We start from the raw sequence: 56249 nt of genomic DNA, 5'->3' as shown, positions 1-56249 counted from the left end.
CCCCTGACCTATCTTTGTCACCAAAGGAGACTTTCCCATGTTCGGCATTCCCGGCAAGCAAGCGGTCAGCATCACTGACAAGGCGGCAGCGCAAATTGCAAAGCTGATGCAAAAGGACGGCCATCAGGGTCTGCGCATCGGCGTCAAGAAAGGCGGCTGTGCGGGGATGGAATATACGATGGATTACGTCACTGATGTTGATCCGCTGGACGAGGTTGTGGAACAGGACGGCGCGCGCGTCATGATCGCCCCGATGGCGCAGATGTTCCTGTTCGGAACAGAGATCGACTACGAAGTGTCCCTGCTGGAATCCGGCTTTAAATTCCGCAACCCCAACGTCGTAGACGCCTGCGGTTGCGGTGAATCAATCAAATTCGATGAAAGCCTTGGCGCAAAAAGCTAAGACGCTTATCCGGTTCTCAGATGCACATAGGTCTCTGCGTAGCGGGCCTCGAGATGGTCGCGCGCGTTGATCACCTTGCCAGAGCCTATGGGCGCCACATTCACATCGTGATTGGGATTGAAGAACAGCGGGATTGAAATCCGCTCTGCATTGGTGCCGACCACCCTGTGCGGCGTGGCCTTGATACGGCCATTGGTCCAGCTTTCCAGCATTTCCCCAAAATTGATCACGAACTCACCGGGCGGGGCTGACACGGGTATCCAGCCACCGCCACGGGTTCTGACCTCAAGCCCCGGCGATCCGTCGGTGGCAAGCAAAGTCAGACAACCGTAGTCGGTATGTGTGGCGATGCCAAAATCCTTTGCACCGGCCCAAGCGGGGCGCACGGGATAATAATTCCCCCGCAACAGCGCCATGGGGCGGTCGAACTTGTCGCGGAAATAGCTGCCATCCTCGCCCGCCGCACTGGCAATGGCACAAAGCAGATCAAGCGCAAACGCGGTGGCATCGGCATAGTAGGATTTCAGCATCCGGACAAAACCATCTGGCTTGTCAGGCCATTGGTTCGGGGCGTAGCAGGACAATTCACGCAGTGGATTGTCAGGGGTAAGTTCCAGCCCGCAATCAAAGACCTGCTTGTAATCGGGGTTGGCATCGGGATCGACACGCTCTGACCCCGGCGCACCCCACCCCAGGTTTGATCCGGTTGCGGCCATGTCATAAGCCGCCTTTTCGGACGGCGGCAAAGCAAAGAATGCGCGGTAGGCCTCCGGCAGTTCTTCCATCCGCGCGGCGGTAAACGGGGTGTTGTAGACGGTCATGAAGCCCACGCCGGTTGCAGCCGTCGCAACCTTCGCGACCGCAGCCGCGTCCCCGGCCAAAAGCGCCGCAGCATCAATGCGCGGAACTGTCTGCATTTCGAATGTCTCTCTTTTCGTTGGTGCGTGGACTTGATACCAAGATACACAACCAGACAAAAGGACAACATCATGCCCCGGAAACTCGCCGCTGGAAACTGGAAAATGAACGGGCTGCGCAGCTCTTTGGTTGAAATCCAGAAACTTGCAGAACGCCATTCCGACACGTCCGTTGACGTGCTGATCTGCCCGCCTGCAACCCTGATCGAAGCCTGCCGCGGATTGCTGTTTGATATCGGCGGGCAGGATTGCCACACCGCGCAAAGCGGCGCGCACACGGGCGATATCAGCGCGGAAATGCTCTCTGATGCCGGGGCCACATACGTGTTGACCGGCCATTCGGAGCGGCGGACCGACCATGGCGAAACCAATGCAACCGTCGCGGCAAAATCACAGGCGGCCTATGATGCGGGGCTGACGGCGGTGATCTGCATTGGCGAAACGCTGGCCGAACGCGAGGATGGCACAACGCTTGACGTCATCGACCAACAGCTTGCGCAATCGGTCCCTGACACCGCAACTGCCGACAATACCGTCATCGCCTATGAACCTGTCTGGGCAATCGGAACGGGCAAGGTGCCCAGCAGTGACCAGATTGCCGAGGTACACAGCCACATCCGCGCCCGGATGCTGGACCGTTTTGCCGATGGCGCTGACATGCGCCTGCTTTATGGCGGCTCTGTCAAGGGAAGCAACGCTGCGGAAATATTTTCCATTGCGAATGTCGACGGGGCGCTTGTCGGGGGGGCCAGCCTGAAGGCCGATGATTTCTCGGCGATCATCAACGCGCTGGAAGAAAGCTGATTCCGCGCACCTCAGCCGGACACGTCCAGCATATTGCGCAGCATGGGTACAGCCGTCAGGATGTCGGGCATTTCATCATCGGCACCCACAAGCTCAAGCAGATTGGGGTTCTCGGTCAGGATATTTCCCGCAACGACAAGCCGCGTGAGTGGTTGCGTAATTCTCAGCGCAACCACAAGGCGCGCCATCGAATCAATCCGGCGGTCTGAATTCGCGACAAGGATAATCACGCGGTAGTTGCGGCCTTCGCATTGCTCGATCAGTTCATCATGGGGCAGACCCACTGACATATCGACATCAAGACCGTCGCGGCGGAACAGATCGGCGGCCATTTCAGTCCCGAGTGTATGGTCCTCATCAGGGACCAAAGCCAGCATCGCGGGACGCAAATCGCGCCCGTCAAGGATTGCAGGACCAACGATATGTCGCATTCCCCGAATGATACGATAAAGCCGCCCGGTAGCCAGCGTCACCTGTACAAAGGTTGCTTCATCGGTATTCCACATCTCGCCAAGCTTGCGTGCAGCACCCGCGACGTAACCCAGATAAATCAGTTCGATATCAATGCCTTCACGACGCACCGACAGCATCAGCCTGTTGGCAGCCTCTTCGTCGTCCGACAACAATGCGTGACAAAGCTGATCGATATCCTCTTCGCCGGGAAGACTTCCGGAAATCGCTGTTTTCGGCATCCGAAACGCAAGCCGTCGCACAACTTCGCGCGCCATTTCCTCGACCGAGTTCGGCGGCAGCTTTTCCCCGACCAGCTTGAAATGCTGGTCAGCCCGATCGTATTCCGAGCGATCAAAGCTTTCCATGCCCAAAGACACGTCTGTCATGAACACTCCCTCCCACGTCCGTCCCCTGAATTCATCAGCGCTGCGGCGAACTGCACTGTGGTATTCTTTTGTCTGCCTTTGTTATCACAAGCGCGCCGGTCGTCAGGCGTGGCAGAAAGTCGCGGCTAACGTGTGCGCCCTGAACGGCGATGATTTGCTTGCAATGCGCCCAAGCGTCATTCAAATGACGAGACATGAAAACACTGCGACAATCCCCGACCGCCCCCGCATTCGTGCAGAACCCCTATCCGTTCTATGATGAGGCGCGCGCGGACGGCGACTTTTTCTGGTGGGACGAATACGACATCGCCTGCGCCGTCAGCCATCAGGCAGTGCAAACAGTGTTGCGCAGCAAACAGATGGGGCGGGAGTGTCCGCCAGAGCTGACCCCCGACATCCCTGCACATCAAAAACCGTTTTATGACATTGAAGCCCACTCGATGCTGGAACTCGAGCCACCCCGGCACACGCGGCTTCGTGCGCTTGTGCTGCGGGCCTTTACCAGCCGCACGATTGCGGCGATGGAAGCGGATATCACGCAACTTTGTCACCAGTTGATCGACCGGTTTCCAACCCAGCCCTTCGATCTTCTGGACGCCTACGCGCGCCCTGTCCCCGTGGTTGTGATCTGCCGCCTGCTCGGTGTACCCGAAGAGGAGGCTGACAATTTGCTGGCATGGTCCAACGCGATGGTCGCCATGTATACCGCCGGACGCACGCGCGCGCAGGAAGATGCGGCGTCGGCGGCAGCCCGAGACTTTGCCGCCTTTATGCGCGGCTACATCGCCAAGCGGCGCAAATCACCAGCTAATGACCTGATCTCGACACTGATCGCCGCGGAGGAAGCTGGCGAAAAACTCAGCGAAGACGAGCTTATCACAACATGCATCCTGCTGTTGAACGCAGGCCACGAGGCAACTGTGCATACGTTGGGCAATGGGGTCAAAACGCTTTTGGAGCAAGGCGTGCGCGACATTTCCGAGGCGTCGATCGAAGAGATTCTGCGCTTTGATCCTCCGCTGCATATGTTCACCCGCTGGGTCTATGAGGATGTCAGCGTTGCCGGGCAGTCCTTCAAGCGTGGCGACCAGATCGCCTGTCTTTTGGCTGCCGCCAATCGCGACCCCGCCGCATATGACACCCCCAACAGGTTTGATCCGGCGCGCAAGGGGCCGCAAAACACCAGCTTTGGCGGCGGTATCCATTTTTGCGTCGGTGCCCCCCTCGCCCGGCTTGAATTGCGGATTGCGCTGCGCGTTTTGCTGTCGCGTTGCCCGGACTTGCGCATGACCGAAGTACCGCGTTATGCGGATGTTTTCCATTTTCACGGGTTGGAAAAACTGATGGTGACGCGCTGACCTGTCGTGCCCGATCACAAAGGCAGCGCAACAGTCGATTTGATCTCTTCCATCGACAAAAGTGCTGTCACATTATGCACCTTCACCTCTGAAATCAGCGCCTGATAGAATGTGTCGTAGGCCCGCGCGTTCTGCACCCGCACCTTGAGAATATAGTCTATATCGCCCGCCAAGCGGTGTGCCTCTTGCACCTCTGGACGCGATTTGAGTGCACTCAGAAAGCGCCCCTGCCAGTCAGCGTCATGTTCGGATGTGCGGATCAGCACAAAGAAACAGGCCTCGAAACCCAGCGCCTCTGCGTCCAGCAAAACCGTCTGCTGACCGATGATCCCGGCTTCGCGCATCTTCTTGATGCGATTCCATACAGGCGTCTTGGAAGAGCCGATATTTCTTGCAATTTCATCCAAGGACTGGGCCGCGTCCGCTTGAAGCGCCGCAAGGATCTTCCGGTCTGTGGCGTCGATCCGGACGGTCATTCTTGATTCTCCTTGTTCATGGGACCGTCGGTCCAAAAAGCGCATCATACAGAACGCTTGTCCTTACTTGCCCCGGATGGGGCGCAACAGCAAGAACAATGTTCTATATTGGAGCAAGAAATCAGAGGTTCGCAGATGAAGCACTTTCCGATCTTTCTTGCTGTCGCAGGGCGCCGCATTGTCTTGTCTGGCGGTGGTGATGCCGCAATGGCCAAGCTGCGCCTGCTCATGAAGACCGAGGCCAAGCTGACGGTCATCGCCGCCGAAGTGGCCCCGGAAATCCATCGCTGGGCTGCCGATGGCAAGTTGAAGATCGTCAAACGCGCGATGGAGCCAGGCGATGCGCTATGCGCCGCCCTGTTCTATGCCGCCAACGAAGACGATGCCGAAGACGCCCGCGTGTCCCGCATCGCCCATGCAGACGGTGCGTTGGTCAATATCGTCGATAATCTTGCCGACAGCCAGTTCATCACCCCCGCCATCGTGGACCGCGATCCTGTCACCGTGGCCATCGGCACCGAAGGTGCTGCACCTGTTCTTGCCCGCGCGATCAAAGCCGACCTCGAGGCGCGCCTGCCAAGTTCTCTGGGCGTGCTGGCGCGCATCGGCAAAAGCTTTCGTCAAGCCGTGGACGCACTGCCCATGGGCCGCAAGCGCCGCGACTTCTGGTCGGCGTTCTATTTCAACCATGGTCCGAAGGCCTTTGAAAAAGGGGGCGAAGCTGCCGTTCTTCCCAGCCTGAAAAAGCTGCTTGATAGGCATATTGCAGGGCGCAAAACCGACGGGCATGTTGATCTTGTCGGCGCAGGACCCGGCGACCCCGAGTTGCTGACGCTGAAGGCCCGCAATGCGCTGGATAAAGCGGATGTTGTCATTCATGACCGTCTTGTGACGCCAGAAATCCTTGAATTGGCCCGCCGTGAAGCGATCGTCATTGATGCGGGCAAGGAAGGCTTTGGCACCTCAATGGCGCAGGCCGATATTGACGCGCTGATCGTGCAACATGCACTTGATGGCCACCATGTGGTGCGCCTGAAGTCAGGCGATCCGACCGTTTTTGGCCGACTTGACGAAGAAATCGCAGCGATCGAGGCGCATGATATCAGCTACCGGATTATTCCCGGCATCACGGCGGCCTCTGCCGCCGTGGCGACCATCGGGCAAAGCCTGACGAAACGCCACCGGAACTCTGCCGTGCGTCTGATCACAGGGCACGACACCAAAGGTTACGCCGATCAAGACTGGCAAGCGCTTGCCGCAGCGGGCGAAGTGGCCGCGATCTACATGGGCAAGAAATCCGCACGCTTCATCCAGGGCCGGTTGCTGATGCATGGTGCCGATCCTGCAACGCCGGTGACAATCATCGAAAACGTCAGCCGCGCCGATCAGCAGATCATCGCGACAACGCTGGCAGAACTGGAGCCCACATTGACGCAGGCCAACCTGCAAGGCCCCGCCATCACATTTTACGGCCTCGCCCCCCGCGCGGCCCTGTCCCAAGCCGAAAAACTCAAGGAGTTTGCATAATGGCCCGGAAATTCACCCCCAAAGTGATTACTGCCAACGCCCTGCTGGGAGGCGATGCGGTCTGGCTGACCGAAGATGACCGCTGGACACGCGATATTCGCGAAGCTGAACTGATCACCGACGAAGCCCATGGCGATCTGCGCCTGTTGGAGGCCCAAGCGCGCGCGCATGAGATCGCAGGCGCCTATCTGGCCGATGCCGTGGCGGGCCGCAACGGGCCCGAACCCACGCACTTCCGCGAAGCGTTCCGCACCCGTGGCCCCTCAAACTATACCCATGGCAAGCAAGCGGAGTTGTCCTGATGTACGTCTACAACGACTTTGATGAGGCCTTCGTGCGCGAACGCGTCGCCCAGTTTCGCGGACAGGTCGAACGCCGCATTGACGGTTCCCTGACCGAGGATGAGTTCAAGCCACTGCGCCTGATGAATGGCCTTTATCTGCAATTGCACGCCTATATGCTGCGTGTGGCCGTACCTTATGGCACGCTGAATGCCGCACAAATGCGCCAGCTCGCCTACATCGCAGACAGGTGGGACAAGGGTTATGGCCATTTCACCACCCGCCAGAACATCCAGTACAACTGGCCAAAGTTGCAGGATGTGCCCGACATGCTGGAGGCGCTTGCCGATGTTGGCATGCATGCGATCCAGACATCCGGCAACACGATCCGCAACGTGACTGCAGACCATTTCGCGGGCGCTGCAATGGACGAGATCGAAGACCCGCGTCCCATCGCTGAATTGCTGCGCCAATGGTCCACAGACCATCCTGAATTCCAGTTCCTGCCGCGCAAGTTCAAGATCGCGGTGACAGGCTCTGAAAATGACCGTGCGGTGACAAAAGCCCATGACATCGGGCTGCGCATGGTGCGCAATGACGCGGGCGAGCCGGGTTTTGAGGTGATCGTCGGCGGCGGCCTTGGCCGTACGCCTATGGTGGGAAAAGTGCTGCGAGACTTTTTGCCCAAGGCCGACCTGCTGCCCTATTGCGAGGCGATTGTCAGCGTCTACAACCTGCTGGGCCGCCGCGACAACAAGTACAAGGCCCGCATCAAGATCACCGTGCATGAGAACGGGATGGAGAAAATCCGCGATTTGGTTGATGCGCGTTTTGCCGAAATCAGCAAAGGCTTTGCTGGCCACGATCAGGCATTGCTGGAACAGATCACAGCGTCCTTTGCCCCGCCCGCCTTTGTCATCAAAAGCACTGACGGTTTTGAGGCTGCGCGCCTTGCCAACCCCGCCTTCCGTTCGTGGACCGACACCAACCTGTCGCCCCACAAGGCGGACGGCTATGCCATCGTATCGATCAGTATCAAGAAACACGGGGCAACGCCGGGCGATGCGACCTCTGACCAGATGCGCGTCATGGCTGATCTGGCCGCGAAATACGGACATAACGAACTGCGGATCAGTCACGCGCAGAACGTGATCCTGCCGCATGTGCATAAATCTGACCTGGCCAAGGTCTATGCGGCCCTACGTGAGGCGGATTTAGCAACAGCCAATATCGGGCTGGCCTCCGACATTATCGCCTGCCCGGGCATGGATTATTGCGCGTTGGCAACGGCGCGGTCGATCCCCATTGCGCAAGACATCGCCACGCGCTTTGACGAATTGAAGATCGAACATGACATCGGTCAGCTCAAGATCAAGATATCGGGCTGCATCAACGCCTGCGGGCACCACCATGTGGGCCATATCGGGATTTTGGGTCTCGACCGTGCGGGGGTGGAAAACTACCAGATCACGCTGGGCGGTGACGGAACAGAAACAACAACCATTGGTGAAAGGGCTGGTCCCGGCTTCAGCGCTGATGAAATCGTGCCCGCGATCGAGCGGCTTGTGACCGGCTATCTTGATCTGCGCAAGGACGCGGACGAGACATTCCTGCAAACCTATCGCCGTCTTGGCATGGCCCCTTTCAAGACCATTCTTTATCCATCAGAGGACAAAGCAGATGCCGCTTAAGGAACTCGCCGAACGCCGCAACATGCTGCACCGGAAATCGGACGCGCAGACTATCGTCAAACATGCGCTGGACGACGTGCAGATTGGCAAGGTCGCGCTGGTGTCCTCCTTCGGGGCCGAGGCTGTCGTACTGCTGCACATGGTCGCACAGGTGGGCAAGGCCACACCTGTGATTTTCCTTGATACGGAAATGCTGTTCCCTGAAACGCTGGCCTATCAGCGCGAGGTGTCCGGGCTCCTTGGCCTGACCGATGTGCGCATCATCGGGCCGGACCGGAACGACGTGTTGACCCATGATGTAGACGGACTGTTGCATCAGGCGGACACGGATGCCTGCTGTGACTTGCGCAAGACGCGGCCTTTGAATAGGGCGCTGGGGGAATTTGACGGCTGGATCACCGGGCGCAAGCGCTATCAGGGCGGGCAGCGCGCGCAACTGCCGCTGTATGAAAAAGAAGATCGCAAGATCAAGATCAACCCGCTTGCCAATTGGTCGGCACAAGACGTGCAGGATTACATGGGTGCGCATGACCTGCCGCGTCATCCACTGGTGGCGGACGGGTATCCGTCTGTGGGCTGCATGCCCTGTACCACCCGCGCCAATGTGCTGGAAGATCCCCGCGCAGGCCGTTGGCGCAATGCGGAAAAAACGGAATGCGGCATTCACAACCGCCCACGCAAGGAGCATGCGGCATGAGCGTGATTGTCACCGACAAAGGGTTCTCCGCAGATGATTTTCGCTGCGGTTTCGTCACACCGCAGGACTGCGCCGCCAACGATTGCGATTACGGGGTCGATCTGCCCTCTGACACGGCCCCGGATGCGCTTGCCGGTCTGACCAATGCACCCATGATCCGCATTGATTTCCCGTCATCTGCTGATGGGCGCGGCTTTACGTTGGCCGCCATGCTGCGGCGGGCGGGCTACAAAGGGCGCTTGCGCGCCAAGGGGCACGTACTAGCGGACCAATACGCCATGGCGCGCCGGTCCGGATTTGACGAGGTCGAAATCGACGCGGCCCTTGCCGCCCGCCAACCGGAGGACCAATGGCTGGCCCGCGCCGACTGGCGCGCCCACAACTATCAAGCCCGCTTGCGCGGCTAGACTTTTCACCTGATCTACATCAAAGACAGTTACGGAGGGCGCATCCTACAGGTGCGCCATGATACTTATGACCGAGCAAACACCTGTGACCCAAGCCACCGCCAAAGCCGTCCCCACCCTGCCCGACGCACAGACTGTCACGCAGGTGAAACATTACACCGACCGCCTGTTCAGCTTCCGGGTGACACGGCCTGCTTCGCTGCGGTTCCGATCCGGTGAGTTTGTGATGATCGGTCTGATGGGTGATCCTGACCCCAAGACCGGCCGACAAAAGCCATTGCTGCGCGCCTATTCCATCGCGTCACCGTCATGGGATGACGAATTGGAGTTCTATTCGATCAAGGTGCCCGACGGCCCATTGACCTCACGCCTGCAACATATCACCGAGGGGGACGAGATTATCCTGCGTCCCAAACCCGTTGGCACGCTGGTGCACGATGCGCTGCTGCCCGGCAAGCGCCTGTGGTTCTTTGCGACCGGCACCGGCTTTGCACCTTTTGCGTCCTTGCTGCGTGATCCGCAAACTTATGAAGATTACGATGAAATCATCATTACACATACATGCCGCGAAGTGGGTGAGCTAACCTACGGGCGCGACCTGATCGATAGCCTGCGCACCGACGAAATGCTGGCTGAACTGATGGGTGAAGGATTTGCCGACAAGCTGAAATACTATCCCACCACGACTCGCGAAGAGAGCCCCAAGATGGGCCGCATCACCGACCTGATGCGCACGGGCGAGGCATTTGCCGATCTTGGCGTTCCACCTCTCAACCCCGCTACCGACCGGGCGATGATCTGCGGCAATCTGGCATTCAATCTGGAACTCAAAGAGATGTTCGAGGAATATGGTCTGGAGGAAGGCGCGAATTCCAAGCCGGCCCATTATGTGGTCGAAAAAGCGTTTCTGGACTAGAGAATTGGTGAAACTGTCAGAGTAAGGACAGAACCAACGCCAGAGTCACACTCCGCCTGAACCAAGCAAAAGGCGAGCAGCGCCCTGCCCGTCGATGCGGTTCGGGCGCTGTCCAACCTTTACCGGGGCATTTTTGCTGCACGGTGAGACGTCATTGTGGGCCTTGGAATAGCTGAGATCGATCAACTCAACCGCGAAACGATCACCGTCACTTCGGGTTTCTTCCCAATTTCACCTTGCGCAGACCGCCGTGCGATGGATTTCAGCTCTTTTTCCAGCTTCACGTCATCGCGCAGTGTCTTGGCATTGGCCCGGTTGATGAACTGGCTCAGGTCCTCTTCGACCACTTCAACAAGGGCCGTATTGGACGAACCTGTTTCAGTGAGACCTGAAATTTCAACCCAAGGGTCGCCCAGCGGCTCGTCGTTTTCATCAACAATCAGCGTCACAATCATATGGCCGTTCAGGGCCATGCGGATACGGTCGCGCACGATGCCGTCCAACGCACCGATCTGGACAGAGCCATCCAGATAGGTCCGTCCGGTATCGATATATTCGGCCACAGTCGGCGCGTTGCCTGACAGGTCAATCATCATGCCGTTGACTGCGACAATACCGGTCAGACCGCCCGCGTTGCCCAGCTTTACATGTTCGCGCAGGTGACGGTGTTCGCCGTGCATCGGGATCAGGATCTGTGGTTTGACAATCTCGTGCAGCGTTTGCAGGTCGGGCCGGTTCGCGTGGCCGGACACGTGATATTTGCCACCCGCATCGTCGATCACGTCGACACCCATCTCGGACAGTTGATTCATGATGCGGATCACGCCGCGTTCATTGCCCGGAATTGTCTTGGAGGAAAACAGGAACGTATCCCCTTCCTTCAACTTCAGCCCAAGGTAAGACCCCTGTGCCAATTGCGCAGAGGCCGCCCGGCGTTCGCCCTGTGACCCGGTGACTAGCAGCATCACATGTTCGCGGGGCATATTCAGCGCGTCCTCGGGTGAAACGACGGGCGGAAAGCCGTTCAAAATGCCCACTTCGGTCGCGGCCTCAACCATGCGCCGCATCGCGCGGCCCAGCAGCACAACGGAACGATCCGCCTTTTGCGCAGCAATCGCCAGCGTCTTGAGACGCGCGATATTCGACGCAAAGGTGGTCGCAACGACCATGCCCGTTGCCTCTTTCATCATGTCAGCAATCGCGTCACCGATGGTGGATTCCGACCGCCCCGGTTCCAGCGAAAAGACGTTTGTGCTATCGCAGACCAGCGCCTTGACCCCGTCCTTCGAGACCTCTTCCCACAGACTGCGGTCCCACGGGTCACCAACGACGGGTGTGCGGTCAATCTTGAAATCGCCGGAATGCAGCACGCGGCCATCAGGGCTGTCGATCAACAGTCCCGCGCTTTCGGGAATAGAGTGACTGATCGGCAGGTAAGATACTTTGAACGGCCCACAGGTGATGATTTCAGGGTAGACACCAACCACTGAAACGACGCCTTCAGGCTGGCCCTGCTCGACCAGCTTTCGCTGCGCGATATTGGCTGTGAAGGGGCGCGCATAGACAGGTGCGCCCAGTTGTTCCCAGAAATGGCCAATGGCACCGACGTGGTCTTCGTGGGCGTGGGTGATGAATATCCCGTCAATCTGCGCCTTGCGTGCGACCAGCCAACCGATATCGGGCAGGATCAGATCAACGCCCGGTGTGCCGTCCATATCGGGAAAGGTCACGCCCAGATCAACCACGATCAGCCGTTCTTTGCCCGGTTTGCCGTAGCCGTAGACATAGGCGTTCATGCCGATTTCGCCGGCACCTCCGAGGGGCAGATAGATCAGGCGGTCGCTCATGCATTGTCCTTGTTATAGCGGTGGATGACGGTCAGGCCGTGCATCGTCAAATCGTCTTCGAATGCGTCAAACAGGGTTTCGGCCTGTTGAAACAATGGCGCAAGGCCACCGGTTGAGATCACCTGCATCGGCAAGCCCCGTTCGGCCTTGATCCGCGCACATATCTCGCGGACCAATCCGATGTAACCCCAAAAGACACCTGATTGCATGCAGGCCACAGTATTGGTGCCGATCACCGCCTGCGGCTTTGAAATATCCACATGAGGCAAGGCGGCAGCGGCGTTGTGCAGCGCCTCAAGCGACAGGTTTACGCCCGGCGCAATGACCCCGCCAACATAGGCCCCGTCGTGCGCGACCACATCGAACGTGGTTGCAGTGCCGAAATCCACCACGATGAGATTGCCGCCATGCCGGTCATAGGCCCCGGCCGTATTGACCAGCCTGTCAGGGCCCACTTGCGTACCTTCATCTACGCGGGGCATGCGCGGCAGCAGGCAATCGGGCTTGCCGACAACCCATGGGCGGCAGTCGAAATAGCGGTCAGCAAAAACCCGCAGGTTCCACACCACGCGGGGCACGGTGGAACTGACGATGACCTCATCGATATGTACATCCAGTTTCTGAAACTGCATCAGACTGGTCAGCCAGACGTAATATTGGTCAGCCGTGCGCTGCCATTCTGTGGCTGTGCGCCAGGTGGCGATGAATTTCTCACCGTCCCAGATCGAAAACACGGTGTTCGTGTTCCCGCAGTCAATGGCCAAGAGCATGGGACACCCCCTTTGTTAGAAAAACACGTCAGCCGCAGCGATGGCGCGGGGACCTGTGCCGGTGATCAGCACAAGGTTGCCGTCCTGATCAATGCTGTCAAATATGCCGGTCACATCCTCGCGCCCTGTGCGGGCTGTGATGACCTCGCCCAACCGTGCGGCCTGTGCCAACCAGTCATCGCGGATGCGTGCAAATCCGAAGTGGCGCAGCTTGTCCTCCTGGGTGGCGTAGGCATCGGCAAGCGTCGTCAAAAAGTCCAGCGGATCAACATCCCAGCCGCCCGCAGCCTTCAGGCTGGTCGGCGGAAAGGCCGCATCAGTCACGCCGTCCGGCACATGCGACAGGTTGACCCCGATCCCGATCGAGAGCCAATCGATGTAAGGCCCCTGCCCACTGCTTTCGAGCAGAATGCCCGCCACCTTGCCGCCCGACAGCAACACATCATTCGGCCATTTCAGGGCCAGTTTTTCCGAAGGCACATAGATTGCCAAGGCCGCAAACAGCGCATTTGCCGCCAGAAAGGACCGTTTGGCTGCCTCTTGTGCCGTCGCATCAGGCCTGAAAACCAATGTGGCGTTCAGGTTGCCCGGCGGTACGACCCAGGCTCGCCCGCGCCGCCCGCGCGCGGCAGTCTGTGTGCGTGCCATGATCCATGTGGGTTGCCTTATGTCAGGGGCGCGCCGCGCCGCTTCGGCCATCGTGCTGTCCACGCTGTCAAGCACGACCTGCCCGTATCCACCGGGCCACGCAGCGTGGCCGCTGTCTTTAGTTGACAAGCGCCGCTGCCGCTGCTGCTGCAATCGGGTCCAGACCAAACAGGTTGATCCCCGGCACCCACGCCAGCCCGACGATGGCACCGCTGACGACTGCAGTGACCCACAGGACAGGCGGTGCACGGCCGTCCAGCGCGTCACTGTCTTCACCGAAATACATGTAATAGACGATGCGCAGATAATAGAACGCACCGATGACCGACGCGATCACACCGGCAACAGCCAGCCAGCCAAGGCCCCCGTCATAAGCCGCCAAAAGCACTGCATATTTACCAAAGAACCCCAGCATCGGCGGCACACCGGCCAGACTGAACATCATCACCAGCATGATAATGGCCAACAGAGGCTCGCGCTTGGAATAGCTTTTCAGGGCGGCGATATTTGTCACCGGGCGCCCGTCTTTTTCCATCGTCAGGATCAGGGCAAAGGTCCCAACATTCATGGTGACATAAATCGCCATATAGATCAGCATCGCCTGCACGCCCAGTTCCGTACCCGCGGCAAGCCCCATCAGGGCAAAGCCCATATGCGCGATCGATGAATAGGCCATCAGGCGTTTGATATCGGTCTGCCCAATGGCTGCAATAGCACCAAGGAACATGGACACGACGGCAAGGAAGGCTACGATCTGCTGCCAGTCGGCTACGATATCGCCAAAGGCATCATGGGCCACGCGGGCAAACAGCGCCATGGCCGCCACTTTTGGGGCCGTGGCAAAGAAGGCGGTGACAGGCGTGGGCGATCCTTCGTAGACGTCTGGCGTCCACATATGGAACGGCGCTGCCGAGACTTTGAAGGCGAACCCAGCAAACAGGAAAACCAGCCCGAACAGCAACCCGATCGAAGGGTGGTGCGCCGTTGCTTCAAGAATGCCGGAAAACAGCGTTGTGCCAGTGTAGCCGTAGGTCAGCGATGCGCCATACAGCAGCAGACCAGATGACAGCGCGCCCAACACAAAATACTTCAGTCCGGCCTCGGTCGATTTCACACTGTCGCGGCGCAACGATGCGACCACATAAAGCGCCAGTGATTGCAGTTCCAATCCCATATAAAGCGCCATCAGGTCGCCCGCGCTGACCATGACCATCATGCCGACCACAGCCAAAGCAACCAGCAGCGGGTATTCAAACCGCAACAGCCCACGCCGCTGCATATACCCTTCGGACATCAGCAACACGGCGGCCGCAGACAGCAGGATTGTGACTTTGCTGAACCGCGCAAAGCCATCATCGACGAACATGCCACCAAACCCTACATGAGTGCCCTGCCCGTTGATACCGATCCACGCTGCGAGCAGCACAAACAGAGCGGACGTTGCCCAAGTCAACACAGGGGCCATGCCGTCTTTGCTTGTGTAGACAGCTGCCAACAGTGCGCCCATGGCATAAAGTGCCAACAGGATTTCAGGCATGACGATTTGGATATCAGCGGAGATCATGTCGTCCGTTCCTTAATTCGATGCAAACTGCGTGGCGGCCTCGAAGGTCGCCAATGCTGTTTCGTAATTGCCGACAAGTGCGTTCACACTCGGGCCAATGATGTCGAGGACAAGCGCGGGATAGACGCCCAGCAGCAGTGTCATCGCCACCAGCGGCGCAAAGATCGCACGCTCGCGGGTATTCATGTCCTTGATCGTCTTCAGGCTTTCCTTGATCAAATCACCCATCACAACGCGACGGTAAAGATAAAGCGCATAGGCCGCCGACAAGATCACGCCAGACGTGGCAATCACGGCCACCCATGTGTTGACCTGGAAAATGCCCATCAGGGTCAAGAATTCCCCGATGAACCCTGATGTGCCGGGCAGGCCCACGTTGGCCATCGTAAAGAACATGAAGATCAGCGCATAGGCGGGCATCCGGTTGACCAGTCCGCCGTAGGCGTCAATCTCGCGGGTGTGCATCCGGTCGTAAATCACGCCGACACAGAGGAACAGCGCACCAGAGATAAAGCCGTGGCTGATCATCTGGAAAATCGCCCCATCAATCCCCTGCTGGTTCACGGCAAAGATGCCCATGGTCACATAACCCATATGTGCCACCGAAGAATAGGCGATCAGCTTTTTCATATCTTCCTGAACAAGGGCCACAAGTGAGGTATACACAATCGCAATCGCCGACAGCCACAGCACCAGCGGGCCCATCACTTCTGATCCGACGGGGAACATTGGCAGGCTGAACCGCAAGAAGCCGTAGCCACCCATCTTGAGCAGAATCGCCGCCAGCACCACCGACCCGGCGGTCGGCGCCTGCACGTGCGCATCGGGCAGCCATGTGTGCACGGGCCACATCGGCATCTTCACCGCAAAGCTGGCAAAGAAGGCGATCCAAAGCAGGGTCTGCATGCCCCCGATAATCTGCACGCCAAGGATACTGAAGTTTTCAGTCTCGAACGTATAGGTCATCAGGGTCGGAATGTCGGTTGTGCCCGCAGCGGTGAACATCGCCACCATCGCCACCAGCATCAATACAGAGCCAAGGAAAGTATAAAGGAAGAACTTGAAGGATGCATAAATCCGGTTCTTGCCGCCCCAGATGCCGATGATCAGGAACATCGGGATCAGACCTGCCTCGAAGAACAGATAGAACAGCACCAGATCAAGGGCGAGGAAAACGCCCAACATCAACGTCTCAAGGATCAGGAAAGCAATCATATATTCCTTGACCCGCGTACCGACGTCCCAGCACGACGCAATGACAAGCGGCATCAGGAAGGTGGTCAGCATCACGAACAGGATGCTGATCCCGTCGACGCCCATCTTATATTGCAGGCCCAGCAGCCAGTCGCGTTCTTCGACCATCTGAAAACCGGTGTTGGCGGCATCAAAGTTGGAAAGAATGAAAAGCGATGTGATGAAGGTGACAACCGTCGTGACCAGCGCGACCCACTTGGCATTGCGCTGTGCTGCAGCGTCCTCACCCCGCAGAAAGATGGCCAGAATGGCCGCCCCGATCAGCGGAATGAAGGTCGTAAGCGAAAGGATATTGCCCATTAGCCTGCCCCCCCGCCAAGAGAGACAATCGTCAGCAGCACCGCCAGCCCAAGGACCATCGCAAAGGCGTAGGTGAACAGATAACCCGACTGTGCCCGTCCGGCGAGCCGCGTAAAGAATGGAATAATCCCCATGGCCAGCCCGTTGATGCCCCCGTCAATCGTTTTCGTATCGCCTTGCTTCCACAGGATGCGCCCCAGCGCAAAGGCCGGTTTGACAAATATGAAATCGTAGATTTCGTCAAAGTACCATTTGTTCAGCAAGAAAAGATAAAGCGGGCGCTGTTGTGCGGCCAGTCTGGCAGGAAGTTCAGGGCGGCGGATATACATCTGGTAAGCCAGCGCGAGCCCGGTCAGCATCGCAAGGAAGGGCGACAGCTTTACTAGCCAGGATACCTCATGTGCGTCGTTCAGGACATGATTGTCAGGATTGGCATGAATAGCCCCCTGCCCAGGCTCACCTGTCAGCACATAATGCGGCTTGGCATGATCGCCTTCCGCAGCGGCTTCATCGCTATGTGCCGCATCATCGCCATGGCCTGCGTCCGCATGCTCCGCACCTTCGACAGCGTAAGGTACGCCAAAGAATTTGCCGACCTTGTCCGTGTAGCCAAAGAATGACCCGTAAAACACCATCCCGCTCAGGACCGCACCCACTGCGAGCACATAGAGCGGTGCCAACATCGTCATTGGGCTTTCGTGGGCATGTTCATGGGTATGGGTATCGCCGCGCGGGGTCCCGAAGAAGGTCATGAACATCAGACGCCAGCTATAGAAACTGGTCATCAGGGCCGCGATCAGCAGCATCCAGAATGCGTACCCCCCGCCTGTGCCCGCATAGGCGCTTTCGATGATCGCATCCTTTGACACGAACCCGGCAAAGCCGACGGGGAAGCCAATATAGAGCAACGGAATGCCAACGCCAGTAATGGCCAGCGTGCCGATCATCATCATCCAGAAGGTCTTGGGGATTTTGTGGCGCAGGCCGCCATAGTTGCGCATGTCCTGTTCGTGATGCATCGCATGGATGACCGAACCGGCCCCAAGAAACAGCATCGCCTTGAAAAAGGCATGTGTCAGCAGATGGAACATGGCGACTGAATAAACACCCAAGCCAGCTGCCACGAACATATAGCCCAACTGCGAACAGGTCGAATAGGCAATGACGCGTTTGATATCGTTCTGGACAAGGCCCACGGTGGCGGCAAAGAACGCGGTCGATGCCCCCAGCCACACGATAAAGCTTTGCGCCTGCGGCGCATATTCCATCAGCGGCGACATCCGGCAGACAAGAAAAACACCCGCCGTCACCATGGTCGCTGCGTGGATCAGGGCCGACACGGGCGTCGGGCCTTCCATCGCGTCAGGCAGCCATGTGTGCAGGATCAACTGCGCCGATTTGCCCATCGCGCCGATAAACAGCAGGACGGCGATCAGATTGAGCGTGTCCCACTCGGTGCCGATAAAGCTAATCGTCTGGCCTTGCAGACCAGGGATTGCGGCAAAGATATCTTCAAACCGGATGCTGTCGGTCACCATGTAAAGGGCAAAGATACCCAGCGCGAAACCGAAGTCACCGACACGGTTGACGACAAACGCCTTGATCGCGGCGGCATTGGCCGTCGGCTTGCGGTAGTAAAAACCGATCAGCAGGTAAGACGCGACGCCCACGCCTTCCCAGCCAAAGAACATTTGCACAAGGTTGTCGGCCGTCACCAGCATCAACATCGCAAAGGTAAAGAACGACAGATAGGCAAAGAAGCGCGGGCGATAGCTTTCGCCTTCCTTGAAGTTGTCGTCATGGGCCATGTAGCCAAAGGAATAAAGGTGAACCAATGCCGACACGGTGGTGATTACAATCAGCATCGTAGCGGTCAAACGGTCCATCCGGATCGCCCAGTCCGTCGACAAGGTGCCACTTTCGATCCAGCGCAGAACCGTGACCGTGTAGCCGCCGTTATGGTGGGCAGAGGCATCAAATGTCAGGAACACGATCCATGACAGCAAAGCCGCCAAAAACAGCAGGCCGGTCGCCGTCCACTGGGCCGCGGCTTCACCGATGAATTTCCAGCCAAAGCCACAAATCAGCGCGCCAATAAGCGGGGCAAAAAGGATGATGGTTTCCATGAATTCAGCCCTTCATCACGTTGACGTCTTCAACGTCGATGGTCCCGCGATTGCGGAAGAAACAAACCAGAATGGCAAGGCCAATCGCGGCCTCTGCGGCGGCAACGGTCAGCACGAACAGGGTAAAGACCTGCCCCACCAGATCGCCCAGATAACTGGAGAAAGCGACCAGATTGATATTCACCGCCAGCAGCATCAGTTCGATGCTCATCAGCAGGATGATGACGTTTTTTCGGTTCAGGAAAAGCCCGAAGATGCCAATCACAAACAGGGCTGCCGCCACTGTGAGGTAATGTTCCAGTCCGATCATCGGGGTCCCTCGTATTCTGTCTTGGTGCCGCGTAATTCAGGATAAAGCGCGTTGCAACCGCAGGTCTCTTGTGTGCCGGTCGATGTGGCAGCAGGGATACCCAGCGCAACAGCGTCTGACCGCAACTGGGCCATATGGCCCACGGCCCCATTGTTCAATATCTGCCGCGCTGCTGCTCGCTGATCCACCAGTGTTTCCCCACCGCCGTTACGGCTGGCACTTGTCAGAGTCAGTTGCTCGCCCGAGCGGCAATCGGTCAGGATCAAATCGTCTGCAAAAACCAGGTTGCCGGCAGCTTGTTTCATCGTACGGCTGGTTGCAGTCAAGACACGACCATTTCCCAGATCATGCGCGGGCAGCGCCTCAAACCTGGCAAAAGGTTCACCCTGACTGCGGATGACCTGGGCACAAACGGTCGACTCAAACGAAGAGGCACAGCCTGACACAACAGTCGCAGATGCGAAAGCAAGCGAGGTCATGCGCATCCCGCCTCCTGCCCGGTATCATATGACCGGGTCATCGCCGATGCGATGATGTGGTCTATGAAAACTGCTTTGGTCATTCAAATCTGTCTTTCGGTCGCGCCGCTGAACGGCCTCAAAGAGTTATCGTCTTGCTTCCACTATCAGTGAAACATTGGCAAACTACCCAAAATGAATTTTCGAGAAAATTCATCCGCCCAAATTTTTCTAGAAAAATTTGCAGTCACAGCCCCTGCCCCGGCTTCACGTCTCGCAGTTCCATTGCCATCGCCGGATCGCGCGACATTTGCTCCATCACGTTCTGACGTTTGACATCCACACGATGGCGTAGGGTCAGAACGATGGCTCCAATCATGGCCACCAGAAGGATCAGGCCTGCCAATTGGAACAGCATGATATATTTGTCATAAATTAACAGACCCAGCGCACGGGTATTGTCCATGTCACCTGATGGTGCGGCCAGACGGCCATCCACGCCATCCGCAAAACCCCAAACGCCAAGTGCCAGTGCAAGCTGCATGATGATGACCACGCCAATCAGCAGGGCAAGCGGCAAGTATTTGGTCATTTCCGCCTTGAGAGCAGCAAAATCGATGTCGAGCATCATTACAACAAACAAGAACAGAACAGCAACAGCGCCTACATAGACGATGATTAGCAGCATTGCGACAAACTCTGCCCCAAGCATCACGAACAGCCCCGCGGATGACAGGAACGCGAGGATCAGCCACAGCACAGAGTGCACCGGATTACGGCTCACCACGGTGAACAAGCCGCCGATCAGGGTGCTGATCGCAAACAGATAGAAGGTGAACGCAAAAACTGTCATTCGGCTTCGTCCTTTTCGTCCAATACGTCGTTGGCAAGTTCCATGGCCTTGGTCATGGCAGGCACACCTGCGAACATGCCCATCTGGGCAATGGCTTCGGCGATCTCTTGTTTTGTGGCATCCGCTTCGACCAGGTGGCGGATGGTCAGTCTGATCTGTGCCTCGGCCTGCGCGCCCAGAACAGTGAGCGCGGCCAACGTCAACAGCAACCGGGTCTTCGCATCCAGCCCGTCAGGATTGATTCCCTTGCCAAAGAACATCTCCATCGTTTCCTTTGGCATCGTCGGCCATAGCTTTTCAAAGCCCTTGGCAGTAAAGGCATCCGCGTCGATGTTCATCGATTTGGCCCAATCCTGGCCCAGCTTCATCATCGCTTCAAAGGGGTTTTGATCGCTCATCTGTAGGGCGCATCCAGTTCAAGGTTGCGCGCAATCTCTGATTCCCAGCGGTCGCCGTTTTCCAGCAACTTGGTCTTATCATAATACAACTCTTCACGAGTTTCGGTGCTGAATTCGAAATTCGGGCCTTCGACGATGGCATCCACGGGGCAGGCTTCCTGACAAAAACCGCAGTAGATGCATTTGGTCATGTCGATGTCATAGCGCGTTGTGCGGCGTGACCCATCATCGCGCGGCTCTGCGTCGATTGTGATGGCCTGCGCAGGGCACACGGCCTCGCACAATTTGCAGGCGATGCAGCGCTCTTCACCGTTGGGATAGCGGCGCAGGGCATGTTCGCCGCGAAAACGGGGGGAAAGCGGTCCCTTTTCATGCGGATAGTTCACGGTCGCCTTTGGCGTAAAGAAATACTTCATCCCCAATTTGAAACCCTGCCAGACATCCTGCAACAGGAAGTATTTGGCTGCGCGGTTATAATCGATTTGCGTCATATCAGGCTCCAATCGCCCAGCGTGCCCAGAAACCACCAAGCACTTCGAATTTTGCAAGGAATGCGACAATCACGACCCAAGCCAGTGACAGCGGCAGGAAGACCTTCCAGCCGATCCGCATCAGCTGGTCATAGCGGTAGCGTGGCGTGATCGCCTTGACCATCGCGAAAATGAAGAAGCAGAACACCATCTTCAGGACCATCCAGTGCGGCCCGTCGCCGAGGATCCACCATTCGCTGACCCCCGGAATTGGTGACAACCATCCGCCAAGGAACAACAGCGACACCAGCGCGCACATCAGCACCACGGCCATCAACTCGCCGATCATGAACAACAGGAACGGGGTCGAGGAATATTCCACCTGATAGCCCGCAACCAGTTCTGATTCCGCCTCTGGCAGGTCAAATGGTGGTCGATTGGTTTCTGCCAACGCGCTGACAAAGAACAAAAAGAACATCGGGAAATGCGGGATGATGTACCAGCTCAAGAAGCCTGCACCGGATTGCGCCGCCACGATATCCCCGAAATTCATCGAATTAGTCGAAATGATGATTCCCACAATGATCAGCCCGATGGATACTTCGTAGGAAATCATCTGCGCGGCAGAACGGAGCGAGCCCAGAAACGGATATTTGGAATTCGACGCCCAGCCGCCCATGATAACGCCATAGACTTCGAGCGAGCCAATGGCAAAAATATAGAGAATGGCTACATTGATGTCGGCCAAAACCCAACCGTCATTGAACGGGATCACCGCCCATGAAATCACCGCCAGCACAAAGGCGATCATCGGGGCGAGAAAGAACACAGCCTTGTCCGCGCCCGCAGGAACCACGATTTCCTTGACAATATACTTGAGGAAATCCGCAAAGGATTGCAGCAGGCCGAACGGCCCGACAACATTGGGACCCTTGCGGATTTGCACGGCAGCCCAAACCTTGCGGTCCGCGTACATCAGAAATGCAAGTGCCACGAGGATCGGGACCAACAGCAACAAACATTGCCCAAGGATCACAAGGACGATGCCAAGGTTGGTATTGGTGAAGAAATCAACCATGCTTCGGTCCCTTATTCCGCCGCCATAGGCGTATTTTTGCGTGCTTTGACGCCCGCACTGAGTTCAGCCATCAGGCTGGATGCACGTGCAATCGGGTTCGTCAGGTAGAAATCGCTAATTGCATAGCGGAAATCAGCCTTACCCGGTTTTTTCACAGGAAGCGGCTGCCATTCGTTTTCCGGCACTTGGTCAATATGGCTAAGATGCGGATGCGCTTTGACCAGCGCCTGCCGCAGTTGCGCCATGCTATCGTAGGGCAAAGTTGCATCCAGATCAGCAGAGAGCGCACGCAGGATGGCCCAGTTTTCCTTGGCCTCGCCCGGCGGGAAGCTCGCGCGCAGCGCAAGTTGCGGACGTCCTTCGGTATTGACGAACAGACCGTTTTCTTCCGTGTAGGCGGCACCAGGCAGAATGATATCGGCGCGATGCGCCCCACGATCACCGTGGCTGCCCTGATAGATCACAAATGCACCGGGTGCGATCTCCACTTCATCGGCACCAAGGTTGTAAACTACCTCGGCCCCCTCAAGTGCAGCCTCCAGACCGCCTTCGGTCACAGCATCCACGTCCATGGCGCCCACGCGACTGGCGGCGGTGTGCAGGATCAGCAACTTCGATTGCGCGGCTTCGGCTGCCTTCATGGCCTGGCTAAGCACGGCTTCGCCATCGGCTTCATTCAAAGCACCCTGACCAACGATCATCACACCGGGCACACCATGTTTGTCGGAATGATCCATTGCCGCCAGCTTGGTCAGGTCATCACGCCCCGCACCAATCGTGGACACATCAAATGTCAAATCGGCGTCAGGGCCAATGCGCGCAACCTTTGCGCCGCGTGACCATGCCTTGCGGATACGCGCATTCAAAACCGGCGCTTCGTCGCGCGGGTTGGTGCCGATCAGCATAATCATTTCCGCATCATCAATATCTTCGATGCTGGCATTGCCGACGTAAGCAGACCTGTTGCCGACGGGCAGCTTGGCACCGTCAGTGCGGCATTCGACATGGCCGCCCTGCCCTTCGATCAACTGCTTGAGCGCGAACGCAGCCTCGACCGGGGCCAGATCCCCCACAAGTCCTGCGACCTTCTTGCCCTTCATCGCGGCGGCAGCGGCTGACAGCGCCTCTCCCCAACTCGCTTTGCGCAGCTTCCCGTTTTCGCGAATGTAGGGTGTATCAAGCCGCTGCTTGCGCAGCCCGTCCCAGACGAAGCGCGTCTTGTCGGAAATCCACTCCTCGTTCACGCCATCGTGGTTGCGCGGCAGGAAGCGCATGACTTCGCGGCCTTTGGTATCGACACGGATGTTTGACCCAAGCGCATCCATCACGTCGATTGATTCTGTCTTGGTCAATTCCCAAGGCCGCGCGGTAAAGGCGTAGGGCTTACTGACCAGCGCGCCGACGGGGCACAGGTCAATGATATTGCCTTGCATGTTGGAATCGAGCGTTTCACCCAGATAGCTGGTGATTTCCGCATCTTCGCCACGCCCTGTCTGGCCCATCTGGTGAATGCCCGCCACCTCGGTGGTGAAGCGCACGCAACGGGTGCAGGAAATGCAGCGCGTCATATGGGTTTCGACAAGTGGCCCGAGATCAAGATCTTCGGTGGCGCGCTTGGGTTCCCGGAACCGGCTGAAATCGACGCCATAGGCCATCGCCTGATCCTGCAAATCACATTCGCCGCCCTGATCGCAGATCGGGCAATCCAGCGGATGGTTGATCAGCAGGAATTCCATGACCCCCTCACGGGCCTTTTTGACCATGGGCGAATTTGTCCTGACGACGGGCGGTTGGCCTTCGGGGCCGGGTCGCAGGTCGCGGACCTGCATCGCGCAAGACGCGGCAGGTTTGGGCGGGCCACCCACCACCTCGACAAGGCACATGCGACAGTTGCCTGCGATGGAAAGCCGTTCATGATAGCAAAAACGCGGGATTTCGATACCCGCTTCTTCACAGGCCTGAATCAGGGTCATCGCCCCGTCAACTTCGACCTCAGTTCCGTCAATGACAACTTTGCGCAGATCAGACATGGCGTGCCTTATATGTTCCCTCTCGCGCCCGAGACTTAAACAGACAAGGCGCGTTGGCTCGACTTCTAACGCGACAAGGGCGGCGATGCCAGTCTGATCGGGAAATAATTCAGCAAATTGTACCGCGCTAACGGAAGCTTAACGCAGCATCCAGCCAACGCGTGTATTTTGGGCAATTTGATTACGTCCTACCCTGCAATAGGTGGCAGGGCGGCCATCAACAGCCCCCAGTGCGGCCAACTGCTGGCGCGCAATCCGCTCCAGCTTGCGCTTTTCGGCACGGTCATCCACATAGGCTTCGATTTCCGCGTCGGAAAAGCCCTGCGATTTGGCATAGGATTTCAGTTCCTGAAGGAAGCTTAGCCCGCGCAGAAGACGGGCACTGATACTACTGCATTGTTCGGAAATTTCGTAGGCCATGCCAACCTGAATAATGCCATCACGCACCCGCGCCACATCCCTGAGTGCGGTCTGCGCCGCGGCCCCGCTGGTCGCCAGAACCGCCAGTAGTGCAACGGAAGTGATTAATTTTGCCATGCCAGTTCTCCTGCTGACTACCTGTCGCCGTTCGTTGCGATCAAGTTGTGAGTTTGCCCACGCTATTCAATATCATGAGATCATTTTCACGGACGTTGATGGGTTAAAACCCATCTTACGGTTTGGCCTCTGGTGTAATCCAGTCCCAGCCAAAGGCTTGGTCGCTATCCCCGTGCTTGTCCCGATAGGCCAGCTTTTTCAGAGCGTTATCCAGCGTGGGTTGCGTCCCTTCGGCCACCCACCACATGACAAAATGCATCTGCACAAGGTCTTCGAACCACTCCTTGCCGCGGTCCATGAATTTTGCATGCAGCGTATCAAAAACAAACAGGCGCAACTGTGCCGGGGTTTTCCAGACCGACAGGTTTGCCACGAATTGCGGGTCCCCATCAATGCAAGCGTCAGTATTGCCGCGCCCCGGCGCGCCTGATCCTTCCATCATCCACACAAATCCTGGCATCCGTTTGCCCAGACCGTTGATCCGGTCAAGATTGTCCATGAATTCCGCGACGCGCGGGTCATCGGTCGGTGCAAGCAATCGCCCGATATTGAGTTCCGCCAAATGCATCGCCTAGGTCCACACCGCTGGTTCCGTGAACCACGCGGGCAACCCGCAAGCGGCACGTGTGAGAAGGGCCGCGCCAATGTGCGCGGCCCTGTCAAGGATCTGTGTTGCTGCCATTTGGCTATCCCACAGGAACAAGCACCGCTGCAATGGCACTGTTTTCAAGGCTTTCGGCATCCGCTGCCATGCATAGGTCAGCCCCGGTCAATTCAACCCCGTGTTTTGCAGCAAAACTGCGCTGGCTGACTTCCGTTTCAAGATCAATCGCGTTCCGCAGGCTCAGCGCTGACAAGGACCCGCGCCCGACTTCATTGCGTTTTTCATTCACCATAAGATCCAGCGCGGAATCGTAGCTATAGCGGGCGCAGTTCTGCGCCACCATCGTCGCGATTTTCAATGTCGCGTAGTACTCCGGTGTTGGCATGTTATAGAGCTTTTGCACAGCCGGGTCATCAAACGGGCGCGCTGGCTGTGGGCCGGTTGAACAGGCGGTCACGGCCAACGCTGCGCCCACGATCATCAGTTTTCTCATCATTCTGCTGCAATCCCCGCGACACGTTTATGTTTGATCCGGTCTTCGATTTCGTCCCGGAAATTCTTGATAAGCCCCTGAATGGGCCATGCTGCCGCGTCACCCAGGGCACAGATCGTATGGCCCTCGACCTGTTTGGTCACATCCAGAAGCATATCGATTTCCTCGACCGATGCATCGCCTTTGACCAGACGTTCCATAACCCGCATCATCCAGCCGGTGCCTTCGCGGCAGGGCGTACACTGGCCGCAGCTTTCGTGCTTGTAGAACTTGGACAGTCGCCAGATGTTTTTGATCATGTCGGTGGACTGGTCCATCACGATGACAGCAGCGGTACCCAGCGATGACCCTTTTTCCTTGAGCGCGTCAAAGTCCATGATTGCATCGCGCATGTTTTCACCACGCACACACGGCACGGACGAGCCGCCGGGAATGACCGCCTTGAGGTTGCTCCATCCGCCGCGAATGCCGCCGCAGTGCTTTTCGATCAACTCTTCGAAGGAAATCGACATCTCTTCTTCGACGACGCAGGGGTTGTTGACGTGGCCCGAGATCGCAAACAGTTTTGTACCCGCGTTGTTGGCCCGCCCCATTCCGGCGAACCAGTCGCCACCGCGGCGCAGGATCGTTGGCACGACTGCGATTGATTCGACGTTGTTCACTGTCGTCGGGCAGCCATAGAGGCCCGCTCCTGCGGGAAAAGGCGGCTTCATCCGCGGCATGCCTTTTTTGCCCTCAAGACTTTCAAGCAGCGCGGTTTCTTCGCCACAGATATAGGCACCGGCACCGTGGGTCAGATAAATGTCGAAGTCCCAGCCGGATTTCGCCGCGTTCTTGCCCACAAAGCCGGCGGCATAACATTCGTCGATCGCCGCTTGCAGCGCTTCCTTTTCGCGGATGTATTCGCCACGGATATAGATGTAGCAGGCATTGGCATTCATCGCGAAGGACGCGATCAGGCACCCTTCGATCAGCGTGTGCGGATCGTGGCGCATGATTTCGCGGTCTTTGCAGGTGCCGGGCTCTGATTCGTCGGCATTCACCACCAGATAGGCGGGGCGACCATCGCTTTCCTTGGGCATGAACGACCACTTCAGGCCCGTCGGGAAACCCGCGCCACCACGGCCACGCAGGCCGGAAGATTTCATCTCATTGATGATCCAGTCGCGCCCCTTTTTGATAATGGCCGCCGTGCCATCCCAATGGCCACGCTTTTGCGCACCTGCAAGGGTCCGGTCATGCATGCCGTAAAGGTTCGTGAAAATCCGGTTTTCGTCTTTGAGCATCAGCTTCCGCCTTTGTCGTTCTGGCGGGTCCGCCAGAGTTGAAATGTCTGCCATAGCGCAAAGCCGAAACCGGCCAGCGCTGCAAGGTCAAAAAACGCGCGGGTCCGGTTGGACCAGCCATATTCTGCCCCGATAAGGGTCACAAGGATCCAGAAAACACCAACGCCCGCCATGGTCAATGCGGTGCGTTGTCCTGCTTTTGCCTGTTTCGTGGATCCTTGTTGAGCCATAGAATTCAAGCGTCAGTAAACGCCGCCCTTCTCTACTTTCTTGGAAAAGTCTGTTTCGCCGCCAGCGGCCAGCGTCTTGGCCTGTTCAACCCAATTGTCCCGGGTCGCACGGCCTTTGAAACCTTCCAGATTGTCGTCCATCCAGGCCTGTTCCGCAGGGCCCCAACCGGATATTTGGTCAAAGTGGAAGATGCCCATCTCGTGCAGGGTCTTTTCCAGCTTTGGCCCGACACCCTTGATCTGCTTGAGATCGTCAGGCCCGCCTTCGCGCGCTTCTTTGAGGAAGGTAGGCGCGGCGGCATCAGCAGATGGCGCAGGTGCCTCGGCCTTGTCGCCCTCGTATTTCCAGTCGCCTTTTTTCGCGGCCAGTTCCTGCTCACCTGCAAGTGTGGCCGTCGGTTTGACCACCGGCTCTTCCGTCTTGGCGGCAGGTGCAGCAGCGGGCGCAGCTTGGGGAGCGGCGGGCGCAGGTGCTGCGGCTTCTGCGGTGGGCGCAGATTCAACCGATGGCGCGGTCGCGCTAGGCGCTGTTGCCGGACCAGTATATGGCGCAGGCTCGCGCCATCCCAGCAGCAGGTAAATCGCCGCAATCGCCGCTACAACTGCGCCAATCGCAATCGCTGCAAGACCACCGAAACTGAAAAGGACAAAGGCCACACCGGCTGCAATGACCCCAAAGAGGGCCGAAACGGCAATAATCCCCTGACCCTTTGGTGCTGTATCTTTCATCTTATCTGATCTCCCTACGGGTGGCCGCATGGGCGGCCTATCGACATTGAACACCGCGAAAAGGGTTATCACTTTCCCCACAAACCGCGACACCATGTCCTAGGTCTACCGCAAGAGGAGTGTTGCGTAAATAATTTGTGTGTAGCGGGTAACTTGTCACCTGCTTTTGCACCACCAAATGCACGCGGCCTAGGCTTTCGCCGCCTTTGCCAACTCTGCCGCCTGCGCCATCCAGTTGTCACGTTCGATCCGGCCCTTGAACTTCAGCCGACTGTCAACCCAAGCCACATCTGCCTCTGTCCACTTGGCGATCTGGTCAAAATGCCAGAACCCAAGCTCGTTCAGCGTGCCTTCCAGCTTGGGGCCAACGCCGCTGATCTTTTTCAGGTCATCGGCACTGCCGTCGCGCGGGGCGGTGAGCGTTTCGGGCTGCGCTTCTGCAACCGTTTCGGGGTTGGACTTGCCCACCGGCTTGGCTTTTGATGTCGCAGCCGCCTGCTGTTTGGTCACGCCTGTTTTGTCAGCGGGTTTGTCTGCGGCTGGCTTGGGTGCTGCGGACTTCGCTTTTTTCTTCGCAGGGACCGTGGCGGTCTTCGGGTCTTTGACCCAAGGGGTCAGCAATGGAACCTCGGTGCCGTCGATCCGTTTGACCGTATCACCGATGTCCGTCGCCAGTTGCGCACTGGCGTTATACCGCGCTTTGCCAGCTTCATGATCGGTCAGGCTGGTCAGACCGCTGAGGGGTTCAGCAGCATAACGGCCATTTTGCGGACCCGGCACCGGCACGTTGCCTTTTGCCAACTCATCGATGATTTCGCCAAGGCGCGCAGCGGTCAGGTCTTCGTAGTAGTCCTTGCCGATCTGGGCCATGGGCGCGTTGGCGCAGGAGCCCAGACATTCGACTTCTTCCCATGAAAACTTTCCGTCAGCAGACAATTCATGCGGCTTTTCGGCAATTTTATCCTTGCAGACACCAATCAGGTCTTCGGCTCCGCAGATCATACAGGACAAGGTCCCGCAAACCTGAATATGGGCAATGGAACCGACGGGTTGCAGTTGAAACATGAAGTAAAAAGATGCCACTTCCAGCGCACGGATATAAGCCATATCCAGCATGCCGGCCACATGTTCAATGGCGGGCCGTGTCAGCCAGCCTTCCTGTTCTTGCGCGCGCCACAGGATCGGAATGATCGCAGACGCCTGACGGCCGTCGGGAAACTTTTTCATCTGCGCTTCCGCCCACTTCTGGTTGTCGGGCGTAAAGGCAAAACTATCCGGTTGATCAGCGTAAAGACGACGGAGCATTTAGGAAACCTCAGCGAACGTTGACAGGCGGCGAATGCAGCAGCCTTTGGGAACGGGTTACACAGGCCCGGCAGATTTTACAACGCTTGGGGGCCGGACTTTTGCACGCAGTTGACAAGAAATCAGGCACACGCGCCCGTGTTGACCCGAAAGCCTGTCCCGTCAGGTGCGACCGAACCGCGCCCTTCGTCTTTGAGTTCCTGCAAGATGCGCGCCAGATCCTGCTGCGAAAGCGTCGCACCGGCCAGAATCACGGCGGAATTGCTCGCGTTGACTTCACAGCCGTTTGCCTCGACCGCGCGCAAGAAGCGTTCCTTGGCCGATTGTGGATTAACCTGAGGCGCTGGTTCTGGTTGTGGTGCGGGGATTGGCGCGCGCACGGGCCTGTAATCGGGCACTGCGCAGGCGGCCATCATACAAAAGGCAACAAGAGGAAGCTGACGGATCATGGCAAAGGCCCTTTTCGGCTGGATAACTTGTACGCCCTAGATTAGCGGCAGCAAATCGCCTTGACCAGCAATCTACATCCCTGCCCGGTAAATTCCGCCGATGAGCAATAACAGGTCGCTTTGCCGCATTCGCCACCGGCGATCGTTCAATCGTCGGGTTGAACCAAAAGGAAACGCCGTATCTGTTTGGGGTCAGACCCGGTCAAATCACTTTGATCCGGAAATACGCGGGGATCTGATCAAACAGCCCGCCCAGAACTCATATCAACTGCGAACGGCTTGGCACCCAGCGTCCTGTTACTGGGCAATCATGGGTGATATTCACGCTGCCTGAAAATGGGCGTTGGCGGCCAAACCTGCCGCAAATTTTCACACAAAGAAGCGCAATAGCTGCAGCACCAGCATCGTCGCGGCCCCAAGCAGCGCCCCCTTGATCATCCGTTGCCGCCCGCGCGCGAGAAGGACAGCGACAAGACCGGCGGCGGCCCCGTAAAGTAGCAGCCAGATATCAATAAACATCGATCCGACCCGCGCCTAGCGGTCAATCTCGCCAAAGACGACGTCCATGGTGCCGATGATGGCTGCGACGTCGGCCAACTGGTGGCCCTTGGCGATGTGGTCCATGGATTGCAGATGCAAATAGCCGGGCGCGCGAAGTTTGGCGCGGTAGGGTTGGTTGGTCCCATCCGCTACCAGATAAACGCCGAACTCGCCCTTGGGGGCCTCGACAGCGGCATAGACTTCGCCCGCGGGCACGTGGAACCCTTCGGTATATAGCTTGAAGTGGTGGATAAGCGCCTCCATTGAGGTTTTCATCTCACCGCGCGTGGGTGGGGTCATCTTGCCACGCGCCATGACATCACCGGGTTCATTGCGCAGCTTTTCGCAAGCCTGACGGATGATGGAAGTCGACTGGCGCATTTCCTCCATCCGGCAAAGGTAGCGGTCATAACAATCGCCATTTTTGCCGACCGGCACCTGAAATTCGAATTCATCGTAGCATTCATAGGGCTGCGACCTGCGCAAATCCCAGGCAAGGCCGGAGCCGCGCACCATCACGCCAGAGTAGCCCCACTGCTGGATTTCTTCCTCGGAGACGATGCCGATGTTGACGTTACGCTGCTTGAAAATGCGGTTTTCCGTCAGCAGGCCAGAGATATCGTCAATGATTGTCGGGAACGCCTCTGCCCACTGGTCGATATCCTCGATCAGTTCAGCTGGAAGGTCCTGATGAACCCCGCCGGGGCGGAAGTAGGCCGCGTGCAGCCGGGCACCGCAGGCACGCTCATAGAACACCATCAACTTTTCACGTTCTTCGAACCCCCACGCCAGCGGGGTCATCGCGCCCACGTCCATCGCTTGGGTCGTAATGTTCAGCAGGTGATTCAGCACACGCCCGATTTCGGAGTAAAGCACGCGGATCAGCGATGCGCGACGCGGCACTTCGGTCTTGGTCAGTTTTTCAATCGCCAGGCACCATGCATGTTCCTGATTCATCGGGGCGACGTAATCAAGCCGGTCAAAATAAGGCAGGTTTTGCAGATAGGTGCGCGATTCCATCAGCTTTTCAGTGCCACGGTGCAGCAGGCCGATGTGGGGGTCGCAACGTTCGACAATTTCACCATCGAGTTCCAGCACCAGACGCAACACACCGTGGGCCGCCGGGTGCTGCGGGCCGAAGTTGATGTTGAAATTGCGAATCTGCTGTTCACTCGTGGCGGCATCGGTCGAGCCGTCATCATAAGTGTTCACACGAATATCACCGTCCATCATGGCTCACGCCCTCGCTAGATTTTCTTGCCACCGCAGCGGCAGGGGACCCACGTTGTCGGCCACCCAAGTGTAGTGTTCATTCAACAGTTTTTGCGCTTTCGGGCGCAATTTTTCCAACATCACCACCTGCGGCCCTTCATGAACCGGATTGGCAAAGGTTGGTTTAACATGGCTGATACCAAGGAATTCGCACAAGAGCGAGAGGGCATCTTGCCCCATCATGTCTTCTGTAAAGATAATTTTCAGCCGGTCAGGCGGCACAGCACTGCGCAGTCTTGAGATAATCGCCGGATAGTCGCCCCGTTCAAGGATATGTGTTTCCTGGCCACGATTGATGATCCGGTGCAAAATGTTGTTCGCTTTTTGCGCGTAGATTTCGTGACTTTGGCGCTGACGACGCGCCTGCATCCGAATGTGCGACCAAAGCCGGTCCAGCGGGTCGCGCATAAGAAAGATGAATTTGGTCGTCGGGGCGAGCTGCGCCATACGCGACAATGTCGTTTCGGGCAGCGTTGCATAATTGGGCGTGATATCCGCCACCAGACGAACGGGCCTGCGATCAAGCAGCCATGTCGCATAGCCGAGATCGCGGGTGCGGTCCCCTTCCAACACTTTCATCAGGGCTTTCATGTCATTGATGCGCCGGTCCATGTTGGCGACCTGCCAGCCGCGGTCGGCTTCCAGCGCATCCTCTTTGATGTCGCGCAATTCGCGCAGGCGAATGCGGAAGGCTTGCATTTGTTTCTGCGAACGCTCCGCATCGAACGTATCCCAATAATGTGCCTCTTTGACCGCTGGCAGCGCACAGTCGGGGTGTTCGTGCAGATAACGATAGAGCCACGACGTCCCGGCCTTGGTCGCCCCGACGCCGAATAATATCGTTGGATCACCCGGCAGCGCGCGCGCCCTCCGCTATCAATGCCTCTGAAGCATGCCACTTTTCGGGGATCCGGTCGCCGAACCGCTCGCGCATAAAAGGATAGACCTCTGACAGATGGCCTGCGATGCGCGCCTTGTCAGCCTGCGTGACTTTCGCTTCGCTACCAGCGCCCTTGTGGACCTGTCGGCCCACATCCGCCGTGACATGATCGACCCCCAGAAAAGTGCAAAGCCGCTGCACTTCGTTTTGATCAAAAAACGTCTCGTAAAAGAAGTAGGCGATGTGCGACTGCGGAACATGCTGTTCAAGATCGGTGATTGTCAGGCGGTAATCAGAGCGCCGCAATGCCAGTGACTTCGGGGCATTCAATGTCTCTACGACGCCTTTCGAAATCGCATCCTGGGTCACATTTTCGCGGCCAAGCGATTTGCGCAAGGTGTGGCGCACGCCCGAGATAAACCGCTCAACAGGGTCGCGCATGATAAAGATGAACCTGACATTGGGCCCAAGCTGGGACATTTCGCGATAGGTTTCGGGCTTCAACAGGGCATATTGCGGACACAGCTCACCGTGGGCCTGGGCTGTCTTTGCCTGATCGGAAAAGAGCAGATCAGCATATTCTCCATGCGGCGCAGCAGGGTTGCGTGCGGCAGCAAGAGCGCGCGTCACGGCCTTGTCTTTCGCACGACTTTCGCGCCGAAAGATCTCTCGGAACCTTGTATAGATTGGTGACTCGCTGTCACGCTTGGACTGGTGCGCGACCAACCGGTAGTCCACATCAGCCCAACCTTCGGCGATGTTCCAGTAGTTCGTTTCTTTCCAGGCTGGCACGGCGATCTGCGGATGATCATGCATGAATTTGCTCATCCATGTGGTCCCGCTTTTCTGCGCACCAATCACGAAAAAAAGCGTTCTTGCGGTCTGGAAGCGGTCGTCAGTCTGCGGGTTGTCCGCATCCGTCGCAGCCGACGTCATCAGCCTGCTTTCTCGTCTTTCTTTTCGTCGCCGGGCAGGATGTATTCGGCCCCTTCCCAAGGCGACATGAAGTCGAACTGCCGGTATTCCTGTACCAGTTTCACAGGCTCGTAGACGACTCGCTTTTGCACTTCATCATAGCGAACTTCGGTATAGCCTGTGGTCGGGAAATCCTTGCGCAGAGGGTAGCCCCGAAAACCGTAATCCGTAAGGATACGGCGCAAATCGGGGTGGCCGGAGAAGAGGATACCAAACATATCGAACACTTCGCGTTCAAACCAGTTGGCCGACGGATGAACCGAGATGATAGAGTCCAGCATATCCTCTTCACGCACCTTTACCCGCAGGCGGATGCGCTGGTTTTGATACATGCTCAGGAAGTGATAGATCACGTCAAACCGCTTGGCACGGCTGGGGTAATCCACCGCTGTAATATCCACGAGGGTCGAGAATTTGCAGGCCTGATCGGTCTTGAGGAATTCCACAAAGCTAACCAGTGAAGATGGTGCCACGGTGACGGTCAACTCTTCATGGGCGATGTCCCAAGACAGCACGCAATCGGTCCGCTTCATGTCCAGATGGGCGCCAAGTTCTTTCAGGGCTTCGGTCATCATATTGTCCTTTCAGACGTGCAGCCTAGCGCACGATTGTGCCGGTTCGGCGCATTTTTCGCTGAAGCTGGAGAATGCCGTACAAAAGCGCCTCTGCTGTTGGCGGGCAGCCGGGCACATAGATATCAACCGGCACGATGCGGTCGCAGCCACGCACAACAGAATAACTGTAGTGATAATAGCCGCCACCATTCGCGCAGGACCCCATAGAGATCACATAACGCGGCTCTGGCATCTGGTCGTAAACCTTACGCAAAGCCGGGGCCATCTTGTTGGTCAGCGTACCCGCAACAATCATCAGGTCCGACTGGCGCGGGGACGCGCGCGGCGCTGTTCCGAAACGCTCAAGATCATAACGCGGCATGGAGGTGTGCATCATTTCAACAGCACAGCACGCCAGACCAAAGGTCATCCAGTGCAGGCTGCCGGTGCGCGCCCAGTTGATCATGTCGGCGGTCGAGGTGACAAGAAAACCCTTGTCCTGCAACGCCTCGTTAATCAGGCCAGCGCCATGTTCCTTGTCGGCGCCAACGGCTGTGCCTGTCATCACTCCCATTCCAGCGCCCCTTTCTTCCATTCGTATGCAAAGCCGATGGTCAGGACGGCCAGAAAGACCATCATCGACCAGAAGGCAACCATGGATACGTCCGCAAAGGCCACCGCCCATGGAAACAGAAACGCCACTTCAAGGTCGAAAATGATGAACAGGATCGACACGAGGTAGAAACGCACATCGAATTTCATCCGCGCATCATCGAAGGCGTTGAACCCGCATTCATAGGCAGACACTTTTTCAGGGTCAGGGTTGCGCACGGCGAAAATGGCCGCCGCAAGGATAAAGACCAGACCAAGCCCGATAGCGAGCCCCAGAAAGATCATGATCGGCAAATACTCGGACAACATTTCCTGCAAGGGTTTTCCTTTCCCTGTCTGGCAAGAAAGCAGTACTTGCCAAGGTTCCTCTGACACTTACCCCCCGCACCAAGCAGGGTCAACGGGTGCCGCCAGAGGATTGGCGCAAAAATTGTCGCATCTTCGGGTTAGCCGGCAAAGCTTATAGGCGCGTCAAGTCGCGTGGGAAACCTGCGTCAGTCAGCCTGGTCGGCAATGGGCTGGCGGGGTGACAGGACCGCCGCCGCAATCGACAGACAGGATACCCCATGCGCGAGCCCGTTTGCGCGGGCCGGTACGCCAGTGATCGTGTCGGCGGTTTCAGTCAGATTGTCCATCTGTTGATCGGTCAGCCAAAACATCAGATACATGCCCAGCGTGAAGTCACCCGGAAGTTCCGCAATCGTGACACGGCAACCATCTGCGGTCGCTTCAAAGCTTTCCGTTGTGACGGTCACGGCCCCGTTGGGCAACACAAGCATGGTCTGCTGCTGTTTGTCACGCACATCAATCATCTTCGCCGCCACTCGCATCACAAGTGGCTGGTTCGGGCGATCAGGGTCAGCGATTTGTGGCGCAAGGATTGCCACATCAAAAAAACCGTTGGAGTCAGCCGGTCCAGTCAGGACCCGCCCCCGCCGTCTTCCCGGCTTGAGCGTGAATTGGCTTATTGCAACCGCAGGCGAGCAATCGACAAGCAGCGCGCTTTGCATACGCAGTTTGACCGTAGGCCCCACCATCAACAAAAGCCCGATAATCAGTTGTAACACAAACATCAAAAGCCCCGCCGCAGCCACCGTGAGGACAACCATGAATAACAGCGCCGCGCTGGCATGTTCTGCAGGTGCCATGAAGCTAAGCGTCTTGATCATCGGTGCCACAAACGCCACCAAGGTTACCGTCAATGACAGGCTGACCGTCTCAAGCGGGACATTGGGAAACAGGATCACATGTCCGGCAATCAGGGTCACAACCGCCAACGCCGCAAGGGTGGCACGATCCGCCGGCATGAAACCCGGGTCCAGATATGCGCCCAGAAGCAGCAGGCAAACCGGCGGGATTGCACAGAACAGTACCAACCGGCGCAATCGGTGCAGGCGATAAATCATTTGTGCAGGTGTCGGCCAATCAAAATACATGCTCTTCCCCTCTCATATGGGGACAAATAAAACGTCAATTCAGACAGAATTGAGACGGAAATCAGACCATTTATTTATGACAATTGTCCCAATCGGGTTTGCGCCGCTCAAAAAAAGCCGAAAGACCCTCGGTCGCTTCGGGGCTATCCCATTGCGCGATAAGGGCATTTATCGAACGCGTGACAGTTGCCTCGTCTATCGTCGGGCCGAGTGATCTGGCAAACGCTTTTGCTGCGGCAACAGCCCCCGGCGCACAGTCAAGATAAGGTTTCACCTCTGCCGCGACAGCCGAATCAAGGTCATCGGCGGGCACCACCTTTGCCACGATGCCCAATTCGCGGGCCTCTGCGGCCCCGAATATCCGGCTCGACATAAAGACGCGGCGCGCGTTTGCCTCTCCCATGCGGGCCAGCACGTAGGGGCCAATGGTCGCCGGGATCAGGCCCAGTTTGGTTTCGGTCAGGCCGCATTTCACATGGTCCGCCGCGACAGCCACATCACAGACACAGGCCATGCCGACACCGCCGCCAAAGGCATTGCCCTGCACTCTGCCGATAAGAGGTTGGGGCAGGCTGTTCAACGCGCCCAGCATACCAGCCAATGCACGGGCGGCGCTGCGTTTGGCATCTGCATCACCCGCCATTTGTTCACGCATCCAGTTCAAATCACCGCCTGCGCAAAACGACGCCCCCTGCCCGGTCAGCACAACAACACGGATCGCACGGTCCGCTGCAATACGTGCTGCCGCATCGCGCAATCCGTCAATCAGCGCCTGCGACAAGGCGTTATGCTTTTCCGGCCGGGCCAGCGTCAGCGTCGCGACACCGCGCGCGTCAATATCAAGATCAATCATCGCAATCCTCGCGCAAATGCCGCCGCCTTGGCGATCACCTCTTCGTTGATGCCTGTCTCAAAGCCCTGAGCGTGTAGCATCTCCAAAACAGATTCGGTCGCAACATTCCCCGAAGCACCGGGCGCATAAGGGCAGCCGCCAAGTCCCGCGACCGAACTGTCAAATGCCCGCACGCCCATGTCCATTGACGCAGCAATATTCGCCAAGGCCTGCCCGCCAGTGTCGTGAAAGTGGCCCGCAATATCATCGACAGGTGCCACATCCAGCACGGCCCGCAGCATGGCCGTCACCCTGTCGGGTGTTGCTTTGCCGATCGTATCGCCAAGGGACAACGGCATCGGGGCCGCTGCGCGCAACAGTGAGGCAGCCTGCGCCACGGCATCCGGCGCAACCGGCCCGTCAAAAGGGCAATCGGTGACGCATGAAATATAACCGCGCAACGCAATGCCTGCATCCTGGGCTGCCTGCACGACAGGCAGCAAACGCTCTACGGACTCCGCGATCGAACAATTGAGATTGCTGCGCGAAAACCCCTCGGATGCCGAAATGAACACCGCCACTTCGTAAGTCACATCCGGTTGGCGGGCAGCAACAAATCCTTCCCAACCGCGCATGTTGGGCACCAGAACCGCATAGCGTACTTCGGGCGCCGGCGTCATTTGTGCCAACACCTGATCGCTGTCGGCCATCTGTGGCACCCATTTGGGGCTGACGAAACTGCCCACTTCGATATCGCGCAAACCAGAGCCTGAAAGCATGTCGATCAGGGCAACCTTGTCAGCCACCGAAATCACGTTTGGCTCGTTCTGTAACCCGTCACGCGGACCAACCTCGTGAATGCGGACGAATTTGTCGCCGTCGGTCATGTGGCCACGTCCCACGGCGGGTAAAAGTCGCGGGCATAGAGCCGCGTCTCACCCGGAAGCGACTTCTGGAATGCCGGACGGGTGGCAAGACGGGCATACCAGTCCGTCAGGCGCGGAAATGTATCCAGATGCACAAAATGGGTGGCCATATAGACCGCCTGCCCGACACCGACATCCGCAGCCGAAAAGTGACCCACCAGATAGGGGGCGGTCAGGCCCTTTTCGACGGTCGCCAGCGTGCGCGCCAAACGCTTGGCTTCAAGCTGCATCAGTATGGGTGAGCGCATGGCATCATCGCGCAGGGCCACATGTTGCTGCGTGAGGGTCGCGCAATGCTGGCTGATGGTTTCGGCAAAGTGAATCCAGTTCAGCCAGACAGCGCGACCGGCTTCACCCGGCGCACGCCCCAAGCCCGCATCTGAAAACCGCTCACACAGAAATTCGGCAATGGCGCCGCTTTCGGTCAGGATGTCGCCATCAATTTCGAGTGTCGGCACCCGCCCTGTCGGGTTCAGCGAGGCATAGGGTTCTTCGCGCAGGGTCTTGTCAAACGGATATTCCACAAGGTCGAAATCAACGCCCAGTTCATGCAGCAACCACAGGCTGCGCATTGACCGGGTTTGCGGACAGTGATGCAGGCGGATCATGTTGCGTCCTCCAGCGCCACCAGCATCATTCCGGCAGTCACCTGATCACCTGCGGCAACGGCGACCGACGCCACCGTTCCGTCGCGCGGCGCGCAAAGGACATGTTCCATCTTCATCGCCTCCAAAACAACCAGACGCTCACCTGCGCTGACGACCTGCCCCATTGCGACCGAAACGGCACGAACCAGTCCCGGCATTGGCGACATGACACTGTCACCGCCCTGCGCATCGGATGCACGTTCCAGCGGATCAATCAGGTCAAAGCTGTGTGTTTCAGCCCCGAACACGGTGACCTGCGCGCCATGGCGCAACGCGGGCACCCCCCAATGATCAGCCGTGCGACGTAACATCAGTTGATCACCCGCAATGGCTGCAAGTACAGTGTCGGGACCCTGAAAGGTCAAACGGACGCAGTGGATGTCGTCGCCTTGAGCCAGCATGATATCATGGCACAATGGCGCCCAAAGCGAAAAGCCGGTCAGGGCGCCGGGAGCAATCCTTGCGGCCTCTACGGCAGCAACCGCAACGGTTCTGTTGTCCGGCATGGGTGTCCGGCAAAGGCTGTCACTGTTGCGCGTGATCAGGCCCGTATCAACATCGCCGTCATTGAAGCCCCTGTACCGTGCGAGACGCCGCAAAAAACCAAGGTTGGTCACCGTGCCGGCCACTTGGGTCGCATCCAGTGCGGCATGCAACCTGCGCAATGCCGTCGGACGATCCGGCCCATGTGTTGTGATCTTGGCAATCATCGGATCGTACCACGGTGAAATCTCATCCCCCGTCATCACCCCGGTGTCGATCCGCGCATTTTCAGGAAACTGCAGGTGATCAAGGCGGCCTGTGGCGGGCAGGAACCCGGCTGGCACGTCCTCGGCATATAACCGGGCCTCAAAGGCGTGGCCGCTGATCGTCAGGTCAGCCTGCGACAGGGGCAATGGCTCGCCTGCCGCGACGCGCAATTGCCATTCCACCAGATCAACGCCGGTGATCGCTTCGGTGACAGGGTGTTCGACCTGCAAGCGTGTATTCATTTCCATGAACCAGAAGCCATCCGTGCGCAGCCCGTTTGACCCATCCACGATGAATTCAATCGTGCCGGCCCCGGCGTACCCGATGGCCTTGGCCGCCGTAACGGCCGCATCGCCCATCGCCTGCCTGACCGCATCGGTCATGCCCGGCGCCGGCGCTTCCTCGATCACCTTCTGATGGCGTCTTTGCAGCGAACAGTCGCGTTCGAACAAATGCACCGCATCCACACCATCACCAAAGACCTGCACTTCGATATGGCGGGGCGACGTGATGTATTTCTCAATCAGAACGTCGGCGTTGCCAAAAGCAGACCGCGCTTCGGACTGGGCGCTGGCCAGATTTTCTAGAAAATCTGGGGCCCCCTCGACCAGTCGCATGCCCTTGCCGCCGCCACCGGCGACGGCTTTTATCAACACGGGATAACCGATCTCAGCCGCTTTTTTAGCTAAAAAAGCGGGGTCCTGTTGCGACCCGTGATACCCCTGAACGACAGGCACGCCTGCATCTGCCATCAGTGCCTTGGCCGCGTCCTTCAGCCCCATTGCGCGGATTGCCTTGGCCGAGGGGCCGATAAAGACCAATCCAGCGTCCGTCACCAGATCCACAAATTCAGGATTTTCGGACAGAAATCCGTAACCGGGATGGATTGCCTGCGCGCCAGTGTCGCGCGCAGCTTGCACGATCAGATCACCCCGCAAGTAACTATCTGCCACAGGCGCAGGGCCAAGGCGCACGACCTCGTCCGCTTGCGCCACATGAAGCGCCTGCGCGTCTGCGTCGGAATAAACAGCGACTGTCCGCACACCCATTGCGCGGGCCGTCTTGATGATACGGCAGGCAATCTCGCCCCTGTTGGCGATCAGGATCTTGTCAAACATCACATCCGAAACACGCCAAAGCGCGTGTCCTCTATTGGTGCATTCAGGGCGGCTGAAAGAGACAGCGCCAGCACTTCGCGGCTTTTGCGCGGGTCGATCACCCCGTCATCCCAAAGCCGGGCGCTGGCATAAAGCGGGTGGGATTGTTCGGCGAACATGTCGGTCGTTGGTTTCTTAAAGGCGGCTTCCTCCTCGGCTGACCAAGTACCGCCGCTGCGTTCAATCGCGTCTCGCTTGACGGTCGCCAGCACACCTGCCGCCTGTTCGCCACCCATGACTGATATCCGCGACGTCGGCCATGACCACATGAAATGCGGACTATAAGCCCTTCCTGACATGCCATAATTGCCCGCACCATATGACCCGCCGACAACCATCGTAATCTTGGGGACCTTGGTGGTGGCCACCGCCGTGACCATTTTTGCCCCATGCCGGGCGATCCCTTCGTTTTCGTACTTCTGCCCCACCATGAAGCCGGTGATATTTTGCAGGAATACCAACGGGATTTTGCGCTGGCTGCACAGTTCCACAAAGTGGGCCCCCTTCTGGGCACTCTCGGAAAACAGCACACCGTTGTTGGCGATAATCCCGCAGGGCCAGCCATCGATATGGGCAAAGCCACAGACCAGCGTTTCGCCAAATCGCGCCTTGAATTCATCGAAGCGCGAGCCGTCGACAATACGGCGGATCACCTCGCGGATGTCATAGGGCGTGCGCAGATCAGCGGGGATCACATCAAACAGGGTCGCTGGATCCAGCGCCGGAGGTTCAGACGGCAACCGCTTGACAGGGTTTGCTTTATCCAAAGCACAGGACGCAACGGCCTGCCGCGCGAGTGCCAGTGCGTGGGCATCATCCTCGGCCAGATAATCCGCAACACCGGACAGGCGTGTATGTACATCGCCGCCGCCCAAATCCTCTGCGCTGACCACCTCGCCTGTGGCGGCTTTGACCAATGGTGGCCCCGCCAGAAAGATCGTGCCTTGCGCTTTCACGATAATAGACACATCGGCCATCGCAGGCACATAAGCCCCACCTGCGGTGCAGGACCCCATGACCACGGCGATCTGCGGAATGCCCTTCGCGGACATCTGCGCCTGATTATAGAATATACGCCCAAAATGGTCGCGGTCAGGGAAAACCTCATCCTGGTTGGGCAAGTTCGCACCGCCGCTGTCGACCAGATAGATACAGGGCAGATTGCAAGCCTCTGCAATTTCCTGCGCGCGCAGATGTTTTTTGACGGTCATCGGATAGTAGGTGCCGCCTTTGACGGTGGCGTCATTGCAGACGACCATCACCTCCACACCATTGACCTGCCCCACACCAGCGATCACGCCCGCACAGGGGGCGGCCCCGTCATACATGCCATGGGCGGCAGTGGCGCCGACCTCCAGAAAGGGCGATCCCGGGTCAAGCAGATTGGCCACCCGGTCGCGGGGCAGCATCTTGCCCCGGCCCAGATGACGGTCGCGGGATTTCTCTCCTCCGCCAAGGGCAGCCTGCTGTGCCGCGGCAGCCACTTCGGCCAGAGCCGCTTCATGTGCGTCACGGGTCATGCGGAGGGTCCTTCGGGTTGCGGCACGGACTCGCCACGGGGGCCGGCGTAATAGGTGGTCAGCACGCCGCTGGGGTGGGTGCAGGCGATAATCATGCGAATAGCCGGGTCAGGATGCGGGGTCGCCGCGCAGTCAGTGGGCCGCGCTCCATCACCTGCGGTTTCAAGATAGGCCGCAGCATAGCGGTTGATGATTTCGGTTTCGGTGGGCACATCACCAATCCGCAAGCCCAGGTAGGCCACAAAAATGGTGAGCGCCGCAAATGGCAGGAAATAGGCTTTCCGGTTCATTGCCCCACACTACCCCATTGCCCCCATCAATTCACGTCCGACCAGCATGCGGCGAATTTCGGATGTGCCCGCCCCGATCTCCATCAGCTTTGCATCGCGAAACAGACGGGCGACGGGTGCGTCATTCAGGAAGCCCGCGCCGCCCATGGCCTGCACGGCTTGGTGGGCCTGCTTCATCGCCTCTTCGGAAGCATAAAGACAACAGGCGGCCGCATCCTGCCGCGTGACGGTGCCGCGATCACAGGCGCGGGCCACTTCGTAGACATAGGCGCGGGCAGAATTCATTGCCGTATACATATCGGCGATCTTGCCCTGCATCAGTTGGAAATTGCCAACGGGTTCTCCGAACTGTTTGCGGGTACTGATGTAGGGCATGACCTCGTCCAGACAGGCGGCCATGATGCCAAGGCCGATGCCCGCCAAAACCACCCGTTCATAGTCAAGGCCGGACATCAGGACGCGCACGCCTTTGCCCTCTTCCCCCAGCACATTTTCGAATGGCACCTGCACATCGTCAAAGATCAGTTCGGACGTGTTTGACCCGCGCATGCCCAGCTTGTCGAAATGTGGCGAAGTGCTGAAACCGGTCATTTCCTTTTCGATCAGAAAGGCCGTGATCCCCTTGGACCCCGCATCGGGGTCCGTCTTGGCATAGACCACAAGCGTATCGGCATCGGGGCCGTTGGTGATCCAGTATTTGTTGCCGGACAGGCGGTAGTGATCGTTGCGCTTTTCAGCCCGCAACGACATGGACACAACATCGGAACCGGCCCCGGCTTCCGACATCGCCAACGCGCCCACATGCGCCCCCGAGATCAGACGCGGCAGGTATTTGGCCTTCTGTTCGTCGGTTCCGTTCAATTTGATCTGATTGACGCAAAGGTTTGAATGGGCACCGTATGAGAGTGAGACCGAAGCGCTCGCTCGCGCAATTTCCTCAATCGCGACCGTATGGGCGAGATAGGACATGCCCGCGCCGCCGTAAGCCTCGTCCACGGTGACACCCAGCAAGCCAAGTTCGCCCATCTCTGGCCAGAGTTCGGGCGGAAACATGTTGGATTTGTCAATATCGGTGGCCATCGGCTTGACCCGGTCCTGCGCCCATGCGTGGACCATATCGCGCAGCGCGTTCACATCCTCACCCAGATCGAACACCATTGAGGCGTGAAACATCGCACAGCTCCGCATTAATTGAACAGGTGTTCATTTGTAGGATGAGGTCTGCGCGTCTGTCAACTCACTTGCGACGCAAGACATAGCATCCAATACCGGCTCTCTTCAAATGACAGCCTTCGGCTGATGCCGGTCGCATTTGTATCACAGGCGCAGCCCATTTTTGCCCCGTGCCCAATTGACTGCCAGAGTCGCTTTCAATTGATAAGTTTGCATTCGCAGACTTTTCGCCCAAATAAAACCTGCCATAGGCAACCCGAAAACACATTTGCACGCAGCAATTAAAGCGTGTTTTTCGGCATTATGATCGACCAAAGCCAAGACTGCTGCCAGAAGCGAAACAGCTTGGCGATCCCAAGCCTATTTTAGAATGGCCCAAAAGTTTTTGTGGCTTTTTTGGCATTAACATCATGTTAATAAAAGATAATACGTAAACGAATTTCTATCGGTTTAGGTTTTTCAAGTTATGAAAATTAAACTTGCACTTGCTGCCGATTTTCTTGACATGCGCGCAAAGCGCGTCTGCTGCAACACTTAATTTTGTTTACGAAGGGTCTGCTGCAGGCTACCGCGCAGTTGCGATCGACGCAGCACCGGTGACAGTGGCTGGCGGTCAAACGCGTGTGCTTTCTGGCGGCTTAGTATGACCGACAGCACGCCGGGCGGGTTTGGCGATTTCGTTGCATGGTGTCTTGATATTGCGCCGTATTTGGGAACAACAGGTACACATGCATACGAGACGACAGAAACAGCCTTTAGTAACGGTGGCGTTTTGCTGGGTGATGCGGGTCTGTCGCGCATCGCTTCTGTCTTCAACGCAAACTACGGCTCTGATGTGACTTCAACGGCGAATAACTCTGCTGCATTCCAGCTTGCACTTCGGGAATCGGTTTACGACACTGACCAGCAGACCACCTTTGCCAGACTTCACATGCTTACGGGTCAGAGTGCAATTCGCCGTTTGCGGCGCCCTATTGCAAGCATTAGCAATGCCGTAGGCAAGAGCAATAGCCCAGCGGGCAACGGAATGGGTTCTATCGCAGTCACGCGAATCTCGTAGGACAGGCGGGCGTTGCTGGATGCAAGGACATCATCGCGGAAAGTCGGGGCGTCGCCATAAGCGGATGTCGCGACACTGGCATCCAAGAAGAAATCCTGCCGCGGAAACCGCGGGTATGTGCGTATCTCTTCAATCGTATCGATATCGGACCTGCGACCATTGCCGGTCTGGCCTTGTAAAATGTCCAGTGTTTCGGGCAGAAAGACCGACCGGTCATTCAGGAGCAGGTCACTTGATGCGGCGAACGATCCGTTGGGTCGCGAAGTGCCGCCATCGACGTCAACAAACCCCCTGACTTCGCTGAAGAAATCCAATTCATAGCTTACGCGATAGTTATCGTTCAGGGAGAGCAAGAGCACTTGCGAACGCGCAGAGTCACTGTCGCTTCGGGTGACACCGGGGAAATCATACTCAATATCGACCAGCGAATTCGCTGCAATGTCCACCTGAATCCCGTCACCAACGTCCAGTTCGACGATGGCAAAAGGGTCAATGATCGTTGTGCCATCAAGAAATCGAATGGTGGCGTTCCCACTGCCGCGTGTGTCAAAGATTGACGCCACGCCAAACCGGATCGGCACGGCCTCTGCCCTGTCAACAAAGACGGGTGTCATCAAAAGCGGCAGCGCAAGCGCGACCGATTTCGGCCATGTGAAACCCGGCAAGCCGCTTGTCAAAGCATCCAGTATAGAGAGGGGCAAGGCTGATTTCTCCTGCAATAGGGCTTTGCTGGCAACCATCTTTCCGGCTTCGTCGCAAAGCGGTTTGACGATGTCATTGGTACATGTCCCTAGCCTGCACGACTCTGTGCCGATTCGAATTGATTTTTGTCACGGCCCTCTCAAGCGCCGCCGTTGGGCGTGCTTGTTTTGTTGAAGCTCTTGCAGTTGCGCCGACCGTACCCGCCCGGGGTCTGAGGCGTCAGGTGGCCACGGCCGTCGCACCCTGAAACACTGCGCCCACCTCAGCTCGAATAATCCGCCCGATTTGGGCGCAGTCATCCAGACTGAATGTCAAAGGCAAGCGCATGTCGATGACACCGGCCAGCACCCGATCTGACGCGGGCATGCGCTCTGACGGGGCATAGCGCCAACTGTCGTAGCGTGACGTGAACCCGCTCGGTTCCGCGCCCCCGAACCATTTCAGCTCGACCCCGCGCGCATGGCAACGGGCGATCACATCGGCAACCGCCGTGGGTGACCAATCCAGCAAGAGGAATTGAAATGACGAGGCAACGAATTGTTCTTTGTCTGGGCGCGCAATCAACGAAAGCCCCGGCACATCGCGCAGGCCGTCCTCGACCGCATGATACAGCGCGTTCCAGCGCGCGCATTGGGTTTTCAGGTCGCGCAATTGCGGGCGCAGGATCGCGGCCCGCAGATTGTCCATCCGGCCGGAAATATTCGGGGTCTCGTATTTCAGTTGCGCGAATGTCTCGGGCGGGGGGGCGGCGCGGTGCCGGTCAAACAGCATATAGCTGCCCGACAGCATGATAGCGCGGGCCATCCCTTCGGTATCGTCGCTGACGAGCAGGCCACCTTCGCCAGAGTTCACATGCTTATAGGTCTGGGTGGAATAACAACCGAACCTGCCCCAGCGCCCGCTGGGCACGCCATCCCACGCAGCGCCCATAGTGTGCGCGCAATCCTCGATCACGGTCACGCCTGACCCCTCGCACAAGGCCATCAGCCGGTCCATATCGCAGATATGGCCGCGCATGTGGCTAAGCAGCAGCACGTTTGCCTGATCCAGCTTGGCGGCCAGATCATCCAGATCAATCACCAGATCGGGCGTGACCCCCACAAACACCGGGGTCGCGCCGACTGCCGCAATGGCGCCGGGCACCGGGGCCAGCGTAAAGGCATTGGTCAGCACGGCGTCACCATGCCCCACGCCACAGGCGCGCAAGGCCGTCGTCATCGCATAGCCACCCGACGCAACGGCCAGACAATATTTCGCGCCGACAGATGCGGCGAATTCTTCTTCCAAAAGCGCGGCCTCGGCCACCTCGCCATTCACGGTGTTATAGCGATGCAAACGACCATGCCGCATCACCGCATTTGCTGCTGCAATGGCGGCATCGGGGATCGGTTCTTGCTGGGTGAAACTGCCGGTGAAATTTTCTGTCATTGTGGAACTCTGTGGCGCACAGCAGGCGCGGTCAATAGGAAATTCAGCCTATCAGACGTGTTACAACGGGGCCAAGCTCTGTGTAGTGGTTGATCGTGGCTTCGGGATCAAGGGCAAGCACATCATCGCGACCGGGGCCAAAGGTGACAAGGACAGACGGGACCCCTGCGTTGCGCGATGTATCGCGGTCGGTGGCGGTATCACCCACCAAAAGCGAGCGTTGTGGGTCGCCACCCGCGCGGCGCACCGCCTCGAAATGATGTTCCGGGTCGGGCTTGCGCACAGGCAGCGTATCCGCCCCGATCAGCGACCCGAAAACGTCGCGCACGCCAAGGCTTGTCATTAACGCCTCGGCCAGCCCTTCCGGCTTGTTGGTCGCAATTCCCACAGCGTAGCCATTCGACCGCAGTTGCTCGACCGCGTCCATCGCACCGGGGTAAAGCGTGGTATGTGTGTGAATGTCCTCGGCATAGGCGGCCAGCAAAACGGGGTACTGGCGATCAACCTCGTCTTCTTCAAATCCGGTAACGCGCGAAAACCCGAGTCGCAGCATGGCGCGCCCGCCGCGCAAGGCTGTTGCGGCATCACGCTGCGCATCCAACAGATCGCCGAGGCCCAGCCCGCGAAAGCAATGATTGGCCGCCGCCACCAGATCGCCGCTGGTATCGGCCAGCGTGCCGTCAAGATCGAAGATAACTGTGCGCATGATTGCTCCTTTGTCCGCCCCCTTTCTGTAACGAAGCGTAAGGTGATGTGAAGCCCCTGCCCTTGTGATAATTGCAAACATGGGTAGAACGCGGAACAGCAAAACACGGGGCAGCAATGGACACGGCACTGATCATCCTTGGCGCAGGCATGGGCACGCGCATGAATTCGGACCTGCCAAAGGTGCTGCACCAGATCGCAGGCGCGCCAATGCTGGTGCATGCGATGAAATCCGGTGGTGCCCTGAACCCCGACCATACGATCATCGTGGCCGGTCACGGGGCAGTAGCGGTTGAAAAGGCCGCCAAGGCCTATGACGCTGACGCTATGATCGCACTGCAAGCCGAACAGCTTGGCACCGCTCATGCCGTGGCACAGGCGCGTAGCGCCCTGGACGGCTTCGATGGCGACGCCATCGTCCTTTATGCAGACACGCCGTTTATAAGCCCCGAAACGCTCGCCGCGATGAGTGCGGCTCGCCTGACCCATGATATTGTTGTGTTGGGGTTTGAAGCCGCCGATCCGGGGCGTTATGGCCGCCTGATCATGAAAGATGACCAGCTTGACCGGATCGTTGAGTTCAAGGATGCGACCGAAGATGAACGTGCCGTAACGCTTTGTAATAGTGGTGTTATCGCGGCGAACGCCCGGTCGCTTTTTGCGCTGATTGATGCTGTCGACAATAACAACGCGGCGGGTGAGTACTACCTGACCGATATCATCGGCATCGCGCGCAACAACGGCCTGAGCGCGACCGTCGTGCGCTGCGACGAGGCTGAAACGCTTGGCGTCAACTCGCGTGCGCAACTGGCCCAGGCAGAGGCGCAGTTTCAGGCCAAGGCACGCGCCGAGGCGATGGAAAATGGCGTCACCCTGTCCGCGCCTGAAACCGTCTATTTCGCCCATGATACCGTGATCGGGCGCGATACGATCATCGAACCCAATGTGGTTTTTGGACCCGGCGTGACGGTTGAAAGCGGCGCCACCATCCGGGCCTTTTCCCACCTTGAAGGATGCCACGTGGCGCGCGGTGGGGTCATTGGCCCCTACGCCCGCCTGCGCCCCGGTGCCGAACTATCCGAAGATGTGAAAATCGGGAATTTCGTTGAGGTAAAAAACGCCCAGATCGCTGAAGGGGCAAAGGTGAACCACCTGTCCTATATCGGCGATGCACAGGTCGGCGCCCGGTCCAATATCGGAGCAGGCACGATCACCTGCAACTACGATGGGGTTTTCAAACATCAAACGGTGATCGGGTCAGATGCCTTTATCGGCTCGAACACAATGCTGGTCGCGCCAGTGCGTGTCGGCCATGAGGCCATGACGGCCAGCGGGACCGTCGTCACCCGCGAAGTGCCTGATGGCGATTTGGCCATCGGACGCGCCCCACAAGAGAATAAGGCAAGTCTTGCCGTGAAATTATTTGAGAAATTGCGTGCCAAAAAGGCAAAGGGAAACTGATTTATGTGTGGAATTGTTGGTGTCTTGGGCGATCACGAAGCCGCCCCCATTCTGGTTGAGGCGCTCAAGCGGCTGGAATATCGCGGCTACGACAGTGCCGGCATTGCCACGGTCAATGACCTGAAACTCGACCGGCGGCGCGCGGTGGGCAAGCTGGTCAACCTGTCCGATCTGCTGGTGCATGAGCCACTGGCGGGGAAATCCGGCATTGGCCACACCCGCTGGGCCACGCACGGTGCACCCAATACAGGCAACGCCCATCCCCATAAGGCGGGCGGCGTGGCTGTTGTGCATAACGGGATTATCGAAAATTTCCGCGAACTGCGCGAATTTCTGGCCGCCAACGGCGTCCCTTTTGAAACTGATACGGATACCGAAACCGTGGCCCTTCTGGCCAACTACTACCTTGATCAGGGGCTTTCACCGCGCGATGCCGCCGAACAGACGATCGCTCGGCTTGAAGGGGCCTATGCCCTTTGCTTTCTGTTTGACGGCCACGACGACCTGCTGATTGCTGCGCGCAAGGGATCGCCCCTTGCCATTGGCCATGGCGACGGCGAAATGTTCGTTGGGTCTGACGCCATTGCGCTGGCCCCCATGACCGACAAGATCTGCTATCTTGAGGAAGGCGACTGGGCTGTTATCACCCGCAATTCCGTTGAAATTCGCGATGCGGCGGGACAAATCGCAAACCGCGACGTGCGCACGATTGCGATTGATACCGCCCATGTCGACAAGGGTGGCTATAAACATTTCATGGCCAAGGAAATCGCCGAGCAGCCCACTGTTCTACAGGGCGCACTGGCTCACTACATCAATGCCGAGGGCACCAATGTGACCCTGCCCGACCCCGGTCTTGATTTCGCCAAGGTCGAGCGGCTCACAATGGTCGCCTGCGGCACCGCTTATCTGGCCTGTATGGTGGCCAAATACTGGTTTGAGCAAATCGCGGGCTTGCCGGTCGAGGTCGATGTCGCCTCTGAGTTCCGCTACCGCGAACCGCCCGTCACACCGGGCACGGTTGCCCTGTTCGTCAGCCAATCGGGTGAGACAGCCGATACACTTGCAGCCCTGCGCTACATGGAAGGCAAAGCCGCCAAGATCGTTTCCGTCGTGAATGTCCCCGAAAGTTCAATCGCGCGCGAAAGCGATTTGCCGCTGCCCATTCTGGCCGGGACAGAGATTGGCGTGGCCTCGACCAAGGCCTTTACCTGCCAATTGACAACCCTCGCCATTCTGGCCCTCAAGGCCGCCCATGAGCGCGGGAAAATTAGCAGCACCGAACTGGCGGATAAACTGTCGAACCTGCGGGCCTTGCCCGGTATTCTGAACCTCGCCTTGGGGATCGAGGAACGCTCCAGCCAGATCGCCGCGAAACTGGCCGAGGCCCGCGATATCCTGTTTCTGGGCCGTGGCGCGATGTATCCCCTTGCCCATGAGGGGGCGTTAAAACTTAAAGAAATCAGCTATATACACGCCGAAGCTTATGCATCTGGCGAACTGAAGCATGGCCCTATCGCGCTGGTCGATCAACATGTGCCTGTCATTGTCATGGCCCCCACCGATGCGCTGTTCGACAAGACAATCTCGAACATGCAGGAAGTCATGGCGCGCGGCGGCAAGGTATTGTTGATCACCGATCAGCAGGGTGCCAAGATCGCGGGCGAAGGGGTCTGGGACACGCTCATCATGCCCCAGATTGACCCGTTCCTCGCCCCCATTCTTTATGCGGTGCCCGCGCAATTGCTGGCCTATCATACGGCCATCGCAAAGGGCACGGATGTGGATCAGCCCCGTAACCTCGCCAAGTCCGTGACGGTCGAATAATGACCGATGACAAAAAGCAGCCCATGACGCCAGCCAAGGCGATTGCAGCCCTGCGCGCGCTCGGTGATCCGGCCAAGGCGGCCGAAATGCACCGCTACCACAAGGTTGACCGCCCCTATCTGGGCGTTGCCAATCCGGCAATTGACGCGTTGGTGAAAGACTGGCGCGCTGCGGTCGATCTTGACCAGCGCCTTGCCTTGGCGCGGGGCCTTTGGAAAAGCAACATTCACGAAGGGCGCATCGCCGCTGCAAAACTGCTGACCCAGGCCAGGATCAGACCCGATGACAGTGGCGCATGGGATTTGATTTGTGAATGGGTGCCCAGTTTCGATGCATGGGCCATTGCCGACCATGCCAGCATCGCCGGGCAGAAGCGATTGGTTGCGGACCCTACCCGTCTGGACACAGTTGAGACATGGACGACATCGGACCACATGTGGACCAGGCGCGCCGCCCTTGTAATGACCCTGCCCTGGACCAAGCAGAACAACCCCAAACCAGAAGAACTGGCCGCCCGCGACCGCATTCTGGGGTGGGCCGCCGGATATGTGACGGATCATGACTGGTTTATCCAGAAGGCCGTGGGGTGGTGGCTGCGCGACCTGTCCAAGCATGACCCGGACCGCGTGCGCGCCTTTCTCGGTGCACACGCCGACCAGATGAAGCCCTTTGCGGTCAAGGAAGCGGGGCGCAAGCTGTCCCCGCTCTGACCTCAGCTTTCCTGACACTCCGGCACGGGGCTGATCACGGTGCCCTCGCGCTGGAATTGCAGCAGGTTGTTGACCGCCAGATCACCCATCGCCTTGCGCGTCTCGATCGTGGCACTGCCGACATGTGGCAACAGCGTCACCTGATCCATGTCGAACAATGCCTCTGGCACCTTTGGTTCTTCTTCAAAGACATCCAGTCCGGCGTTGCCAAGGCGGCCGTCCTGCAGGGCCTTGACCATTTCAGCCTCATCCACGACCGGACCACGTCCCACGTTGATCAGGGTGCCATCGGGGCCCAGCGCATCCATGACTTCGCGGTTGACCAGATGATGGGTCGTCGCACCGCCGGGTGTGATGCAGAACAGCACCTCAACGTCACGCGCCAGATCGACCAGCGACGGGTAGTAGCGATAAGGTGACTCAGGTTTCTTGTTGCGGGTGTGGTAGCTGATATCGGCATTGAAAACTGCCAGCCGCCGCGCCAATTCCTCGCCGATCCGGCCAAGACCCAGAATACCGACTTTGCGATCATCAACCGAATGGGTCAGCGGGGCGGAGCCTTTCAGCCATCCGCCACTGCGCACGAAGCGATCATCACGCACCAGACGTCGGCTGGTGGCAAGCCATAACAGAAGGGCCGTATTGGCCACTTCGGCGTTCAGAACGTTGGGCGTGTGCGTCACCATGATACCGCGCGCGGCACAATCGGCCGCGTCGATATTGTCATAGCCGACACCGTAGCAAGAAATCATCTTGACGTTTGGCAAGTGTTTCATGATCTCGGGCCGCACACCCCAGTGGCCATCAGTCAGCACGGACGGCATGTCGGCACCGTTGGCGGTCAGCCATGCCTGTTGGTCGTCCTGGTCGAACAGTTTGTGGATCGTGAAAACCTCTGCCAATGCGTCGCGCATCGGCGCAGACATGGCACCACCAATCACCAGAAGGTTGGGTTTATCTGCCATCATGCGTCCTGCCCGACTGTCTGGCGTTGCTGGCCAAGGCCTTCAATCGACAGTTCCATCACGTCACCCTTTTTCAGATAGACGGGGTTTGGTTTCATCCCCATGCCAACGCCCGGCGGTGTTCCGGTCGAGATCACGTCTCCGGGCTGCAGGGTGAACAGCCCTGACAGATGTTCGATGATCTGCGCGACGGTGAAAATCATCGTGTTGGTATTGCCTGTCTGCATCCGCTTGCCGTTCACATCCAGATGCATCGCCAGCTTTTGCGGGTCTGCAACCTCGTCCCGCGTGACCAGCCAAGGGCCGGTAGGGCCAAAGGTGTCGCAGCTTTTGCCCTTGGTCCAGTTGCCGGACAGCTGGGTCTGGAAATGCCGTTCGGACACGTCGTTGATCACGCAGTAGCCCGCCACATGGTCAAGCGCGTTTTCGGCACTGACATATTTGGCGGCAGTACCTATGACGACGCCCAGTTCAACCTCCCAATCGGTGTTGGTTGATCCGCGCGGCATCATCACCGTGTCATTAGGGCCTACGATGGCGGAATTCGCTTTCATAAAGAGAATCGGATGGTCGGGGATCTTGGCACCGGTTTCAGCGGCATGGTCGGAGTAGTTCAGACCGATGCAGCAGAATTTGCCGATGCCCCCGACGCAAGGGCCAAGGCGCGGATTGCCTTCCACCAAAGGCAGGCTCGCCGGATCAACCGCGCGCAGCTTGTCCAGCCCTGCGTCAGACAGCACATCACCCGAAATGTCATCCACAATGCCTGAAAGGTCGCGCAGATTGCCGTCAGCGTCCAGCATGCCGGGCTTTTCGGAACCCGTTTCACCATATCGCAGCAATTTCATGTTCTTCTCCCCTAAGTCAGCCGGACCAGCCGCCGTCGATGACGTGCGGCTGTCCGGTCGTAAATGCAGATTCGTCGCTGGACAGATACACGACCAACGCGGCAATTTCTTCGGCCGTCGCAACCCGGCCCATCGGCTGGCGCGCGACAAATTGTTTGTGTGCTTCTTCGTACGACCCCAATTCCTCGCCCAGCGCCTTGACGCGGTCGTGCCAGCTTGGGCTTTCTACCGTGCCGGGGCAAATGCAGTTACACCGAATGCCCTTGGTGATGTAATCCACTGCGACCGATTTCGTCAGGCCAATCACGGCCGCCTTGGTGGTGCCATAGATAAAGCGGTTGGGTGCGCCGATGATCGACGAACAGGCCGAGGACATATTGACGATGGACCCGCCCCCGCGCTCCAGCATGCCCGGCAGTGCCGCCCTGATCGTGCGGAACATCGCCCGGACGTTCAGATCAAAGGCAAAGTCCCACTCCGCATCCGTGGCATCCAGAACGGTGCCGTGGTGCACGAAACCCGCACAGTTGAACAACACGTCAGGTTGGGCTGTCGCAACCCCCTCCGCCACGCTGTCATCGTCACGCGCGTCCAGCACAAGGGTTGTTATCCCGTCACCCGACAAATCAGCCAAAGCGTCCGCATTGACGTCGGTGGCAAAGACATGCGCACCTTCAGCCGCCATCGCAAGGGCCGAGGCACGGCCAATCCCCTGACCTGCGGCTGTCACCAGCGCGCGTTTTCCTGATAGTCGCCCCATAGTATTTCCTTTCTTTGCCGACCTTGCCTTGCGCGAAGGTCTAATATGTTGCACGGCCGCCGGACAGGTCGAACACCGCACCGGTCGTGAATGAGTTTTCCGGCGACACCGCCCAGACGATCATACGGGCGGCTTCTTGCACCTCAAGAAACCGGCCACGCGGGATTTTCGACAGCATATAGTCGATATGCGCCTTACTCATCTGATCAAATATACGGGTGCGGGCAGCCGCAGGTGTGACGCAATTCACAGCGATATCCATGTCAGCCAACTCCTTGCCCAGCGATTTGGTAAGACCGATGACCCCCGCCTTGGAGGCCGAGTAAGCGGAAGCGTTCGGATTGCCCTCTTTGCCCGAAATAGATGCCACATTCAGGATGCGCCCATAGCCCTGCGCCTTCATCCCCGGCACGCAGACCTTGTTGACATAGAATGTGCCGGTCAGATTGATTTCGATCACCCTGTGCCATTCAGCAACGTCGTAATCTTCGACCGTGGCATTGGGTCCGGCAATACCTGCACTGTTCACAAGAATAGTTGGCACTCCAACTTGCGCACAGGTTTGTTCGTAGGCGGCCCGCAAGGCATCCAGATCAGTGATATCACAAGTGATTGCGGTTCCGCCGATCTGCGCCATCGCAGCGACATTTTCAGGGTCAACATCCCAGCTGACAACTTTGACCGCCTGTTCGGCCAGCAGCCGCGCAACCGCCAATCCTATCCCTTGGGCGGCGCCGGTAATGACGGCCGTTTGTCCTTGAAATTCCACGATGTCAGCCCCGGCCAACGAATGGCATATTCGTCGCCATCACAGTCATGAATTGGACATTGGCGTCCAGCGGCAGGCTGGCCATATGCAGGACTGACGCCGCCACATGGGACACATCCATCACCGGCTCGACCGCCATCGACCCGTCGGCCTGCGGCACCCCTTGGGTCATGGCGCGGGCCATGTCTGTCAGCGCATTGCCGATGTCAATCTGGCCGCAAGCAATGTTGAACGCGCGCCCGTCCAGCGACAGGGTCCGCGTCAACCCGGTGATCGCATGTTTGGACGTGGTATAGGCCGTCGACCCCCAGCGCGGCACATAGGCCGAGATTGATCCGTTATTGATGATCCGCCCGCCCTGCGGTGTCTGGTGGCGCATCAGACCGAATGCGGCACGGGCGGCGATGACCGCCCCCATGACATTGATATCAATGACGCGGCGAATGTCGGCGACGGACAATTCATCAATCGGCGCCCCGCCCAAGCTGACACCGGCATTATTGAACAGCGCATCCACCTGCCCCCAATGCTGTGCGGCCTTGCCGAATGCCGCATCCACGGCGTCTTCGTCGGCCACATCACATGGCAGCACCAGCGCGCCGCTGTCACCTGCCGTCTCAGTCAAGGGGGCCTCGCGCCGGCCGACCAGACCAACCTGCCAGCCTGCATCAATAAAGGCCTGTGCCGTTGCGCGCCCGATCCCGCTGCCTGCACCTGTAATGATGATTGACGGCATGTTCTATCTCCTCCTGACCACTTGCCCCAAACTTGCAATTTGGTATACCAAACGCAAGTCTATTGCGCAGCAAATCCGCGCATTTCCGGGAACGCCCGCCATCCCTTGAATGGAGCCATCGCTTGATCGAAGAACCCACCAAACTGACCATCCGTCAGAACTTTCCGCGGCCTACGCCTGCACAGGTTGACGCGTTTCGCGGCCTTCAGACCGGCTTTGTCTGTGACGCCATGGATGGCACAGGCGGCCTTGATACGGTTATTGGCCCGGTCGGTGGCGGCGGGGAATTGCCTGCCTCTGCCGTGGGGGTGGCGCTGGTCGCAGACAACGGACCCGAGGAAATTCTGGCCACTTTGGGTGCAATGCATATCATGCAGCAAGGCGACATGATTGTTGCGGCCACGAAGGGGTGCCAAAGCTGCGCCGCCGCGGGCGATATCTTTATGAATATGATGAAAAACAAGGGCGCTGCGGGCTTCGTCACCGATGGGGCAATGCGTGATTATGATGGTATCGTCGAGGCCGGCCTGCCTGCATGGTGCAACGGGCTGAACCCCAATTCGCCATTCGCCTATGGGCCGGGCCGTGTTGGATTTGGGGCCGTTGTCGGCGGACAGACGATCAATAGCGGCGACATCATTGTGGCCGATATCAACGGT

General features: G+C 58.1%; 60 protein-coding genes (1 of these 60 cut by a window edge). 13 read left to right on the top strand and 47 right to left on the bottom strand.

Annotated features, from left to right (window positions below):
• Positions 1 to 37: 37 nt before the first annotated feature.
• Positions 38 to 403 carry a HesB/IscA family protein gene (locus C8N45_RS03430; protein ID WP_108384777.1) on the top strand — a complete coding sequence of 122 codons (366 nt, stop codon included), beginning with the start codon at positions 38 to 40 and terminating at the stop codon, positions 401 to 403.
• Positions 404 to 408: 5 nt separating this feature from the next.
• On the opposite strand, the gene C8N45_RS03425 is transcribed toward C8N45_RS03430, so the two are convergent.
• Positions 409 to 1320 carry an isopenicillin N synthase family dioxygenase gene (locus C8N45_RS03425; protein ID WP_108384776.1) on the bottom strand — a complete coding sequence of 304 codons (912 nt, stop codon included), beginning with the start codon at positions 1318 to 1320 and terminating at the stop codon, positions 409 to 411.
• A gap of 72 nt (positions 1321 to 1392) precedes the next feature.
• Between C8N45_RS03425 and tpiA the strand changes: the two genes are divergently transcribed.
• Entirely contained in the window at positions 1393 to 2124 is a 732-nt protein-coding gene (gene tpiA / locus C8N45_RS03420) for a triose-phosphate isomerase (protein WP_108384775.1), read from the top strand.
• 11 nt (positions 2125 to 2135) lie between these two features.
• On the opposite strand, the gene C8N45_RS03415 is transcribed toward tpiA, so the two are convergent.
• Entirely contained in the window at positions 2136 to 2963 is an 828-nt protein-coding gene (locus tag C8N45_RS03415; RefSeq protein ID WP_108384774.1) for a cobalamin B12-binding domain-containing protein, read from the bottom strand.
• Between the two features lie 194 nt (positions 2964 to 3157).
• On the opposite strand from C8N45_RS03415, the gene C8N45_RS03410 reads away from it, so the two are divergent.
• Positions 3158 to 4321 (top strand): cytochrome P450, encoded by a 1164-nt coding sequence (locus C8N45_RS03410; RefSeq protein ID WP_108384773.1) that lies wholly within the window; start codon positions 3158 to 3160, stop codon positions 4319 to 4321.
• Positions 4322 to 4335: 14 nt separating this feature from the next.
• Here C8N45_RS03410 and C8N45_RS03405 read toward each other — a convergent pair whose 3' ends face one another.
• Complete coding sequence (locus C8N45_RS03405) at positions 4336 to 4797, bottom strand: Lrp/AsnC family transcriptional regulator (protein ID WP_108384772.1); 462 nt, start codon at positions 4795 to 4797, stop codon at positions 4336 to 4338.
• A gap of 135 nt (positions 4798 to 4932) precedes the next feature.
• Between C8N45_RS03405 and cysG the strand changes: the two genes are divergently transcribed.
• The 6 genes from cysG to C8N45_RS03375 are packed head-to-tail and all read left to right on the top strand — an operon-like array spanning position 4933 to position 10316.
• On the top strand, positions 4933 to 6324 hold the full coding sequence (gene cysG / locus C8N45_RS03400; RefSeq protein WP_108384771.1) for a siroheme synthase CysG: 1392 nt from the start codon (positions 4933 to 4935) through the stop codon (positions 6322 to 6324).
• Positions 6324 to 6626 (top strand): DUF2849 domain-containing protein, encoded by a 303-nt coding sequence (locus tag C8N45_RS03395; protein ID WP_108384770.1) that lies wholly within the window; start codon positions 6324 to 6326, stop codon positions 6624 to 6626. The genes cysG and C8N45_RS03395 overlap by 1 nt, the downstream gene beginning before the upstream one ends.
• On the top strand, positions 6626 to 8296 hold the full coding sequence (locus C8N45_RS03390; RefSeq protein ID WP_108384769.1) for a nitrite/sulfite reductase: 1671 nt from the start codon (positions 6626 to 6628) through the stop codon (positions 8294 to 8296). Before C8N45_RS03395 ends, C8N45_RS03390 begins: the two co-directional genes overlap by 1 nt.
• Positions 8286 to 8993, top strand: a complete 708-nt coding sequence (locus C8N45_RS03385; protein WP_108384768.1) for a phosphoadenylyl-sulfate reductase — start codon at positions 8286 to 8288, stop codon at positions 8991 to 8993. Before C8N45_RS03390 ends, C8N45_RS03385 begins: the two co-directional genes overlap by 11 nt.
• Positions 8990 to 9400, top strand: a complete 411-nt coding sequence (locus C8N45_RS03380) for a DUF934 domain-containing protein (protein WP_108384767.1) — start codon at positions 8990 to 8992, stop codon at positions 9398 to 9400. The genes C8N45_RS03385 and C8N45_RS03380 overlap by 4 nt, the downstream gene beginning before the upstream one ends.
• 58 nt (positions 9401 to 9458) lie before the next feature.
• On the top strand, positions 9459 to 10316 hold the full coding sequence (locus C8N45_RS03375; protein WP_108384766.1) for a ferredoxin--NADP reductase: 858 nt from the start codon (positions 9459 to 9461) through the stop codon (positions 10314 to 10316).
• A 182-nt stretch (positions 10317 to 10498) separates the two neighbouring features.
• Here the strand turns inward: C8N45_RS03375 and C8N45_RS03370 are convergent, their stop codons facing one another.
• From C8N45_RS03370 to C8N45_RS03185, 39 genes are all read right to left on the bottom strand, one after another.
• On the bottom strand, positions 10499 to 12163 hold the full coding sequence (locus C8N45_RS03370; RefSeq protein ID WP_108384765.1) for a ribonuclease J: 1665 nt from the start codon (positions 12161 to 12163) through the stop codon (positions 10499 to 10501).
• Positions 12160 to 12933: a type III pantothenate kinase gene (locus C8N45_RS03365; protein WP_108384764.1), complete on the bottom strand. Its 774-nt coding sequence runs from the start codon at positions 12931 to 12933 to the stop codon at positions 12160 to 12162. The genes C8N45_RS03370 and C8N45_RS03365 overlap by 4 nt, the downstream gene beginning before the upstream one ends.
• Positions 12934 to 12948: 15 nt before the next feature.
• Entirely contained in the window at positions 12949 to 13710 is a 762-nt protein-coding gene (locus tag C8N45_RS03360; RefSeq protein ID WP_108385141.1) for a biotin--[acetyl-CoA-carboxylase] ligase, read from the bottom strand.
• Positions 13700 to 15145, bottom strand: a complete 1446-nt coding sequence (gene nuoN / locus C8N45_RS03355) for an NADH-quinone oxidoreductase subunit NuoN (protein WP_108384763.1) — start codon at positions 15143 to 15145, stop codon at positions 13700 to 13702. The genes C8N45_RS03360 and nuoN overlap by 11 nt, the downstream gene beginning before the upstream one ends.
• A 12-nt stretch (positions 15146 to 15157) precedes the next feature.
• Positions 15158 to 16699 carry an NADH-quinone oxidoreductase subunit M gene (locus tag C8N45_RS03350; protein WP_108384762.1) on the bottom strand — a complete coding sequence of 514 codons (1542 nt, stop codon included), beginning with the start codon at positions 16697 to 16699 and terminating at the stop codon, positions 15158 to 15160.
• Complete coding sequence (gene nuoL / locus C8N45_RS03345) at positions 16699 to 18825, bottom strand: NADH-quinone oxidoreductase subunit L (RefSeq protein ID WP_108384761.1); 2127 nt, start codon at positions 18823 to 18825, stop codon at positions 16699 to 16701. Before nuoL ends, C8N45_RS03350 begins: the two co-directional genes overlap by 1 nt.
• Before the next feature lie 4 nt (positions 18826 to 18829).
• A complete protein-coding gene (gene nuoK, locus C8N45_RS03340) occupies positions 18830 to 19135 on the bottom strand; it encodes an NADH-quinone oxidoreductase subunit NuoK (RefSeq protein WP_008235370.1) in 306 nt (101 codons plus the stop codon).
• Positions 19132 to 19614, bottom strand: a complete 483-nt coding sequence (locus C8N45_RS03335; protein ID WP_133175928.1) for a hypothetical protein — start codon at positions 19612 to 19614, stop codon at positions 19132 to 19134. Before C8N45_RS03335 ends, nuoK begins: the two co-directional genes overlap by 4 nt.
• A gap of 226 nt (positions 19615 to 19840) precedes the next feature.
• Complete coding sequence (locus C8N45_RS03330) at positions 19841 to 20446, bottom strand: NADH-quinone oxidoreductase subunit J (RefSeq protein ID WP_108384759.1); 606 nt, start codon at positions 20444 to 20446, stop codon at positions 19841 to 19843.
• On the bottom strand, positions 20443 to 20844 hold the full coding sequence (locus C8N45_RS03325) for a carboxymuconolactone decarboxylase family protein (protein ID WP_108384758.1): 402 nt from the start codon (positions 20842 to 20844) through the stop codon (positions 20443 to 20445). The genes C8N45_RS03330 and C8N45_RS03325 overlap by 4 nt, the downstream gene beginning before the upstream one ends.
• A complete protein-coding gene (gene nuoI, locus C8N45_RS03320; protein WP_108384757.1) occupies positions 20841 to 21335 on the bottom strand; it encodes an NADH-quinone oxidoreductase subunit NuoI in 495 nt (164 codons plus the stop codon). The genes C8N45_RS03325 and nuoI overlap by 4 nt, the downstream gene beginning before the upstream one ends.
• 1 nt (position 21336) lies before the next feature.
• Positions 21337 to 22392 (bottom strand): NADH-quinone oxidoreductase subunit NuoH, encoded by a 1056-nt coding sequence (gene nuoH / locus C8N45_RS03315; RefSeq protein WP_108384756.1) that lies wholly within the window; start codon positions 22390 to 22392, stop codon positions 21337 to 21339.
• Positions 22393 to 22403: 11 nt separating this feature from the next.
• On the bottom strand, positions 22404 to 24422 hold the full coding sequence (gene nuoG / locus C8N45_RS03310) for an NADH-quinone oxidoreductase subunit NuoG (RefSeq protein WP_108384755.1): 2019 nt from the start codon (positions 24420 to 24422) through the stop codon (positions 22404 to 22406).
• A gap of 138 nt (positions 24423 to 24560) precedes the next feature.
• Complete coding sequence (locus C8N45_RS03305) at positions 24561 to 24959, bottom strand: DUF5333 domain-containing protein (protein ID WP_108384754.1); 399 nt, start codon at positions 24957 to 24959, stop codon at positions 24561 to 24563.
• Between the two features lie 115 nt (positions 24960 to 25074).
• Positions 25075 to 25527: a DUF3291 domain-containing protein gene (locus C8N45_RS03300; protein WP_108384753.1), complete on the bottom strand. Its 453-nt coding sequence runs from the start codon at positions 25525 to 25527 to the stop codon at positions 25075 to 25077.
• Between the two features lie 118 nt (positions 25528 to 25645).
• A complete protein-coding gene (locus C8N45_RS03295; RefSeq protein WP_108384752.1) occupies positions 25646 to 26059 on the bottom strand; it encodes a hypothetical protein in 414 nt (137 codons plus the stop codon).
• On the bottom strand, positions 26056 to 27342 hold the full coding sequence (gene nuoF / locus C8N45_RS03290; protein ID WP_108384751.1) for an NADH-quinone oxidoreductase subunit NuoF: 1287 nt from the start codon (positions 27340 to 27342) through the stop codon (positions 26056 to 26058). Before nuoF ends, C8N45_RS03295 begins: the two co-directional genes overlap by 4 nt.
• A complete protein-coding gene (locus C8N45_RS03285; protein WP_108384750.1) occupies positions 27342 to 27572 on the bottom strand; it encodes a DUF5337 domain-containing protein in 231 nt (76 codons plus the stop codon). Before C8N45_RS03285 ends, nuoF begins: the two co-directional genes overlap by 1 nt.
• 12 nt (positions 27573 to 27584) lie before the next feature.
• Positions 27585 to 28301: a helix-hairpin-helix domain-containing protein gene (locus tag C8N45_RS03280; protein ID WP_108385140.1), complete on the bottom strand. Its 717-nt coding sequence runs from the start codon at positions 28299 to 28301 to the stop codon at positions 27585 to 27587.
• Positions 28302 to 28490: 189 nt separating this feature from the next.
• The gene (locus tag C8N45_RS03275; RefSeq protein WP_108384749.1) at positions 28491 to 29606 is read right to left on the bottom strand and encodes an NADH-quinone oxidoreductase subunit E; all 1116 of its coding nucleotides are present in this window, start codon (positions 29604 to 29606) and stop codon (positions 28491 to 28493) included.
• Positions 29607 to 29728: 122 nt separating this feature from the next.
• A complete protein-coding gene (locus C8N45_RS03270; protein WP_108384748.1) occupies positions 29729 to 30055 on the bottom strand; it encodes a hypothetical protein in 327 nt (108 codons plus the stop codon).
• Positions 30056 to 30424: 369 nt separating this feature from the next.
• Positions 30425 to 30574: a hypothetical protein gene (locus C8N45_RS23115; protein WP_168769386.1), complete on the bottom strand. Its 150-nt coding sequence runs from the start codon at positions 30572 to 30574 to the stop codon at positions 30425 to 30427.
• A gap of 15 nt (positions 30575 to 30589) precedes the next feature.
• Complete coding sequence (locus tag C8N45_RS03265; protein ID WP_108384747.1) at positions 30590 to 31828, bottom strand: NADH-quinone oxidoreductase subunit D; 1239 nt, start codon at positions 31826 to 31828, stop codon at positions 30590 to 30592.
• Between the two features lie 3 nt (positions 31829 to 31831).
• Complete coding sequence (locus C8N45_RS03260) at positions 31832 to 32707, bottom strand: sulfotransferase (RefSeq protein ID WP_245882554.1); 876 nt, start codon at positions 32705 to 32707, stop codon at positions 31832 to 31834.
• A gap of 7 nt (positions 32708 to 32714) precedes the next feature.
• Positions 32715 to 33683: a sulfotransferase gene (locus C8N45_RS03255; RefSeq protein WP_108384745.1), complete on the bottom strand. Its 969-nt coding sequence runs from the start codon at positions 33681 to 33683 to the stop codon at positions 32715 to 32717.
• Positions 33683 to 34294: an NADH-quinone oxidoreductase subunit C gene (locus C8N45_RS03250; RefSeq protein WP_108385139.1), complete on the bottom strand. Its 612-nt coding sequence runs from the start codon at positions 34292 to 34294 to the stop codon at positions 33683 to 33685. Before C8N45_RS03250 ends, C8N45_RS03255 begins: the two co-directional genes overlap by 1 nt.
• A gap of 25 nt (positions 34295 to 34319) precedes the next feature.
• Entirely contained in the window at positions 34320 to 34850 is a 531-nt protein-coding gene (locus C8N45_RS03245; protein WP_181868893.1) for a NuoB/complex I 20 kDa subunit family protein, read from the bottom strand.
• A complete protein-coding gene (locus tag C8N45_RS03240; RefSeq protein ID WP_108384743.1) occupies positions 34841 to 35206 on the bottom strand; it encodes an NADH-quinone oxidoreductase subunit A in 366 nt (121 codons plus the stop codon). Before C8N45_RS03240 ends, C8N45_RS03245 begins: the two co-directional genes overlap by 10 nt.
• A gap of 176 nt (positions 35207 to 35382) precedes the next feature.
• Positions 35383 to 36324, bottom strand: a complete 942-nt coding sequence (locus tag C8N45_RS03235) for a hypothetical protein (protein ID WP_108384742.1) — start codon at positions 36322 to 36324, stop codon at positions 35383 to 35385.
• 70 nt (positions 36325 to 36394) lie between these two features.
• Positions 36395 to 37177: a crotonase/enoyl-CoA hydratase family protein gene (locus tag C8N45_RS03230; RefSeq protein ID WP_108384741.1), complete on the bottom strand. Its 783-nt coding sequence runs from the start codon at positions 37175 to 37177 to the stop codon at positions 36395 to 36397.
• Positions 37174 to 38043, bottom strand: coding sequence for a hydroxymethylglutaryl-CoA lyase (locus C8N45_RS03225; protein ID WP_108384740.1), 870 nt, complete (start codon positions 38041 to 38043; stop codon positions 37174 to 37176). Before C8N45_RS03225 ends, C8N45_RS03230 begins: the two co-directional genes overlap by 4 nt.
• Positions 38040 to 38690 (bottom strand): glutathione S-transferase family protein, encoded by a 651-nt coding sequence (locus C8N45_RS03220; RefSeq protein WP_108384739.1) that lies wholly within the window; start codon positions 38688 to 38690, stop codon positions 38040 to 38042. The genes C8N45_RS03225 and C8N45_RS03220 overlap by 4 nt, the downstream gene beginning before the upstream one ends.
• Positions 38687 to 40597 (bottom strand): acetyl/propionyl/methylcrotonyl-CoA carboxylase subunit alpha, encoded by a 1911-nt coding sequence (locus C8N45_RS03215; protein WP_108384738.1) that lies wholly within the window; start codon positions 40595 to 40597, stop codon positions 38687 to 38689. The genes C8N45_RS03220 and C8N45_RS03215 overlap by 4 nt, the downstream gene beginning before the upstream one ends.
• Complete coding sequence (locus C8N45_RS03210; RefSeq protein ID WP_108384737.1) at positions 40597 to 42156, bottom strand: carboxyl transferase domain-containing protein; 1560 nt, start codon at positions 42154 to 42156, stop codon at positions 40597 to 40599. The genes C8N45_RS03215 and C8N45_RS03210 overlap by 1 nt, the downstream gene beginning before the upstream one ends.
• Complete coding sequence (locus C8N45_RS03205) at positions 42153 to 42446, bottom strand: hypothetical protein (RefSeq protein WP_108384736.1); 294 nt, start codon at positions 42444 to 42446, stop codon at positions 42153 to 42155. Before C8N45_RS03205 ends, C8N45_RS03210 begins: the two co-directional genes overlap by 4 nt.
• Positions 42447 to 42455: 9 nt before the next feature.
• On the bottom strand, positions 42456 to 43619 hold the full coding sequence (locus C8N45_RS03200; protein WP_108384735.1) for an isovaleryl-CoA dehydrogenase: 1164 nt from the start codon (positions 43617 to 43619) through the stop codon (positions 42456 to 42458).
• Positions 43620 to 44561: 942 nt separating this feature from the next.
• Entirely contained in the window at positions 44562 to 45380 is an 819-nt protein-coding gene (locus tag C8N45_RS03195; RefSeq protein WP_133175927.1) for a hypothetical protein, read from the bottom strand.
• A gap of 220 nt (positions 45381 to 45600) precedes the next feature.
• Positions 45601 to 46809 (bottom strand): DegT/DnrJ/EryC1/StrS family aminotransferase, encoded by a 1209-nt coding sequence (locus C8N45_RS03190; RefSeq protein WP_108384733.1) that lies wholly within the window; start codon positions 46807 to 46809, stop codon positions 45601 to 45603.
• A 43-nt stretch (positions 46810 to 46852) separates the two neighbouring features.
• Positions 46853 to 47515: an HAD-IA family hydrolase gene (locus C8N45_RS03185; protein ID WP_108385138.1), complete on the bottom strand. Its 663-nt coding sequence runs from the start codon at positions 47513 to 47515 to the stop codon at positions 46853 to 46855.
• A gap of 116 nt (positions 47516 to 47631) precedes the next feature.
• On the opposite strand from C8N45_RS03185, the gene glmU reads away from it, so the two are divergent.
• The 3 genes from glmU to C8N45_RS03170 are packed head-to-tail and all read left to right on the top strand — an operon-like array spanning position 47632 to position 51512.
• Positions 47632 to 48975: a bifunctional UDP-N-acetylglucosamine diphosphorylase/glucosamine-1-phosphate N-acetyltransferase GlmU gene (glmU, locus tag C8N45_RS03180; protein ID WP_108384732.1), complete on the top strand. Its 1344-nt coding sequence runs from the start codon at positions 47632 to 47634 to the stop codon at positions 48973 to 48975.
• 3 nt (positions 48976 to 48978) lie between these two features.
• On the top strand, positions 48979 to 50802 hold the full coding sequence (gene glmS, locus C8N45_RS03175) for a glutamine--fructose-6-phosphate transaminase (isomerizing) (RefSeq protein ID WP_108384731.1): 1824 nt from the start codon (positions 48979 to 48981) through the stop codon (positions 50800 to 50802).
• A gap of 23 nt (positions 50803 to 50825) precedes the next feature.
• Complete coding sequence (locus C8N45_RS03170) at positions 50826 to 51512, top strand: DNA alkylation repair protein (protein WP_108385137.1); 687 nt, start codon at positions 50826 to 50828, stop codon at positions 51510 to 51512.
• A 2-nt stretch (positions 51513 to 51514) separates the two neighbouring features.
• On the opposite strand, the gene C8N45_RS03165 is transcribed toward C8N45_RS03170, so the two are convergent.
• Genes C8N45_RS03165 through C8N45_RS03145 form a run of 5 tightly spaced genes read right to left on the bottom strand, consistent with a single transcriptional unit; the run spans position 51515 to position 55590 of the window.
• A complete protein-coding gene (locus tag C8N45_RS03165; RefSeq protein ID WP_108385136.1) occupies positions 51515 to 52477 on the bottom strand; it encodes a 2-hydroxyacid dehydrogenase in 963 nt (320 codons plus the stop codon).
• Positions 52477 to 53325, bottom strand: coding sequence for a fumarylacetoacetate hydrolase family protein (locus C8N45_RS03160; protein ID WP_108384730.1), 849 nt, complete (start codon positions 53323 to 53325; stop codon positions 52477 to 52479). Before C8N45_RS03160 ends, C8N45_RS03165 begins: the two co-directional genes overlap by 1 nt.
• A 16-nt stretch (positions 53326 to 53341) precedes the next feature.
• Complete coding sequence (locus tag C8N45_RS03155; protein WP_108384729.1) at positions 53342 to 54085, bottom strand: SDR family oxidoreductase; 744 nt, start codon at positions 54083 to 54085, stop codon at positions 53342 to 53344.
• Positions 54086 to 54125: 40 nt separating this feature from the next.
• The gene (locus tag C8N45_RS03150) at positions 54126 to 54857 is read right to left on the bottom strand and encodes an SDR family NAD(P)-dependent oxidoreductase (protein ID WP_168769402.1); all 732 of its coding nucleotides are present in this window, start codon (positions 54855 to 54857) and stop codon (positions 54126 to 54128) included.
• 1 nt (position 54858) lies between these two features.
• Complete coding sequence (locus C8N45_RS03145; RefSeq protein WP_108384728.1) at positions 54859 to 55590, bottom strand: SDR family oxidoreductase; 732 nt, start codon at positions 55588 to 55590, stop codon at positions 54859 to 54861.
• 122 nt (positions 55591 to 55712) lie between these two features.
• Here C8N45_RS03145 and C8N45_RS03140 point away from each other — a divergent pair, with 122 nt between their 5' ends.
• Positions 55713 to 56249, top strand: partial view of an RraA family protein gene (locus tag C8N45_RS03140; RefSeq protein ID WP_108385134.1) — the 5' portion only. It continues 162 nt past the right edge of the window; only the first 537 of its 699 coding nucleotides appear in the window; its start codon is at positions 55713 to 55715; the stop codon falls past the right edge of the window.

The sequence above is a fragment of the Yoonia sediminilitoris genome (assembly GCF_003058085.1).
GTDB lineage: Bacteria > Pseudomonadota > Alphaproteobacteria > Rhodobacterales > Rhodobacteraceae > Yoonia > Yoonia sediminilitoris.
This window is presented reverse-complemented; position numbering and strand designations above follow the sequence as displayed.

Excerpts from the sequence above, each read along its gene's own strand:
- C8N45_RS03155 (WP_108384729.1), bottom strand. The coding sequence starts at position 54,085 with ATGGGGCGACTATCAGGAAAACGCGCGCTGGTGACAGCCGCAGGTCAG.
- C8N45_RS03265 (WP_108384747.1), bottom strand. The coding sequence starts at position 31,828 with ATGATGGACGGTGATATTCGTGTGAACACTTATGATGACGGCTCGACC.
- C8N45_RS03230 (WP_108384741.1), bottom strand. The coding sequence starts at position 37,177 with ATGATTGATCTTGATATTGACGCGCGCGGTGTCGCGACGCTGACGCTG.
- C8N45_RS03280 (WP_108385140.1), bottom strand. The coding sequence starts at position 28,301 with ATGAAAGATACAGCACCAAAGGGTCAGGGGATTATTGCCGTTTCGGCC.
- C8N45_RS03190 (WP_108384733.1), bottom strand. The coding sequence starts at position 46,809 with ATGACAGAAAATTTCACCGGCAGTTTCACCCAGCAAGAACCGATCCCC.
- nuoK (WP_008235370.1), bottom strand. The coding sequence starts at position 19,135 with ATGATCGGACTGGAACATTACCTCACAGTGGCGGCAGCCCTGTTTGTG.
- C8N45_RS03255 (WP_108384745.1), bottom strand. The coding sequence starts at position 33,683 with ATGACGTCGGCTGCGACGGATGCGGACAACCCGCAGACTGACGACCGC.
- C8N45_RS03350 (WP_108384762.1), bottom strand. The coding sequence starts at position 16,699 with ATGGGCAATATCCTTTCGCTTACGACCTTCATTCCGCTGATCGGGGCG.
- C8N45_RS03365 (WP_108384764.1), bottom strand. The coding sequence starts at position 12,933 with ATGCTCTTGGCCATTGACTGCGGGAACACGAACACCGTGTTTTCGATC.
- C8N45_RS03145 (WP_108384728.1), bottom strand. The coding sequence starts at position 55,590 with ATGCCGTCAATCATCATTACAGGTGCAGGCAGCGGGATCGGGCGCGCA.
- C8N45_RS03210 (WP_108384737.1), bottom strand. The coding sequence starts at position 42,156 with ATGACCCGTGACGCACATGAAGCGGCTCTGGCCGAAGTGGCTGCCGCG.
- C8N45_RS03170 (WP_108385137.1), top strand. The coding sequence starts at position 50,826 with ATGACGCCAGCCAAGGCGATTGCAGCCCTGCGCGCGCTCGGTGATCCG.
- nuoN (WP_108384763.1), bottom strand. The coding sequence starts at position 15,145 with ATGATCTCCGCTGATATCCAAATCGTCATGCCTGAAATCCTGTTGGCA.
- C8N45_RS03245 (WP_181868893.1), bottom strand. The coding sequence starts at position 34,850 with ATGGGAGTGATGACAGGCACAGCCGTTGGCGCCGACAAGGAACATGGC.
- C8N45_RS03225 (WP_108384740.1), bottom strand. The coding sequence starts at position 38,043 with ATGACCGACGGCGACAAATTCGTCCGCATTCACGAGGTTGGTCCGCGT.
- C8N45_RS03380 (WP_108384767.1), top strand. The coding sequence starts at position 8,990 with ATGAGCGTGATTGTCACCGACAAAGGGTTCTCCGCAGATGATTTTCGC.
- C8N45_RS03165 (WP_108385136.1), bottom strand. The coding sequence starts at position 52,477 with ATGGCAGATAAACCCAACCTTCTGGTGATTGGTGGTGCCATGTCTGCG.
- C8N45_RS03395 (WP_108384770.1), top strand. The coding sequence starts at position 6,324 with ATGGCCCGGAAATTCACCCCCAAAGTGATTACTGCCAACGCCCTGCTG.
- C8N45_RS03415 (WP_108384774.1), bottom strand. The coding sequence starts at position 2,963 with ATGACAGACGTGTCTTTGGGCATGGAAAGCTTTGATCGCTCGGAATAC.
- nuoH (WP_108384756.1), bottom strand. The coding sequence starts at position 22,392 with ATGGTTGATTTCTTCACCAATACCAACCTTGGCATCGTCCTTGTGATC.
- C8N45_RS03410 (WP_108384773.1), top strand. The coding sequence starts at position 3,158 with ATGAAAACACTGCGACAATCCCCGACCGCCCCCGCATTCGTGCAGAAC.
- C8N45_RS03385 (WP_108384768.1), top strand. The coding sequence starts at position 8,286 with ATGCCGCTTAAGGAACTCGCCGAACGCCGCAACATGCTGCACCGGAAA.
- C8N45_RS03275 (WP_108384749.1), bottom strand. The coding sequence starts at position 29,606 with ATGCTCCGTCGTCTTTACGCTGATCAACCGGATAGTTTTGCCTTTACG.
- C8N45_RS03325 (WP_108384758.1), bottom strand. The coding sequence starts at position 20,844 with ATGAGCGATCAAAACCCCTTTGAAGCGATGATGAAGCTGGGCCAGGAT.
- C8N45_RS03430 (WP_108384777.1), top strand. The coding sequence starts at position 38 with ATGTTCGGCATTCCCGGCAAGCAAGCGGTCAGCATCACTGACAAGGCG.
- C8N45_RS23115 (WP_168769386.1), bottom strand. The coding sequence starts at position 30,574 with ATGTTTATTGATATCTGGCTGCTACTTTACGGGGCCGCCGCCGGTCTT.
- C8N45_RS03305 (WP_108384754.1), bottom strand. The coding sequence starts at position 24,959 with ATGGCAAAATTAATCACTTCCGTTGCACTACTGGCGGTTCTGGCGACC.
- C8N45_RS03185 (WP_108385138.1), bottom strand. The coding sequence starts at position 47,515 with ATGCGCACAGTTATCTTCGATCTTGACGGCACGCTGGCCGATACCAGC.
- C8N45_RS03375 (WP_108384766.1), top strand. The coding sequence starts at position 9,459 with ATGATACTTATGACCGAGCAAACACCTGTGACCCAAGCCACCGCCAAA.
- C8N45_RS03250 (WP_108385139.1), bottom strand. The coding sequence starts at position 34,294 with ATGACCGAAGCCCTGAAAGAACTTGGCGCCCATCTGGACATGAAGCGG.
- C8N45_RS03295 (WP_108384752.1), bottom strand. The coding sequence starts at position 26,059 with ATGATGAGAAAACTGATGATCGTGGGCGCAGCGTTGGCCGTGACCGCC.
- C8N45_RS03285 (WP_108384750.1), bottom strand. The coding sequence starts at position 27,572 with ATGGCTCAACAAGGATCCACGAAACAGGCAAAAGCAGGACAACGCACC.
- C8N45_RS03270 (WP_108384748.1), bottom strand. The coding sequence starts at position 30,055 with ATGATCCGTCAGCTTCCTCTTGTTGCCTTTTGTATGATGGCCGCCTGC.
- C8N45_RS03200 (WP_108384735.1), bottom strand. The coding sequence starts at position 43,619 with ATGTTTCACGCCTCAATGGTGTTCGATCTGGGTGAGGATGTGAACGCG.
- glmS (WP_108384731.1), top strand. The coding sequence starts at position 48,979 with ATGTGTGGAATTGTTGGTGTCTTGGGCGATCACGAAGCCGCCCCCATT.
- C8N45_RS03215 (WP_108384738.1), bottom strand. The coding sequence starts at position 40,597 with ATGTTTGACAAGATCCTGATCGCCAACAGGGGCGAGATTGCCTGCCGT.
- cysG (WP_108384771.1), top strand. The coding sequence starts at position 4,933 with ATGAAGCACTTTCCGATCTTTCTTGCTGTCGCAGGGCGCCGCATTGTC.
- C8N45_RS03220 (WP_108384739.1), bottom strand. The coding sequence starts at position 38,690 with ATGATCCGCCTGCATCACTGTCCGCAAACCCGGTCAATGCGCAGCCTG.
- nuoG (WP_108384755.1), bottom strand. The coding sequence starts at position 24,422 with ATGTCTGATCTGCGCAAAGTTGTCATTGACGGAACTGAGGTCGAAGTT.
- nuoI (WP_108384757.1), bottom strand. The coding sequence starts at position 21,335 with ATGACGCAAATCGATTATAACCGCGCAGCCAAATACTTCCTGTTGCAG.
- C8N45_RS03370 (WP_108384765.1), bottom strand. The coding sequence starts at position 12,163 with ATGAGCGACCGCCTGATCTATCTGCCCCTCGGAGGTGCCGGCGAAATC.
- C8N45_RS03205 (WP_108384736.1), bottom strand. The coding sequence starts at position 42,446 with ATGAACCGGAAAGCCTATTTCCTGCCATTTGCGGCGCTCACCATTTTT.
- glmU (WP_108384732.1), top strand. The coding sequence starts at position 47,632 with ATGGACACGGCACTGATCATCCTTGGCGCAGGCATGGGCACGCGCATG.
- C8N45_RS03405 (WP_108384772.1), bottom strand. The coding sequence starts at position 4,797 with ATGACCGTCCGGATCGACGCCACAGACCGGAAGATCCTTGCGGCGCTT.
- C8N45_RS03390 (WP_108384769.1), top strand. The coding sequence starts at position 6,626 with ATGTACGTCTACAACGACTTTGATGAGGCCTTCGTGCGCGAACGCGTC.
- nuoL (WP_108384761.1), bottom strand. The coding sequence starts at position 18,825 with ATGGAAACCATCATCCTTTTTGCCCCGCTTATTGGCGCGCTGATTTGT.
- C8N45_RS03330 (WP_108384759.1), bottom strand. The coding sequence starts at position 20,446 with ATGACAGTTTTTGCGTTCACCTTCTATCTGTTTGCGATCAGCACCCTG.
- C8N45_RS03235 (WP_108384742.1), bottom strand. The coding sequence starts at position 36,324 with ATGTATTTTGATTGGCCGACACCTGCACAAATGATTTATCGCCTGCAC.
- C8N45_RS03300 (WP_108384753.1), bottom strand. The coding sequence starts at position 25,527 with ATGCATTTGGCGGAACTCAATATCGGGCGATTGCTTGCACCGACCGAT.
- C8N45_RS03425 (WP_108384776.1), bottom strand. The coding sequence starts at position 1,320 with ATGCAGACAGTTCCGCGCATTGATGCTGCGGCGCTTTTGGCCGGGGAC.
- C8N45_RS03335 (WP_133175928.1), bottom strand. The coding sequence starts at position 19,614 with ATGACCTCGCTTGCTTTCGCATCTGCGACTGTTGTGTCAGGCTGTGCC.
- C8N45_RS03160 (WP_108384730.1), bottom strand. The coding sequence starts at position 53,325 with ATGAAATTGCTGCGATATGGTGAAACGGGTTCCGAAAAGCCCGGCATG.
- tpiA (WP_108384775.1), top strand. The coding sequence starts at position 1,393 with ATGCCCCGGAAACTCGCCGCTGGAAACTGGAAAATGAACGGGCTGCGC.
- nuoF (WP_108384751.1), bottom strand. The coding sequence starts at position 27,342 with ATGCTCAAAGACGAAAACCGGATTTTCACGAACCTTTACGGCATGCAT.